The 57,671-nt window shown below is 73.2% G+C and carries 40 protein-coding genes and 1 pseudogene (1 of these 41 running past the window's edge); 24 read left to right on the top strand and 17 right to left on the bottom strand.

The features are described 5' to 3' along the window. Positions 1-308 precede the first annotated feature (308 nt). Positions 309-866 (bottom strand): universal stress protein, encoded by a 558-nt coding sequence (locus ACFRIC_RS04245; protein WP_382779111.1) that lies wholly within the window; start codon positions 864-866, stop codon positions 309-311. A 323-nt stretch (positions 867-1,189) separates the two neighbouring features. Between ACFRIC_RS04245 and ACFRIC_RS04250 the strand changes: the two genes are divergently transcribed. Then, complete coding sequence (locus ACFRIC_RS04250; RefSeq protein ID WP_382779114.1) at positions 1,190-1,570, top strand: SAV_915 family protein; 381 nt, start codon at positions 1,190-1,192, stop codon at positions 1,568-1,570. A gap of 209 nt (positions 1,571-1,779) precedes the next feature. Continuing rightward, complete coding sequence (gene lysA / locus ACFRIC_RS04255; RefSeq protein ID WP_382780780.1) at positions 1,780-3,081, top strand: diaminopimelate decarboxylase; 1,302 nt, start codon at positions 1,780-1,782, stop codon at positions 3,079-3,081. 147 nt (positions 3,082-3,228) lie between these two features. Here the strand turns inward: lysA and ACFRIC_RS04260 are convergent, their stop codons facing one another. From ACFRIC_RS04260 to ACFRIC_RS04290, 7 genes are all read right to left on the bottom strand, one after another. After that, positions 3,229-3,522 (bottom strand): transcriptional regulator, encoded by a 294-nt coding sequence (locus ACFRIC_RS04260; RefSeq protein ID WP_382779117.1) that lies wholly within the window; start codon positions 3,520-3,522, stop codon positions 3,229-3,231. Positions 3,523-3,768: 246 nt separating this feature from the next. After that, positions 3,769-5,049 (bottom strand): class I SAM-dependent methyltransferase, encoded by a 1,281-nt coding sequence (locus ACFRIC_RS04265; RefSeq protein WP_382779120.1) that lies wholly within the window; start codon positions 5,047-5,049, stop codon positions 3,769-3,771. Then, positions 5,046-6,305, bottom strand: coding sequence for a glycosyltransferase (locus tag ACFRIC_RS04270; protein ID WP_382779123.1), 1,260 nt, complete (start codon positions 6,303-6,305; stop codon positions 5,046-5,048). The genes ACFRIC_RS04265 and ACFRIC_RS04270 overlap by 4 nt, the downstream gene beginning before the upstream one ends. Continuing rightward, a complete protein-coding gene (locus ACFRIC_RS04275) occupies positions 6,302-7,123 on the bottom strand; it encodes an alpha/beta fold hydrolase (protein ID WP_382779126.1) in 822 nt (273 codons plus the stop codon). The genes ACFRIC_RS04270 and ACFRIC_RS04275 overlap by 4 nt, the downstream gene beginning before the upstream one ends. A gap of 3 nt (positions 7,124-7,126) precedes the next feature. Continuing rightward, complete coding sequence (locus ACFRIC_RS04280; protein ID WP_382779129.1) at positions 7,127-7,486, bottom strand: acyl carrier protein; 360 nt, start codon at positions 7,484-7,486, stop codon at positions 7,127-7,129. A 5-nt stretch (positions 7,487-7,491) separates the two neighbouring features. Continuing rightward, the gene (locus ACFRIC_RS04285; protein WP_382780782.1) at positions 7,492-12,258 is read right to left on the bottom strand and encodes a beta-ketoacyl synthase N-terminal-like domain-containing protein; all 4,767 of its coding nucleotides are present in this window, start codon (positions 12,256-12,258) and stop codon (positions 7,492-7,494) included. A gap of 248 nt (positions 12,259-12,506) precedes the next feature. Further along, a complete protein-coding gene (locus ACFRIC_RS04290) occupies positions 12,507-20,219 on the bottom strand; it encodes an SDR family NAD(P)-dependent oxidoreductase (RefSeq protein ID WP_382779133.1) in 7,713 nt (2,570 codons plus the stop codon). 644 nt (positions 20,220-20,863) lie between these two features. Between ACFRIC_RS04290 and panD the strand changes: the two genes are divergently transcribed. The 4 genes from panD to ACFRIC_RS04310 all read left to right on the top strand — a co-directional run bounded on the left by panD (position 20,864) and on the right by ACFRIC_RS04310 (position 23,806). Then, on the top strand, positions 20,864-21,289 hold the full coding sequence (gene panD, locus ACFRIC_RS04295; RefSeq protein ID WP_355767909.1) for an aspartate 1-decarboxylase: 426 nt from the start codon (positions 20,864-20,866) through the stop codon (positions 21,287-21,289). A gap of 62 nt (positions 21,290-21,351) precedes the next feature. Further along, a complete protein-coding gene (locus ACFRIC_RS04300; RefSeq protein ID WP_382779135.1) occupies positions 21,352-21,696 on the top strand; it encodes a GNAT family N-acetyltransferase in 345 nt (114 codons plus the stop codon). A gap of 257 nt (positions 21,697-21,953) precedes the next feature. Then, positions 21,954-22,565 carry an aspartate/glutamate racemase family protein gene (locus ACFRIC_RS04305; protein ID WP_382780786.1) on the top strand — a complete coding sequence of 204 codons (612 nt, stop codon included), beginning with the start codon at positions 21,954-21,956 and terminating at the stop codon, positions 22,563-22,565. 1,016 nt (positions 22,566-23,581) lie between these two features. Further along, the gene (locus ACFRIC_RS04310) at positions 23,582-23,806 is read left to right on the top strand and encodes a hypothetical protein (RefSeq protein WP_382779137.1); all 225 of its coding nucleotides are present in this window, start codon (positions 23,582-23,584) and stop codon (positions 23,804-23,806) included. A gap of 223 nt (positions 23,807-24,029) precedes the next feature. On the opposite strand, the gene gndA is transcribed toward ACFRIC_RS04310, so the two are convergent. Next, positions 24,030-25,469 (bottom strand): NADP-dependent phosphogluconate dehydrogenase, encoded by a 1,440-nt coding sequence (gndA, locus tag ACFRIC_RS04315; protein WP_382779140.1) that lies wholly within the window; start codon positions 25,467-25,469, stop codon positions 24,030-24,032. A gap of 499 nt (positions 25,470-25,968) precedes the next feature. On the opposite strand from gndA, the gene ACFRIC_RS04320 reads away from it, so the two are divergent. Next, on the top strand, positions 25,969-27,165 hold the full coding sequence (locus ACFRIC_RS04320) for a transglycosylase family protein (RefSeq protein WP_382779143.1): 1,197 nt from the start codon (positions 25,969-25,971) through the stop codon (positions 27,163-27,165). A gap of 247 nt (positions 27,166-27,412) precedes the next feature. Here the strand turns inward: ACFRIC_RS04320 and ACFRIC_RS04325 are convergent. Continuing rightward, a pseudogene (locus ACFRIC_RS04325) lies at positions 27,413-28,597 on the bottom strand (DMT family transporter); the annotation flags it as partial. Between the two features lie 210 nt (positions 28,598-28,807). Here ACFRIC_RS04325 and ACFRIC_RS04330 point away from each other — a divergent pair. The 8 genes from ACFRIC_RS04330 to ACFRIC_RS04365 all read left to right on the top strand — a co-directional run bounded on the left by ACFRIC_RS04330 (position 28,808) and on the right by ACFRIC_RS04365 (position 40,082). Next, positions 28,808-29,563: a (2Fe-2S)-binding protein gene (locus ACFRIC_RS04330; RefSeq protein WP_382779146.1), complete on the top strand. Its 756-nt coding sequence runs from the start codon at positions 28,808-28,810 to the stop codon at positions 29,561-29,563. A gap of 491 nt (positions 29,564-30,054) precedes the next feature. Then, a complete protein-coding gene (glgA, locus tag ACFRIC_RS04335) occupies positions 30,055-31,206 on the top strand; it encodes a glycogen synthase (protein ID WP_382779148.1) in 1,152 nt (383 codons plus the stop codon). Positions 31,207-31,289: 83 nt separating this feature from the next. Next, positions 31,290-32,519 (top strand): glucose-1-phosphate adenylyltransferase, encoded by a 1,230-nt coding sequence (gene glgC, locus ACFRIC_RS04340; protein ID WP_382779150.1) that lies wholly within the window; start codon positions 31,290-31,292, stop codon positions 32,517-32,519. A 304-nt stretch (positions 32,520-32,823) separates the two neighbouring features. Beyond that, positions 32,824-35,154 carry a GH92 family glycosyl hydrolase gene (locus ACFRIC_RS04345; RefSeq protein ID WP_382779152.1) on the top strand — a complete coding sequence of 777 codons (2,331 nt, stop codon included), beginning with the start codon at positions 32,824-32,826 and terminating at the stop codon, positions 35,152-35,154. 156 nt (positions 35,155-35,310) lie between these two features. Next, on the top strand, positions 35,311-36,639 hold the full coding sequence (locus ACFRIC_RS04350) for a wax ester/triacylglycerol synthase family O-acyltransferase (protein ID WP_382779155.1): 1,329 nt from the start codon (positions 35,311-35,313) through the stop codon (positions 36,637-36,639). 102 nt (positions 36,640-36,741) lie between these two features. Then, on the top strand, positions 36,742-38,256 hold the full coding sequence (locus ACFRIC_RS04355; protein ID WP_382779158.1) for an SDR family NAD(P)-dependent oxidoreductase: 1,515 nt from the start codon (positions 36,742-36,744) through the stop codon (positions 38,254-38,256). Positions 38,257-38,382: 126 nt separating this feature from the next. Continuing rightward, entirely contained in the window at positions 38,383-39,048 is a 666-nt protein-coding gene (locus tag ACFRIC_RS04360; protein WP_382779161.1) for a hypothetical protein, read from the top strand. Beyond that, positions 39,045-40,082: a hypothetical protein gene (locus ACFRIC_RS04365; RefSeq protein ID WP_382779164.1), complete on the top strand. Its 1,038-nt coding sequence runs from the start codon at positions 39,045-39,047 to the stop codon at positions 40,080-40,082. Before ACFRIC_RS04360 ends, ACFRIC_RS04365 begins: the two co-directional genes overlap by 4 nt. A gap of 60 nt (positions 40,083-40,142) precedes the next feature. On the opposite strand, the gene ACFRIC_RS04370 is transcribed toward ACFRIC_RS04365, so the two are convergent. After that, positions 40,143-40,955 carry an SDR family oxidoreductase gene (locus ACFRIC_RS04370; protein ID WP_382779166.1) on the bottom strand — a complete coding sequence of 271 codons (813 nt, stop codon included), beginning with the start codon at positions 40,953-40,955 and terminating at the stop codon, positions 40,143-40,145. Between the two features lie 259 nt (positions 40,956-41,214). Then, a complete protein-coding gene (locus ACFRIC_RS04375; protein WP_382779168.1) occupies positions 41,215-41,871 on the bottom strand; it encodes an HD domain-containing protein in 657 nt (218 codons plus the stop codon). 527 nt (positions 41,872-42,398) lie between these two features. On the opposite strand from ACFRIC_RS04375, the gene ACFRIC_RS04380 reads away from it, so the two are divergent. Continuing rightward, a complete protein-coding gene (locus ACFRIC_RS04380; protein WP_382779171.1) occupies positions 42,399-42,575 on the top strand; it encodes a hypothetical protein in 177 nt (58 codons plus the stop codon). Positions 42,576-42,794: 219 nt separating this feature from the next. Here the strand turns inward: ACFRIC_RS04380 and ACFRIC_RS04385 are convergent, their stop codons facing one another. Next, positions 42,795-44,135 carry an amidase gene (locus ACFRIC_RS04385; protein WP_382779173.1) on the bottom strand — a complete coding sequence of 447 codons (1,341 nt, stop codon included), beginning with the start codon at positions 44,133-44,135 and terminating at the stop codon, positions 42,795-42,797. Positions 44,136-44,353: 218 nt separating this feature from the next. Here ACFRIC_RS04385 and ACFRIC_RS04390 point away from each other — a divergent pair, with 218 nt between their 5' ends. Genes ACFRIC_RS04390 through ACFRIC_RS04405 form a run of 4 tightly spaced genes read left to right on the top strand, consistent with a single transcriptional unit; the run spans position 44,354 to position 48,412 of the window. Next, the gene (locus tag ACFRIC_RS04390) at positions 44,354-45,709 is read left to right on the top strand and encodes an enolase C-terminal domain-like protein (RefSeq protein WP_382779176.1); all 1,356 of its coding nucleotides are present in this window, start codon (positions 44,354-44,356) and stop codon (positions 45,707-45,709) included. Further along, positions 45,706-46,470: an SDR family NAD(P)-dependent oxidoreductase gene (locus ACFRIC_RS04395; RefSeq protein ID WP_382779179.1), complete on the top strand. Its 765-nt coding sequence runs from the start codon at positions 45,706-45,708 to the stop codon at positions 46,468-46,470. The genes ACFRIC_RS04390 and ACFRIC_RS04395 overlap by 4 nt, the downstream gene beginning before the upstream one ends. Then, positions 46,467-47,525, top strand: a complete 1,059-nt coding sequence (locus ACFRIC_RS04400; protein ID WP_382779182.1) for an aldo/keto reductase — start codon at positions 46,467-46,469, stop codon at positions 47,523-47,525. The genes ACFRIC_RS04395 and ACFRIC_RS04400 overlap by 4 nt, the downstream gene beginning before the upstream one ends. Then, positions 47,522-48,412, top strand: a complete 891-nt coding sequence (locus tag ACFRIC_RS04405; protein ID WP_382779185.1) for an amidohydrolase family protein — start codon at positions 47,522-47,524, stop codon at positions 48,410-48,412. The genes ACFRIC_RS04400 and ACFRIC_RS04405 overlap by 4 nt, the downstream gene beginning before the upstream one ends. Here the strand turns inward: ACFRIC_RS04405 and ACFRIC_RS04410 are convergent, their stop codons facing one another. Further along, positions 48,413-49,843, bottom strand: coding sequence for a lipase maturation factor family protein (locus ACFRIC_RS04410; protein ID WP_382779188.1), 1,431 nt, complete (start codon positions 49,841-49,843; stop codon positions 48,413-48,415). Positions 49,844-49,959: 116 nt separating this feature from the next. Between ACFRIC_RS04410 and ACFRIC_RS04415 the strand changes: the two genes are divergently transcribed. From ACFRIC_RS04415 to ACFRIC_RS04425, 3 genes are all read left to right on the top strand, one after another. Further along, entirely contained in the window at positions 49,960-51,258 is a 1,299-nt protein-coding gene (locus ACFRIC_RS04415; protein WP_382779191.1) for a DUF6777 domain-containing protein, read from the top strand. A gap of 78 nt (positions 51,259-51,336) precedes the next feature. Then, complete coding sequence (locus ACFRIC_RS04420; RefSeq protein WP_382779194.1) at positions 51,337-53,412, top strand: SpoIIE family protein phosphatase; 2,076 nt, start codon at positions 51,337-51,339, stop codon at positions 53,410-53,412. A gap of 38 nt (positions 53,413-53,450) precedes the next feature. Next, a complete protein-coding gene (locus tag ACFRIC_RS04425) occupies positions 53,451-54,311 on the top strand; it encodes an Fpg/Nei family DNA glycosylase (protein WP_382779197.1) in 861 nt (286 codons plus the stop codon). A 35-nt stretch (positions 54,312-54,346) separates the two neighbouring features. Here ACFRIC_RS04425 and ACFRIC_RS04430 read toward each other — a convergent pair whose 3' ends face one another. The 3 genes from ACFRIC_RS04430 to ACFRIC_RS04440 all read right to left on the bottom strand — a co-directional run bounded on the left by ACFRIC_RS04430 (position 54,347) and on the right by ACFRIC_RS04440 (position 56,447). Beyond that, positions 54,347-55,027, bottom strand: a complete 681-nt coding sequence (locus ACFRIC_RS04430) for a zf-HC2 domain-containing protein (RefSeq protein ID WP_382779200.1) — start codon at positions 55,025-55,027, stop codon at positions 54,347-54,349. Between the two features lie 220 nt (positions 55,028-55,247). Continuing rightward, complete coding sequence (locus tag ACFRIC_RS04435) at positions 55,248-55,763, bottom strand: hypothetical protein (protein WP_382779203.1); 516 nt, start codon at positions 55,761-55,763, stop codon at positions 55,248-55,250. Between the two features lie 135 nt (positions 55,764-55,898). Continuing rightward, positions 55,899-56,447 carry a sigma-70 family RNA polymerase sigma factor gene (locus tag ACFRIC_RS04440; protein WP_382779206.1) on the bottom strand — a complete coding sequence of 183 codons (549 nt, stop codon included), beginning with the start codon at positions 56,445-56,447 and terminating at the stop codon, positions 55,899-55,901. A 274-nt stretch (positions 56,448-56,721) separates the two neighbouring features. Between ACFRIC_RS04440 and ACFRIC_RS04445 the strand changes: the two genes are divergently transcribed. After that, a protein-coding gene (locus tag ACFRIC_RS04445; RefSeq protein WP_382779209.1) for a CapA family protein crosses the window boundary here: on the top strand, positions 56,722-57,671 show its 5' portion. It continues 208 nt past the right edge of the window; 950 of the gene's 1,158 nt are visible here — the first part of the coding sequence; the start codon lies at positions 56,722-56,724; the stop codon falls past the right edge of the window.

Consider the following 57,671-nt stretch of genomic DNA (forward strand, 5'->3'; position numbering starts at 1 on the left):
GCGGCCGTCCGGCACCCCTCGGCCCCGCGCCGCGGCCGCCGGGCCCCCGCCCCCCCGCGCCCCCCGCGGCCCCCCCCGGCTCCCGCCGTCATGAACTCCGGTCCGGGCGTGGGCTGTTGCCGGGATGGGTGACGAGGTACGGGGCGGCTGCCGGGCCGGGCGGCGTCGCGCCGACGGCGTATGACTTGCGGCATCGGGCGGCGTCGGGCCGACGGAATCGAGTGTCATCGGGCCGGCGGCATCGGGCGGGCTTCGGAGGTGGCCGCAGCGGGCCGGCGGCACCGGAGCCGGCCCGTGCCTCTGCTTGTCTACCTCGGATTCGCGCTCTCCCGTTCCAGGTCGCCGGTGTCCAGGCGCAGCCGCAGGGTGTTGCGGCGGTGCGCGGCCGTCAGCGCCGCCCGCAGCGGGGAGGGCGGGACCGCGAGCACGGGGCAGACGGCGTGGGCGAGGCAGTGGCGGCCGACCGACGGCCACAGCGCGCGACGCAGCAGGCCCCGGTCGCCCGCGCCGACGACGATGAGGTCGCCGTCCCGGTCGGCGACGCGCACCAGTGCCGGGCCGGGGGCGCCCCGGACGACGAGCGCCCGTCCGGGCAGCCCGCTGCCCGCGCCGCCGAACGCGTCCCGCAGCGCGTCCGTGAGCCGTTCCCCGGCGAGCCGTTCCCACTCCGGGACCAGGGCTCGCGTGGCCGGGAACCTGCGGGCGGTGAGATCCCCCTCCGGAGGCTCCCAGGCGACCACCGGCCAGAGCTCCGCGCCGCGGAGCCGGGCCTCGTCGGCGGCCCGGCCCAGAACGGTGAGGCACCCCGGTGAGTCGCCCACGCCGACGACGACGCGGGCGACCGGGGGACGGGGGGACTCGGACATCGTCTTCACCTTCCGCATGTGCCGACCAGGAGGTCCGGGCCGGCGATCCATCGGTCTACCGCCTCCATCTCACCGCCGTCCCCGTGCTCCCGGCAGCGCGCGAGCCCGTTCTTGGCGCTCCCCTGACGGCGCTCCGCGGGCCCTCCCACCAGCGGTGTCAGCGGCCCGTCAAAGTCGTCCGGCCTCTCGTCAACGTCCCGTCAGGACCGGTCCGGCCAGCGGGGGATGCGGGCATAACGTCGGCAGCGAACCCCGGCCCGCCTCCCCGCGTCCGGGGTCCCACAGCTCCGATCCCACACTTCCCGCCCTTCGTGAGGCACCCCATGACAGAACTCCTCCACGGCGAGGACCCCGAGCCCGCCGATCGATTCCCGGCCGGACCCCTGTACGTACCGGTCCGGCCGGGTCCCTCCGTGTGCGCGGCCCGGCTCTTCCGCACCCCGCTCGGCCGGCGAACCGCCGTCGGCTTCACCTCCGAGCACCGGCTCATCGCCACCCTCGGTTCCGGCCAGGCCTGGATCCGGCTCGCCGAGCCCGCGCTGCGCGCGCTGACCGTGCCGCTCGGCGTCACCACGGTCACCGTCGACCCGCAGTTCACGGCCCCGGCGCCCGCACGCGTCACGGAGCCCGTCCCCGTGACGTCGGCCCCCGTCCCACCGGCCGGCCCGGTCACGCACGAGTTGTCCGCGCTGCGGATCGCCTGAGAGGAGCGACGATGACCACGGTTCACGAACCGGCACCCGCGACCACCGCCAGTACCACGCCGGGTACCCCCACCACCGCAACCGTCGCAACCGCTGCCGATGACGGACCCGGCACAGGCACCGCTGCGGCCGTAACGACCGCCGCCACCACGGCGACCGGCACAGGTACCACTGCCACCGCCGCCGAGCCTGCCGCAACCGCCGCCGCCATGGCGGTCGGCCTGTCGGTGTGGCCCGCCTCCACCACCGAGGCCCCGCACGGTGATCTCGTCGTGGGTGGCGTACCGCTCGCCGAGATCGCCGACCGCTTCGGCGCGCCCGTCTACGTCCTCGACGAGGCCGAGGTCCGCGACCGCTGCCGTACCTACCGGGACGCCTTCCCCGACGCGGAAGTCCTGTACGCGGCCAAGGCGTTCCTGTGCCGTGCGATGGCCCACTGGATGGACGAGGAGGGCCTCGGCCTCGACGTCTGTTCCGCCGGCGAACTCGAACTCGCCGTCACCACGGGCTTTCCGCCCGAGCGGATCGTGCTGCACGGCAACGCCAAGTCCCCGCACGACCTGGAGCTCGCCCTACGGCTGGGTGTCGGCCGCATCGTCATCGACAGCCCGTCCGAGATCGCCCGGCTCGCCGCAGCCGTGGGCCCGGACGGCCATCAGAAGGTGATGGTCCGGGTGGTGCCCGGCATCAGCGCGGGCGGTCACGAGAAGATCCGCACCGGCACCGAGGACCAGAAGTTCGGCCTGTCCATCGCCGACGGCTACGCGGCGCACGCCATCACCCGCATACTCGACCAGCCGCAGCTCGAACTCACCGGTCTGCACTGCCACTTGGGCTCGCAGATCACCAGCGTCACTCCGTACCGGATCGCCGTACGACGTCTGGTGGGCCTGATGAGCCGGCTCCACGAGCAGCACGGCCTGATCCTGCCCGAACTCGACCTCGGCGGCGGCCACGGCATCGCCTACCGCCCCGGCGAACCGGCCCTGGACCTCACCACGCTGGCCCGCAAGGTACGCGCCGAACTCGCCGACGCCTGCGCCACGGCCGGACTCCCCGTCCCCCGCCTGATCATCGAACCGGGACGGGCCATCGCCGGACCGGCGGGCATCGCCGTCTACCGTGTCCTGTCCGTCAAACACACCGGCGGGCACGTGTTCGTGGCCGTCGACGGCGGCATGAGCGACAACCCGCGCCCCGCCCTGTACGGCGTCCGCTACGCGCCGCGCCTGATCGGCCGGCGCAGCACCGCGGCCCCGGCCCGGGTCACCGTGGTGGGCCGGCACTGCGAGGCCGGCGACACCCTCGCCGCGGACACGGACCTCCCCGCCGACGTACGCCCCGGCGACCTGCTCGCGGTCCCCGTGGCCGGCGCCTACCACCTGTCCATGGCCTCCGGCTACAACCTGGTCGGCCGCCCGCCCGTGGTCGCCGTCCGCGACGGCCGGGCCCGCCTCCTGGTCCGCCGGGAATCCCTGGCCGACATCCGCAGCCGCGACGTGGGCCTGTAACCGACCCCAGATCTCCGGACAGGCCGGCCCTCCCTCCCTCGCCGACCGGCCTGTCCGGGCCTTCGTGCCCGGATGCCGGCCGCCTGCCTGTTCACGGGCAGTCCTCCACGCCCGGCGCCGGTGCCAGACAGGCGCCGGGCGGCATGTCTATTCCCGTTCCCCCTCGGCACCACCGGCGCCGGGCACCTCGGCTCCGGCCCGGCGGGCGGCTCCGGCCAGCGCCTCCAGGGCGGCCAGGTGCGACGCGAGCGCCTCGCGGCCGGTCAGGGTGAGAGCGAGCCACGTACGGGGCCGCTTGCCGAAGTAGCCCTTGCGGACGCTCACATAGCCGGCCTTCTCCAGCGAGGCGACCGTCTTGCTCAGTACGGAATCGGTGACCCCGCAGTAGTCCCGCACCGTGCTGAACTCGGCCTCGGCGCAACCGGAGAGGAACGCGGCCACGGTCAGCCGGGTGGGGTGGTGGATCTCCTTGTCCAGGCCCGGCGGCTCAGCATGGCAAGTAGTTTCTGTCTCGGCGAGTACGGGCGCACGAAAGCCCCGCCGGAACGGATCCCGGCGGGGCCCTCGGCGAGACAAGTGCGTACGCACACAACGACTCTGAGCGTTTGTCAGCTATGGCAGGCGGATGTCACGTCCGGTCGGCGGGCGGCCTTGCCTCGCTCGCCGCCTCGGTGGCCTTACAGCCGGTCAGTCCCGGCGGGCCAGCAGGCGGTAGGCGTTGGACACGCCGAGCCGGTGTGCGAGGGGGCGGATCGCGAAGCGGTCCAGGAGTGTGGCCAGGACCAGGGGCGGGATTCCCGCGACGAGCAGGGCCGTTCGCCCGGCACGCCGTAGCGCGCCCGGTGGGTTCGGCAGCCAGGGCGCGTCCTCGCGCGGAGCGGCGTGGTCCAGCGCCAGCCAGGCCGCGGCGAGCAGGTCCACCGGATCGTGCGGCTCGGCGTGCTGCTGTGCCACCACCGTGAACCCCAGCTCCGTCAGTCGGTGGCGCAGATTGGCGACCGGCACGAAGTGCAGGTGCTGCGGCTGGAGCCAGGGCAGCCACCAGCGGCCCAGCAGCCGGGCGTAGCGGCTCTCGGGGTCCGGGACCTCGATGAGCAGATGGCCGCCGGGCCGTACCGCCTGCCACGCGGCCCGCAGTTCACGGTCGGGGGCGGTGCTGTGCTCCAGGTAGTGGAACATGCTCACCACGTCGTAGCGCGCGGCGAGTTCCGGTGCCAGGTCGGGGAAGGCGCCACGGTAGCCGTGCTCCACCCGGCCCTCACGGGCCGCGAGTTCGACGCCGTCCGTGAAGTCGAGACCGTCGAACTCCGTGCGGGGCAGCACCTCGCGGGCCGTCGCGCAGAAGTGGCCGTGTCCGGTGCCGACGTCGAGCCAGGTCTTCGGGTCGGAGTCGTACGGCAGGATCGACTCGGCACGGTCCCGGTACATCTTGGTGCGGCCGCCGAACGTGTCGCCGAGTCTCTTCTCGCCGAGCCCGTCGTAGAAGTCGCGGTAGTAGAACTCCAGGCCGGTCTCGTTCAGCCGGGGGTTCTGAAAGACGTGCCCGCAGGCGTCGCACCGGTCGAGGACGAACCGGCCCGGCTTGTGCTGGAGCAGGTCGGTGGTGCGCAGCCGGGTGGTCAGCCGATCGGAGCCGCACCAGGGGCAGGTGGTGGCCGGTGGGTCGAAGTAGCGGTCCGTGCCCTCGGCCAGGTCGGCCAGGTAGCGGGGGCGCAGCCCTGCTACGAGATCGGTACGGGTGGGTTCCTCGACCGGGTCCGCGGCGTCGGGCTTGGGTCGCTGCGCGGGAACCCGTCCCGCCGATTCGCGGGCGCCCGGCCTCAACTGCCCCCCGGGGTTGGGTCCGGTCGGTTCCTCGGCGTCGGGCCCGGGTGGCTGCTCGGCGTCCAGGCCGGCCGGTTCGCCGGCGTCCCGCCTGCCCGGCTCCTCGGCGGCCTGCCCGGTCGGTCGATCCGTCTGCTCACTCATCGGTACTCCCAGGCGAGTTGTTCGAGGCTGTCCGCCGCCGCGGATGCACCGCCGGCGGCGCGGAACGCCGTGCCGATCCGTTCGGCGGCTGCGCGGTGCCCGGGTTCGTGCAGTACGGCGTCGAGCGCGGCGCCCAGCCGGGCGGCCGTCACCCGGCCGAACCTGACCCGGACGCCCGCCCCCGCGTCCACCACCTGGCCGGCCACCACCGGCTGGTCGTCGCGGATGGGTGCCACCACGAGCGGAACCTCGTGCCACAGCGCCTCGCACACGGTGTTGTGGCCGGCATGGCAGATCACGGCGTCGACCCGTTCGAGAAGGGCGAGTTGGGGTACGGAGGGCAGGACCAGCAGGTCCTTGTCGTCGCCGAGTGAGGGTCGAGAGGTGTACGGAGCCCTTGTGGCGTCCGGGGGCGGGTCGTCGCCCCGTGGCCGCCAGGCGGCGTCCGCGCCCAGGGTGTTCCCCGGGTCGACGACGACCCCCTGCACCCGGTCGGCCCGTGCGCGCAGGGCCTCCCGGCAGACGGCGAGGAAGCGCCCGCCGGCGTCCGCGTTCGCGGTGCCGAGCGTCACCAGCACCGTGGCCCGGCCGGGGTCGAGCCAGTCCCAGGGGAAGTCGGCCGCGGCCGGTCTGGCCGTGATCGAGGGACCGACCCAGCGGATCGGGCCGCCCCGAGCGACGGCCGGCGGACCGGCCAGCTCCACCGTGCTGAACGCCAGCACCAGATGCGGTGAGAACCGCGGATCGGTGTCGCCCGACGGATCCCCGACGGACCGGCGTAGGTCCGCCAGGCGCTCCGCCAGCCACTCCGTGACCTTCGGCAGCCCGGCCAGCGGGTCGCCGAACTCGGCCGAGGTGGTCGCCGAGGTGGCCCACGGCAGCCCCGCCCGCTCGGCGACCAGCCCACCGGAGAAGGCCTGTTGGTCGGCGACGACCACGTCAGGACGGAACGTCTCGACCGCCGCCCGCACCCCCGGCGCCATGGCCTCGGCCAGCGGCAGCAGATACCACTCCCACAGGAACTTCAGCGCCTCCGGCCCCCGCAGGTCGGCGGGCCGCCGGGCCTCGCCCACCCCCGGTACCGGCCCTGCGCACGGGAACACCGGGGCCCGGTCACCCGCGAGGCGCTCCACGAGATCGGGGTCCGCGCAGGCCCACGCCACCCGGTGCCCGCGCGCGAGCAGCAGGTCGGCGACCCCCACGGCCGGGTTGATGTGCCCCACCAACGGCGGCACCACGAAAAGGAATCCGCTCACCGGGCCTCGGCCCCCACACTCCGGGCCGCCGAAGTCCCCTGGATCTGCTCCAGGATGTGTCCGCCCACGGTCCCGGCCGCCTCCACCAGGACCGAGTGCTCGTGCCCCGGGATCACCACCGTCCGGCAGTCCGGCAGCAACGACCGTAACCAGGGCGCGAGTTCGGCGAGGTCGGAGTCACCTCCGTACACGCCGAGCACCGGACGGCGCAGTTCGGCGATCTGATCATCCGTCAGGACGTTGCTGGCCGGGATGTCCTGTCCGAGCGTGGTGTCCCGGGCGAGCCGGGCCGCGCCCCTGGCCAGCCGGGCCGTGTTGTGGCCGCGGTTCGCCGTGATCCAGGCGACGGCGTCGGGCTCGTTGTGCGCCAGTTGGGTCACCACCCGATCCAGGATGCCGCCGAGCTTCGACGCCCAGGCGGCGGTGGCCGGTTCGGACTCGATCAGCGTCACGCCGGCCACCCGCTCCGGGTGGTGGACCGCGAAACCGAAGGCGATCGTGCCGCCGTAGGAGTTGCCGACCAGGTGCACCGGTCCGGTCACCGCCAGCCGGTCCAGCAACGCCCGGAGATCGTCGATGTTGTGGTCCAGGGTGTAGCCCTCGGGCGGGCGTTCGCTGCGGCCGTGGCCCCGCAGGTCGTACATGACGACGTCGAGGCCGGCCGCCGCGAAGGTGGGCGCCACGGTGAAGTAGTAGCTGGCCAGGCTGTCGGTGAGCAGACCGTGGACCAGTACGACGGTCGCGGTGGCCGCCCGGCCGTCCCGGGGGCCGATCCTCTGTACGTGCAACCGGAGTCCACCGGCGTCGACCATCGCCATGCCTCAGCTCGCCTCCGCCGCCTTCAGGCTGGTCACGACGTAGGCGACGAGCTGCCCGACGGTGAGCCCGATGATCTCGTCGAACTCCATCCCGGCCAGGAACTCGGCGAAGTTGACCCGCCCGCCGTACCGCTCCTCCAGCAGTCCCGACAGCGTCACCAGGTCGATGCTCTCCAGCTCCAGATCGCGGTTGAACGTGGTCGCCATGCCGATCTCGACGTCGTCCAGGCCGTACTCGTCCTCCAGGAGCCGGGCGAGCAGTCCGGCGATGTCGGCGAGGACCACGTCCGCCTCGGCGGTGCGCGGGGTGGCGATGTCCGTAGGGCGGGTGGTGACGTCTGCGGGGTGGGGGGTGGCTTTCATGGGGCTTACTCCTCCTCCTGGGGGTGTCCCGTCGGTCCGAGCGGTCCCGTGGTCCAGGCCACGACATAGGCCCGTTCGGTCAGTCCGGGCGGGTTCGTGGCAGGCGCGCACCGCACCGCGTAGGCGCGTTCCAGGCGCCCCGAGACGATCAGCTCGTCCCCGGCCGGTGCCGCCTCCAGCACGGCGAAGTCGCGCGGCCGACCGCCGAAGCCGGTGCCCTCCGCCTTGGCGACCGCCTCCTTGGCGGCCCAGAACCGGGTGAACCACAGTGCCTCGGTGTCGCCGGTGTCGCCGGTGTCGCTCGTGCTGCCCGGCCCGCGGGTGGCGGACAGCGTCCGCAGCAGCCGCAGTTCGTCCGCGCCGAGCACCGTCGCCATCGCCTGCGGGTCGCGGGCTGTGACCTCCTCGATGTCGATGCCGGGACCGGGAGCGGGCGTGTGCGGCCGTACGATCGCCACGCCCACCTCGGCGCGGTGCGCGAGGGACACGTCCAGCGGGGGCAGCTCCCTGCCGTGCACCCCGGTGACGTACGGGCGGCCCATGTCGTCGTTGCGCACCCGCAGCTCCGCGGGAAACACCGGGCCCTCGCCGTGGTCCCACAGCCATTGCCGTACGGCGTCCTTGACCGCGATCCGGCCCAGCAGCCACTGCCGCCGTCCGCGCGGTGCGTGCCCGGCGTACTCCGAACGCTCCTGCCCGCCCAGCGAGTTGCGCATGATGAGTTCGCGCGACGCCAGATCCGGCCACCGTTCGTGCACCAGCGACCAGCCGCCGGGACGGGCATCGGACAGGGTGTTGCGCTCGGGGAAGCGCTCCACCGGGCGGGTGTGCGGGTCGTTGTCGAACCGGCGGTCCTGCCAGCCCCGCACCTCCGCCCACACCACGCCCGCCACCGAGAGCTGTACGTCGGCCTCCAGCACGGTGTCGGTGAGCGAGGTGATCCGCACCAGGCACGCCACCTCCGTCCCCGGGGCGGGGTGCGGGCCGTGGAAGCGTATTTCCCGCATCCCGACCGGGAACACGACCGTCCGCTCGGAGCGGGTCGCCATGATCCAGTAGCCGAGGATCTGGCCGACGTTGTCCAGCAGGGCGCCGGGCGCCGCCGGGGTGGTGATGACCCCGCGGATGTGCCGCTCGCCCAACGCGGTCAGTTCGGTGACTCCCTGGAACGCCGGACCGTGGAACATCCAGCGCTCGCCGTACAGTTGCGCCGCGGTGTGGAGCGGGGCGCGCTCGCTCGCGGGGTCGGTGCGCCAGCAGGCGGGCGGCGGGGCCGGGTACCCGGTGCCGAGTTCGACCGTGGCGCGGGCCCGGGGGCCGAAGGACATGGCGAGGCGGTCCGGTCCCACGGGCTCCGCCGTGACCCGCACGTCGACGGCCGGGGTGGCCGTCAGCCACTCCTCGAACCGGGCGCCGTGCACCGCGACCGGTACCCTGCCCGCCGCCGCCCGCCGGGCCGCGTCCATCAGGTGGTGCACGATCGTGGTCGCCGGGACGACCGGCCAGCGGTCGGCCACGTCCGGCCAGCCCGCCCGTTGCGGGAAGAAGCAGTGGTCGAGCAGGTACGGCATGGTCTCCGGGGAGACGCGGACGACCGAGGTTCGGGCGAGGGTGTCCGTCGCCGCGTCGCCGACCGCCGTTTGCGTTTCACCGCCCGCAGCTCGCGTCTCGCCGACCGTCGGCTGCGTCTCCGCGACGGGTCTGGAGGCGGGCATGGCGACGGGTCTGGAGGCGGGCGCGGAGGCGGAGTCGGAAGGTGGGGGCGTGGCGCCCGGCCGGCGAGCGGGCCGCGCGGTGATGAGCGCTGCCGCCGTGTCCGCGGTGTCCCGGAGCAGGGCGTCCAGTTCGGCAGCGCCGGGGAACCGGTCGGCGAGCCCACCAAGTCCACCAAGCTCACCAAGCGCGCCCAGCCCGCCCGGCCCATTCGGCGCGTACCGCGCGGCGGCGCCCGGAGCGGGGGTGGCCGTCTTCAACTCGGCTCTCAGGTCGGCGAGTTCAGGCCCGTCGAGCGAGATCAGCGCGCCGTCCAGGTCGAGTCGTACGGGAGGCCGCGCCGACAGCGCGCCGCCGTCGGCGGTTCCGGTTCCGCCGATACTGGTTTCGGCTCCGGCTCCGGCTCCGGCCCCGACTCCCGAAGTGGCGCCTGTGCGAGGCCCGTTGGACAGGGCGGGAGCGACGGCCGCCCCCGCGGTCCATAGTGCTGCCGCCACCCGGCGCAACTGTGCCAGGCCGCTGCGGTGGGGGGAGTTGGCCGCCACGGTCAGATGGTCGCGGTCGCCGAGGGTGTCGCCCACGAGCGACCCGAGCTGCCCGGGGCCCACCTGGACGAAGGTCCGGTGCCCGGCCGCGTGCAGCGCCTCGGTCAATTGCCGGAAGCGCACGGGTTCCAGCAGGTGCCGGACGAACAGATCACGTACCGCCTCTTCTCGTTCGGGGAACGGCGCCGCGGTCGTCCCCGACCACACCGGGACGGTCGCCGGATGCAGCCGGAACCGCCGCGCCGCCTCTCTGATCGGCCCGAGGTAGGGCGCCAGCATCGGCGTGTGGAAGCCGGACCGGAACGGCAGCACCTGGCCGAGTACACCGCGGGCCCGGAACGACCGGATGAAGTCCTCGACCGCGTCGTCCGGCCCGCACACCATCGACTGGCCCGGCGCGTTGTCGTGGGAGAGAACCAGGCCCGCGCCCGTGAACTCCTCCTCCAGGGCGGCCAGTACGCGCTCGGCGGGTGCGCCGACGGCACCGAACGCGAGACCCGACACCGTGACCGTGTCCGGATCGAAGCCCGCCATGAAGGCGTCGACCTCGTCCCCGGAGTACAGCCCGGCCACCGTCATCGCGGTCCATTCGCCGACGCTGTGCCCGGCGACCGCGTCCGGCACGACACCCAGGCGACGCAGCGCCGCGTCGAGAAGGCGTCCGACGGCCACCACGCCGAGGCCGTGCCGGCCCACGTCGCCGACGGGGTCGCCGTCGGGCAGCGCCCGGGGCAGTCCGAAGTACGCGGCCACGTCGTCGACGCGCGCGGAGAACTCGCTCTCCAGACCGGGGAAGACGAAGACGAGCTTGCCGTGCCCGGGACCGAGCAGGGGGCCGGGCCGGAACCAGACGTCGCCCCGGCCGTGCCAGGCGCGGCCCCGGCCGACCGCCCGGCGGGCCAGCGCCAGCCGTTTCGCGGTCGGGTCGACGATGCCGAGCCGGGCCCGGCCCGCGGCCGGATGGCCGAGCGCGGGGTCGAGCCCGGCGGCGCGTACCGCGGCGTCGTCGGTGTCCAGAAGTGCGGCGAGCTGTTCCGGACCGTCCGCGGCGAGCAGCAGGACCCGTTCGGGCTCGGTGACCCGCACGGCCGGGCGCGCGGCTGCCGGGGCGGGCGTCGTCGTGACGGGTGCCGGTGCCTCCTCCAGCACCACGTGCGCGTTGATCCCGCCGAAACCGAAGGCGTTCACGGCGGCCCGGCGCACCGGCTGACCGGACGAGACTTCCCAGGGGACGGCTTTCTCCAGCGTGCGGAAGCGGGTCGCCGCCAGCGCCGGATGAGGGTCGTCGCAGTGCAGTGTCGGCAGCAGCGTCGCGTGGTGCACCGCGAGGGCGGCCTTGACCAGTCCGGCCACCCCGGCGGCGGGCATGGTGTGGCCGATCATCGACTTCACCGAGCCGATCACCGCGCGGTCCGTGCCGGGTTCTCCGGCGGGGCCGAACACCGCTCCGAGTGTGGCCAGTTCGGCCGCGTCGCCGGCCGGGGTCGCGGTGCCGTGCGCCTCCAGCAGGCCGACCGAGCCGGGCGCGGCCGGGTCGAGCCCGGCGGCGAGCCAGGCCTGCCGTACGGCACTCGCCTGACCGCCGGGATCGGGGGAGACCAGGCCGGCGGCCCGGCCGTCGCTCGCGACCCCGGTGCCCCGGATCACCGCGTAGATCCGGTCGCCGTCGCGCCGGGCGTCGGCCAGTCGCTTCAGTACGACGACTCCGGTGCCCTCGCCGACGAGGAGGCCGTCGGCGTCGCGATGGAAGGGGCGGATGCGCTCGCTGGGGGAGAGGGCGCGCAGTTGGGAGAAGACGCTCCACAGGGTGATGTCGTGGCAGTGGTGGACGCCTCCGGCGAGCATCAGGTCGCAGCGGCCCGAGGAGAGTTCACCCACCGCCTGGTCGACCGCGACCAGCGACGAGGCACACGCGGCGTCCACGGTGTAGGCGGGGCCGCGCAGGTCGAGCCGGTTGGCCACGCGGGAGGCGGCGAGGTTGGGCACCAGGCCGATCGCCGACTCGGGGCTGTCGGGGCCGAGCCGGTCCGTGAACGCCGCTCGCACGCGCTGCAGTTGAGTGCTTGTCAGGTCTGGTAACAACTCGCCCAGAGTGCGTACCAGTTGCCCGGCCGTGCGTACCCGTTGGTCGAGCCGCACCAGGCCCGGGGTGAGATAGCCGCCCCGGCCGAGGACGACACCGACGCGCCGCCGGTCGGGAAGCCGGCCCGGGCCGCCCGCGTCCGCGAGGGCCGCGGCGGCCACGTGCAGGGCGATGAGCTGGTCGGGCTCGGTGCCGGCGACCGAGTTCGGCATGATCCCGAACCTGGTCACCTCCACCTCGGCCAGTGCGTCCACGAACCCGCCCCTGCGGCAGTACACCTGGTCGGCCACGGCCGGTGCGGACGCGGTGCCGGGGCGGTAGTAGTCGGCGTCCCAACGCCCGGTCGGCACCTCTCCGATCGCGTCCACGCCGTCCCGCAGGTTGAGCCAGTACGCGTCCAGATCCCGGGCCCCCGGCATCAGCACGGCCATGCCGACGATGGCGACCGGAACCTGCCGCCGGGTCACCGGCTGTTCCGCCGCACCGGCCGCCCGATCCCTCGCCGTGCTCGCGGCACTCGGCGCACTTGCCGCGTCGGCCGTACTCGGCGTCCCGTCCCCGGCCGCACCTGCTGCGTCGGCCGCACTCGCCGTCCGGTCCCTCGCCGCACTCGCTGCGTGGGCCACACCCGCCATCCGGTCCCTCGCCGCGTCTGCCGCGGGACCCGTCACCGAACCCCTCACCAGCCCGAGGCGGTGTAGACGACGGAGGTGGTCGACGGGTCGCCCCAGGCGAGTTCACGCAGCAGGGCCGCGGTGCCTTCCTCGGGGTCGATCAGGCCGATGCCCCGGCGGCCGTAGGCGCGGGCCAGCTCCGGTTTGACCATGCCGCCGTGCCGGGCGGCGGGCGCCCAGGGCCCCCAGTGCACGGTCAGCGCCCGGTGCCCGGTGCGCGCGGCCCAGGCCGAACCGAGGGTCTGGAGCGCGTCGTTCGCCGCCGCGTAGTCCGCCTGGCCCCGGTTGCCGAGGACGCCCGAGATGCTGCCGAACAGCACGGTGAACGCCGGTCCGTCGGGCAGTTCCTCCAGCGCGGTGAGCAGGGCGTCGGCGCCCGTCGCCTTCGTGCCGTAGACCCGTTGGAAGGACTCGGGGTTCTTCTCGGCGATGATCCGGTCCTCGATCACCCCGGCCGCGTAGACGACACCGTCGAGGCGGCCGTGCTCGGCGTGGATGTCCTTCACCGCCTGGAGCACCGCGTCCGGCTCCCGGAAGTCGACACAGCGGTAGCGGACCTCGCTTCCGAGCGCCCTGAGTTCCGTGAGTGTCGTGGCGATCTCCCGCTGGGCGAGGAGGAGTTTGGCGGCCTGGTTGATCGCCGCGGGTGTCGTCCCGCCGCGCGCGGCGAGCGCCGCGCGCAGTGCGGCCGGGGTATGCGCGGCGGCCGTGTCCGGGTCCTCCGGGCCGTCCGGCGCCGGTGTCCTGCCGAGGAGTTCGAGCCGGCAGCGTCCGGCGGCGGCGAGGGCCGCGGCGCACTGCGCGGTGATGCCGCGTGCACCGCCGGCCAGCAGGACCACCGCGTCCCGGTCCAGGCCGAGCGCGGCGGCCTCGGCGGCCCCGGCACCGGCCGGGCCCGCTCCGGTGCCGCCGAGGATCCCCAGCGGTGACTCGACCAGCTCCAGGCCGAACCGGCCCTCCGGCCGGCGCAGGACGACCGGGGCGAGGTCGGACTTGCCCAGCTCGTCGACCAGCGCGTCCGCGAGCAGCAGCCTGTCCGCGACGGTCAGCGTGTCCGAGACGGCCGGCGTGGTCACCACCTCCACCGTCCGCGCGACCGTCGACGGGTACTCGCGCGCCACCGTGCGGAAGAAGCCGCGCAGCCCCGCGGCCGCCGTGTTCGGCGCACCTCTGCCCACCGCCCGCAGGGCCAGCAGCCGGTTCGGTGCCATGGCGAGGGCGGCCTTCAGGACGGGGAACGCGTCCGGCAGCACCGGCGCGCCACCCGTGACGAGGTACACGACCCCGTCCACCCGGCCGTCGTCCCGCGTGAGCAGATGCTCCCGGTCGTGTACGACGACGTCGGCGCCGTACGAGGCGAGCCGGGCGCCGATCTCGGGGGCGTCGCCGAGGACGGCCCACCGCGTCCCGGACAGGAGGGCCGCCGGATCCGCGGGGCCACCCTCCGGCCCGAGGGGCACCGACCGCAGCACATACCGCTTGGGCGCTTCGCCGTTCACCGTCGCGGCGTTCAGCTCGTCGCCGACCACCGCGTCGCCGCTCGCCGCATCGCCGTTCAGAGCTTGGCTGTTCAGAGCTTGGCTGTTCAGGGCTTCGCCGTGCGCCGCTCGTACGGCCTCGACCGTGCCGGACGCCGCCGATGTCTGCGACGCCTCGAACGCCTCGGCGGATTCGGCGGACTCGGCGGACTTGAGGGGCTCTCCGGACTCGGTGGCCGCGGGGGCCTCAGCCGGGTCGGCGGTGTCGGCCATGGCGGCCGCCGGGATCGTCCCGGCGTCCTCGGCGGCTTCGGCGGGAAGCGCGGCCGGTTCGGCGGGGCCGGAGAGCCGCGCGGTCAGCCAGTCGGTCACCGCGGCGGCGGTCCGTGCCTTCGCCAGATCCTCCAGCTCGGCGTCGTCGAGACCGGTGAGGTCCGCACCGTCCCCGGCGCCGAGGCGCCGGGCCAGTTCGCCGGCTATCTCGGCCCGTTTGATGGAGTCGATGCTGAGGTCGGCCTCCAGGTCGAGATCGGGCTCGATCATGTCGAGGGGATAGCCGGTTCGCTCGCTGATGATCTCCAGGACCATCTGCTGGACGTCGACGTCCTGAACCGATGCCGACCCGGTGGCGGGTGCCTGGTCGTCCGACGGCCCGGTCGTCCGGGGCGGCGCCGACATCGGTGGCTCCGGCTCCGCCTGGGGCGCGGCGGCGGTCGTCGTGCCCTGCGGTGCCGGCACGGCGACGGGCGCGGGCGGCGCGGCGGTCCGTTCACCGGCCACCGCACCGAGGTAGGTCATCAGCACGTCACGCTGGGCGGCGATCATCTCACGGCTGGTGCGCAGGAATTCGGTGATCACCGCGTCCTGGGCGTCTTGGCGGTCCTGGTAGTGCGCGCCGTTGCTGCCGTTGCTGCCGTTGCTGCCGTTGCTGCCGTTGCTGCCGTTTCCGGCGTGCAGGTCGTGCACGCCGTTCGTGCCGTGGCGGCCGTCCCGGTCGGACGGGACCGCGTGCGGGGGGTTCGTCGGCACAGTCGTCTCCACGACTCGTCGGGCCGGTGCCAGCGCACCGGGAAGGAGGTCTCCGGCGGCGGTGCGGACCAACTGTCCGTCGACCGTCCAGCCGGGCCGCTTCGGCACCGGCGTGCGCACCGCGTCGACGGCGTCGCGGCCTCGTAAGAGCCAGCCGGTGCGCACCGGCAGCCCGGCGACGGCCAGCCGGGCCAGGGCGTCCAGCCAGCCGCGCAGGCCGCTCTCGGGGCGCGGCTCGCAGGCGACCGTCCGGTGCGGCCGGTCGCCGAGGATCTGTCCGACCAGCCCGGTCAGCACGGATCCGGGCCCGGCCTCGACGAAGATCCGCGCGCCCGCCTCGTACATCGCCTCGATCTGCTCGACGAAGCCGACCGGGGCGCCGATCTGGTCGGCGAGTTCGGCCCGTACCGCGTCCGGGTCGGCGGCGTACGGCATCGCGGTGCGGTTGGCCCACACCGGGAACTCCGGGGCGCGCACCGGGCGGGCCGCGAGCGCCTCGGCGAACCGGTCGCCCGCGCCGGCGACCAGAGGGCTGTGGAAGGCGCAGGCCACGGGGATGCGCCGGGCGTCGTACCCGGCCTCGCGCAGCAGACGTACGGTGTCCGTGACGGCGTCGGCCGGGCCGGATATCACCGTCTGACGGGGCGCGTTGCGGTTGGCGACGACCACCGTGGCCGGGGCCTCCACGGCCCGGAGCGCCCCCGCGACCTCCGCGGCGCCGGCCGTGACCGCGGCCATGGTCCCCGGGTCCGCTCCGCGGTCCGCCCCGGCGGCCGCGAGGATGGCCGTCGCCCGTTCGGAGCTGAGCGCCATAAGCGTCTCGGGGCTCAGGGCGCCCGCCGCGCTCAGGGCGACCAGTTCGCCGTAGCTGTGCCCGGCGGCCATGTCGGGCCGCACCCCGGCCGTGGTGAGCAGGGCGTGGGCGGCGAGTCCGGTGATGCCGAGGGCGGGCTGTGCGGCCCGGGTGTCGGTGAGCGCCGCCCGCTGCCGGTCGCGTGCGCCGTCGTCGAAGGCGGCGGGCGGGTACAGGCGGCCGGCGTGGTCGGCGCCGAGTTCGAGGTAGTGGCGCAGCTCGGGGAAGGCGACGAACAGGTCGGTGAGCATGCCGGGGCGCTGGCTGCCCTGACCGGGAAAGAGGAAGGCGACCTTGCCTTCGACCGCTTTGCCCTCAGCCGCTTTGCCCTGGCCCGCCTTGCCCTCGGCCGGGTCCTGGGTGAGGTGGGGCCCGTGTGTGGGGCCTTCGGCCGTGTCCTGGGCGCGGTGGGGCCCGTGCGTGGGGCCGTCAACCGGGTCCTGGGTGAGGTGGGGCCCGTGTGTGGGGCCTTCGGCCGGGTCCTGGGCGAGGTGGACGTCGTGCGCGGGGTCCTCGGCCCGGCTCTGGGCGAGGTGGACGCCGTGCGCGGGATCGTGCTCCCCGGCCAGCGCCTTCCGCAGCCGCCCGACCAGTTCGTCCACGTCCGCGGCCACGACCGCCACCCGCGCCGGATCCGGACAGACGTCGGCCCGGCGGGCCGCGCTCAGCGCCAGGTCGCGCAGCCGCCACGGTCGGCCGTCGGCCTCGGCGGCCACCAGCAGGTCCTCGACGGCCCGGTGGGCCGCCGCCGTGTCCCGGCCCCGGAACACGAACAGTTCGGCGGGCCATTCGTCCAGCGCCTGCGCCGGTGCCACCCCGTCCGCGTACGCGCCGAGCACCACATGGAAGTTGGTGCCGCCGAAGCCGAACGCGCTGACACCGGCCAGCCGTTGACCGGCCGGAGCCGCCCAGGGCCGGGCCCTGGTGTGGAAGACGAACGGGCTGCTCGCCTCGTCCCAGGCCGCGTTGGGGTGCTCCAGGTGCAGGGTGGGCGGCCGGACCCCGGTGTACAGCGCCAGGGTCGTCTTGATCAGCCCGGCCAGCCCGGCGGCACACTTGGTGTGTCCTATCTGCGACTTGACCGAACCGAGCGCGCAGCTCCCCGGCTCGGCCCCGGCCTGGCCGAACACCTCGCCCAGGACGGTCAGTTCGGTGCGGTCGCCGACCACGGTCCCGGTTCCGTGCGCCTCCACGAGCCCGACGTCCGCCGGTGACACCCCCGCGTTGCGGTAGGCCCGCTCCAGTGCCGAGCGTTGCCCCTCGGGGCGGGGCGCGGTCAGACCCAGGGAGCGGCCGTCGCTGGAACTGCCGAGGCCCTTGATCACGCCGTAGATCCGGTCGCCGTCCCGCTCGGCGTCCGCGAGCCGCTTCAGGACGACGCAGGCGACGCCTTCGCCGAGCGCGATGCCGTCCGCCGAGCCGTCGAAGGAGCGGGAGCGCCCGGTGGGGGAGAGCGCGTGCACCGAGGAGAACAGGACGTAGTCGTTGATGCCGTTGTGCAGGTCGGCGCCACCGCACAGCACCACGTCGCTGGTGCCGCCGACGAGTTCCTTGCACGCGACGTCCACCGCGGCCAGCGAGGAGGCGCACGCGGCGTCGACGGTGTAGTTGGCGCCGCCGAGGTCCAGCCGGTTGGCGATCCGGCCGGAGATCACGTTGGCGAGCATGCCGGGGAAGGAGTCCTCGGTCAGCCGGGGCAACTGGACGTCGAGGCCCTCGGGGACGCGCCCGTGGTACGACGGGAGAACGGCGCGCAGGGTGGCCGCGTTGGACAGGTCGCTGCCCGCCTCCGCGCCGAACACCACCGACGTACGGGAACGGTCGAACTCCCGTCCCCCGTCGCCGTATCCGGCATCCTCCAGGGCGCGCCGGGCGGCCTCCAGAGACAGTAGCTGGACCGGCTCGATGCTGCCGAGCGAGGCCGGCGGGATGCCGTAGCGCAGCGGGTCGAAGGGGATACGGGGCAGGAAGCCGCCCCACTTGGAGGGCACGGCCCCGCTGGAGGAAGCGGCCCGGTCGGAGGGAGCGGCACCGCTGGAGGGGACGGCACCACTGAAGGGGGCGAACCCGTCGGAGGGGGAGCCGCCGTTCGTGGTCCGGGCCCCGTCGGCGCCCGGCCCGTAGTGGACGGCCGGGTCCCAGCGGTCGGGCGGAACCTCACCGACCGCGTCCCGGCCGCCGACGACGTTCGCCCAGAAGGCGGCCAGGTCGGGCGCCTGCGGGAACATGCAGGCCATTCCGACGACAGCGATGTCCAAGGGAGGCGGCGCCACCGGCTCCCGCGTCCCGGCCGCGCCCGGTCGCTCGCCGAGCCGGTCGCGCAGCCCCGCCGCCTGCCGCGTGAGGAAGCCGGCGGCCCCGGAGGTCACCGACTCGTGCAGCGCCGCGAGGGTCGTGGTGGCCGAGCGCAGTACGGCCACCTCCCCGGCCATGAACATGCCGTCGGTGAGCTGGCGCGCCTCGTCGACCGACCTGAGCGCCCCGTCGCCGTCCCGTTCCACGCCCTTGCTCGCGAGGCGCAGCCGCCCGACGTTGAGCTGCTCCAGTTCCTCCCAGATCCGCCGGTCGGCCACGCCCGCGGACCGCAGCCGCCCCTCGTGCGCGCGGTACCCCTCGGTGAACGAGCTCGGCACGCAGCGGGTGGCGTGGCCGGGCGCGGTCTCCAGGAGGGTGGTCCGCTCGGCGGCCCGCACCTGGCGCTGGAAGAGCGGCTGGATCGCGCCGCGCGCGACCGCCTCCTCGGTGAACAGGTACGCGGTGCCCATGAGGACCCCGACGGCGGCCCCGCGAGCGGTCAGCGGGGCCGCGAGCGCCGCGACCATCGCCGCCGAGCGCTCGTCGTGGACACCGCCGGCGAAGAACACCTCCAGCGCCTCCGCCGTGTCCCCGCCGTACCCGTCTCCTGCACCCTCGCCGCCGCCCTTGCCCTTCCTGCCGCCGTTGTCGGCCGTGCCGTCCAGGAAGTCCTCCAGGACCGCGAGTTGCGCCTCCCAGAGCGGGAAACTGCCGCGCGGACCGACGTGTCCGCCGCACTCGGAACCCTCGAAGACGAACCGGCGGGCCCCGGCTTCCAGGAACTGCCCCAGCAGCCCCGGCGAGGGGACGTGCAGGAACGTGCGGATCCCCTCCCGCTCCAGCGCCCGCGCCTGGGAAGGCCGCCCGCCCGCGATGACGGCGTGCGTCGGCCGCAGTTCCCGTACCGCCTCCAACTGGGCGGCACGCATCTCCTCCGGCGCGAAACCGAGCACGCCGACGCCCCAGGGCCGCCCGGCCACGGCGGCCCGGGTCTCGGTCAGCATCGCCCGGGCGCGCGTGCCGTCCGCCAGCGCCAGCGCGAGAAAGGGCAGGGCGCCGTCCTCGGCGACCGCCGCCGCGAACTCGGCGCGGTCACTGACCCGGGTCATGGGTCCCTGGGCGACGGGCAGTCGGGTGCCGAGCGCCCGGCTCATCGCGGAGCCCGGGCCCAGTGCTGCGGCGGCCGTGTCGTCGCGTACGACGTCGCGCACCGCGTCCGTCAGAGCGCGCACCGTCCGGCGCACGTCCCCCCAGCGCTCCGCGAACCGGGCGGCGAGGAAGCCGTCCTGACCCACCGGCAGCAACTGGGTACGAGGATCCTGGGCGCCCAGTGCCGCGGCCACCGTCTCCGGGTCGTCCCGCTCGACGCGTGGTGCGTCCGGGCCCCGCCGCAGCAGCACCCGGTGACCGGCCAGCACGGTCGTCTCCGAGCCGTCCAGGGACCGCAGTTGTGCCGCGGCCGCCTCGGGGAGAGAGGACTCGGCGAGCAGCGCGAGCTGGCTGTCCAGCACCACCCCGGCGGCCCCGCCGGCCATCGCGGCGGCGGCCGTCCGGGGGCCGATGCCGCCACAGGCCCAGACGGGGAGCGTCATGTCGGGCGCTGTGAGCAGCCGCTGGAGCAGGACGAAGGTGCTCAACTCCCCGATCCGGCCGCCGCATTCGCTGCCGCAGGCGATCAGTCCGTACGCTCCTGCGAGCACCGCGGCCCGCGCCTCGTCGAGGTCCGTCACCTCCACCAGCACACGGTGGTCGGCGGTCAGGTCACCGGTCCGCCAGGGCGCGTCGACCGCGAGGACCACCGTGTCCGGCCGGCCGGCGTCACCGGTCCCCGGCGCGAGGTCGGCGGGGTCCAGTCGGCAGCGGGCGCCGATCCGCACCCCGAACGGGCCCGGTGCCAGGCGGCCCAGGCGTTCCAGGGCGTCACGGGATCTTCGGTCCCCGTCGCCCAGGTCGAGAACGCCGAGCCCGCCGGCCCGGCACACCGCCGCGGCCAAGCGGGCGTCGGGTTCGCCGAACGGGGTGATGCCGATGATCATGTCCTCGGAACGCACAGCAGACGTCATGATTCTCCGAATCAAGCTGAGACTGCATGGTGGGGGATGCGGTACGACAACGATGGCGGCACGTCGGATTCCAGCGGGACCTGCGGAAACCCCGGGAACACCGTTCAATAAAGCCTGCTCGAAACGCGTTGAAAGGTAGCCCTGTTGTTACTGGCTGGTCAATGTTGAACCAGTGGGGCGCTGTACGGACGCATCGATTCGGTCAATCGTGGACGCCGGAAGGGGTGCTGGGAATCGGAGCAATTCCTTGATGGTGGCGTCTCGTTCACTCACTTCACACATCATCGAAACGCCAATAGGTGAATGAGGAACTTTCTCGGGTGCGGCATGTCCGAATCGGGTCGCATTTCCCCGCGGGCGGCGGACCCGGGAAAATTCCATGTGTCGATCTTGAAGTGACCGGGAAAGGCGTGTGCCGGTTGCCGCCCGCCACTTGTCGTTCGCCTGATCCCTTCCAGGGGATACAGCCGGGAGAGTGCCGGACGGGGGGCGCGTTCAGGCCCGAGGCCGGGATCCCCGGGGGACCTGAGGGCGGCCTGAGGGGGGCTTGAGGGGGCTGTCCGGAATGAGGAGTCGCGGTAGCCTGTCCGCGACGCCCTTGACCTGCAAAGGCAGGCAGGGAGCAGACGATTCGGGAGTTCTTCGTGCTTCGTACCATGTTCAAGTCCAAGATCCACCGTGCCACGGTCACCCAGGCCGACCTGCACTACGTCGGATCCGTCACCATCGACGCCGATCTGCTCGACGCCGCCGATCTGCTGCCCGGCGAGCTCGTCCACATCGTCGACATCACGAACGGCGCCCGCCTGGAGACGTACGTCATCGAGGGGGAGCGCGGCTCCGGTGTCGTCGGGATCAACGGAGCGGCGGCCCATCTCGTGCACCCCGGTGACCTGGTGATCATCATCAGTTACGCTCAGGTGACCGACGCGGAGGCGCGGGCGCTGCGGCCGGCGGTCGTGCACGTGGACCGCGACAACAGGATCGTGTCCCTCGGCGCCGACCCGTCCGAGCCGGTACCGGGCTCGGACCAGGAGCGCAGCCCGCAGGCCGTGCCCGTCACCGTCTGAGGGACGGCGCGGCGGCATCGCAGGACCGAAGGACCCCAGGACTCAGGACCCGAGGAGTGCCCGTGAGCGACATCGAGATCCGCGACGACCGGCCGGCCGGCCGCCTCGAGGCGTTCGCCGGGGGCCAAGTGGTCGGGCACATCGAGTACTTCGTCCTGGAGGAGCCCGCGCGGGCCCTCGTCCCGGTGCACACCATCGTGGAACCGGAGCACGAGGGCCGGGGCATCGCCGGCTCCCTCGCCCGCGAGCTGTACGGCATCGCCGCCCGTGAGGGTGTCGTCGTGGCGCCACTCTGCCCGTACGTCGTGAAGTGGGCCGCCCGGCACCCCGAGGAGGCTCCGGCGGCCGACCCGGCGCTGCTGGAGGCCGCGATGGAGTGGCTCGCGGCACACCCCGGTCGCTTCTGATGGCTTCGGCCCCGGTCCGGTCCTCGTCACAGGTCCAGGTCCAGCCCTCGACGCAGGCGCCGGTCGAGCTCTCGGCGCAGGTGCAGGTCGGACCCTCGACACCGGCCTCGGTCCAGCCCTCGGCGCAGGACCCGGTCCGGCCCTCGGCGCAGAGCCAGGTCCGGTCCCGGGTCCAGGCCGCTGAATCGGCGCCCACTGCGGCCCCGGCTCACCCTGGCCTCGGGCCCCTCGCCCTGCTGCACACGTCACCGGCTCACATGCCCGTCTTCGACGCCCTGCGTGACGCGGACCATCCGGGCCTGGAGCTGCGGCACCTCGTCGACGAGGAACTGCTCGCCAGGGCCCGTCGCGAGGGTCCCGAAGCGGTGGCCGACGAGGTCCGGGCGCGGCTGGCCGACGCCGTCGCCGACGGTGCCCCCGTCGTCCTGTGCACCTGCTCGACCATCGGCGCGATCGCCGAGCGGACGGACGTCGGCGTGCCCGTGCTCCGCGTGGACCGTCCGATGGCCGCCGCCGCGGTGGCCAAGGGCTCCCGGGTCGTCGTCCTCGCGACCGTGGCCAGCACCTTCGAACCGACCGTCGCCCTGGTCGAGGAGGAGGCCCGCCGGGCGGATCGTCCCGTCGAGGCCCGGACGGCCCTCGTCGAGGGCGCGTGGGCGCTGTTCGAGGCGGGTGACTCGGAGGGCTGCGCCCGCGTGGTGGCCGAAGCCGCCGACGCGGTCGCCGACGCCGACGCGATCGTCCTCGCGCAGGCGTCCATGACCGCGGCCGAGGGGCTCACCACGACCGCGGTGCCGGTGCTGTCGAGCCCCCGCCTCGGGCTCGCCGCCGCGGCTGACGCGGTCCGCCGGGTGCGCGCGGCCGGGTAGGGGCGAGAGCGGCGCCGAACGAGGCGCCGCCGCGCCGGGTGGTGCCGACCGTGCACTCGGGGCGGTCGGCCGACGGGCGACGATCGCCCGCCGGGCCTTCAGCGAGCGGCCTCGCTTCCTCGCCGGTGGCCGTCCCTTCGACGTGGGGCCGCCCAGCTTCCTCCTCGGCGGTTGTGCCGTTTGATGCGGGGCGGTCTCGGCTCGTCCTCGGTGGCCGTTTCGGAGGCGCGGCGTGGTGTGGGTTGTTCCTCGGTGGTCGTTCCGTCGGCACGGGGCGGTCTCGGTTGTTCCTCGGTGGTCGTTCTGTCGACTCGGGGCGGCCTCGATCAGGCTCTCGGGGCCGGTCCGGTCCGAGTCCCGTCCATGCGGGGCAATCTTGGTCGGTCCTCGGCGTCCCCGGACCTCCGTGGCCGTCGTCGCGCCCCGGCTTGGGCCGTCCAGGCGGCCTTCCCCGCGCGACGGGGTGAGTGGGCGCTCGGGCGCTGGGTACGCGGGAGACACGTCCAGAGGGCCGATGTACCGACTGGCTGGAGGACCGCCATGACACAGCCGTATCCCGACCCCGTGCCGCCGGCACCCACGCCCGGACCGAGCCCCGAACCCCCGGGGCCGTCACCCTTCCCGGACCCGGTGCCGACCCCGGGCGGCCCCGATCCCGTACCGGGACCGACCCCGGGCAGCCCCGACCCCGTACCGGCGCCGAAGCCCGGACCGCCCCCCGTGCCGAAACCCGGCCCCCCGCCGGGGCCGAACCCGGGCGGGCCCGATCCCGCACCGGGGCCCGAGCCCGTACCCTCCCCGTCCCCGATCCCGAAGCCGCCGGGCCCCGATCCGGTGCCGGAACCCCAGCCCGGGCCGGGGCCGCTGACCTGACGCACCGAGCCGGTCGACCGGCACTGGTGACTGGCATGCCCGTCCCCAGCCGGCCGACCGGCCCGGGTCACCGGGGGTCTGCCCCAGCGGGCCTTCCGGCCCCGGTCACCGCGGTGCCGGACGATGTCAATACACTCCCGCGCGTGAACGACATACGGTGCACGCAGTGCGGTCATGTTGGGCTGGAGCCGGGGTTCGTCGAGGACTCCGGACAGGGCGCTCGCGGGTTCGCGCGGTGGGTCGAGGGCGCGCTTCAACGGGGCCCGCTGGGCGGCGCCAGACTGATGGGCCGACCGCGCTGGCAGATCGACGCGTTCCGCTGTCCCAACTGCGCCCACCTGGAACTCTTCGCGGGCCAGCGCAGCTAACCTCGCCGGGCCCGCGGCCGGCACTCACGCCCGCAGGAACCCGGGTACCCAGGCCCGTAAGCCCGTAAGCCCGTAAGCCCGTAAGCCCGCCACCCCGACCTCGAACGCGCCGAAGCCGTCACGCCCCCCTTCCGGGAACCTTCCGGGAACCTTCCGGGAACGTGACGGCTTTCGGACGAGCGGGCGGGACCGGGGCGCCCGGTGACAGCCCGCGGGGCGACCGCTACGCCTCGACCTCCGACCGGTCGCCGCCCCACAGCGTGTGGAACGAGCCCTCGCGGTCCGTCCGGCGGTACGTGTGCGCTCCGAAGAAGTCCCGCTGCCCCTGGGTGAGCGCGGCCGGCAGTCGCTCGGCGCGCAGGGCGTCGTAGTAGGCGAGGGCCGCCGAGAAGCCGGGAGTGGGCACGCCCTGGCGGGTCGCGGCGACGACGACCTCGCGCCAGTCGTCCTGCGCCGCTCCGATCTCCTGGGCGAACGTCTCGTCCGACAGCAGGCTCGGCAGGTCCGGCCGGGCGTCGTACGCGGCGCGGATACGGTCCAGGAAGGCCGCCCGGATGATGCAGCCGCCGCGCCAGATCGAGGCGACCGAACCGAGGTCGATGTTCCAGTCGTACTCGTCGCTGCCCGCGGTGATCTCGTGGAAGCCCTGGGTGTACGACACGATCTTCGACGCGTACAGCGCCTGCTCCACCCGGTCCGCGAAGGCCGCGGCCTCGGACTCGTCGAGCTTGCGCGCCGTCGGACCGGCGAGGTCGCGCGAGGCCTCGCGCAGCGCGGCGTGTCCGGACAGGGAGCGGGCGAAGACCGCCTCGGCGATGCCCGACACCGGCACGCCCAGGTCCAGCGCGATCTGCACGGTCCAGCGGCCGGTGCCCTTCTGCTCGGCCCGGTCCTGGACGACGTCCACGAACGGCTTGCCCGTCGCCGCGTCCACGTGCGACAGGACCTCGGCGGTGATCTCGATCAGGTACGAGTCGAGCCGGCCGGTGTTCCACGTGCGGAAGATGTCCGCGATCTGGGCGGGGGAGTACCCGGCCACGTCACGCAGGAGCTGGTAGGCCTCGCCGATGAGCTGCATGTCGGCGTACTCGATGCCGTTGTGGACCATCTTCACGAAGTGCCCGGCGCCGTCGGGGCCCACGTGCGTGACGCACGGCGACCCGTCGGCGGCCTTCGCGGAGATCTTCTCCAGCATCGGACCGAGCGAGGCGTACGACTCGACCGAGCCGCCCGGCATGATGCTCGGCCCGTTCAGCGCGCCCTCCTCGCCGCCGGACACGCCCGTGCCGACGAAGTGGATGCCCTGCTCGCGCAGCGCGCGCTCACGGCGCCGGGTGTCCGCGAAATGCGCGTTGCCACCGTCGATGATCATGTCGCCGGGCTCCAGGAGCGGGGCGAACTCCTGGATCACCGCGTCCGTCGGCTCGCCTGCCTTCACCATGATCACCAGGCGCCGGGGCCGCTCCAGGGCCGCAACGAACTCCTTCGCCGTCTCGGCCGCCACGAACGTGCCCTCGTGGCCGAACTCCTCCACCAGCGCGTCCGTCTTCGCCGACGTGCGGTTGTGCACGGCGACCGCGTATCCGTTGCGTGCGAAGTTGCGGGCGAGGTTGCGCCCCATGACCGCGAGACCCGTGACGCCGATCTGGGCTGAAGTGCTCATCCGGTTGGCTCCTAAGAAGTGCGGTAAGTCCGTCGGCCGACAGGGAGGACGCCTCGGCGCCGATGACGCCGGTCCTGCCCGTCCGTGCCGCTCGCCAGTATTGCCCCAGCCCATCCTGACGTGTCGGAGGTGTCCACGCAGGGGAACGTCCCGGCGCCGCGAGGGCGGATTTCGGACACTCCGTGCCGACGTGACCGCGCGCGACGGGCCGATCCGGCGGTCCTTACGCGGTCCCGGCTCGCGCGCGGCCGGGCCGGAGGGAAGAGCCGGACGCCCGTCGCGGGACACGGGAACCCGACGTCGGCGGGCCATGGAGTGGCGGGCGGGGCAGCCCGGCCCCGGGCGGCCCCGGTCACTCACCGTGGTGCGGGCGCCCGGCCGGGCGCGGGCCCGGAATTGGGTCAACGGGCTTTTCGGAGCGACCGGTTGCCGCCTTGTCCCGGCCTGTTCCCAACGCTTACTTTTGCCGCTCCTGACGCATGTCTAGGGGGGCTCCCTCATGGCCGTACGCGGTCGGCACCGCCGGTATCAGCCGAACAGGATCAACCGCGCCTCACTCACCGTCACGGCGGGCGGAGCCGGGATCGCGCTCCCGCTGGTCGGGGCCGGAGTGGCCCACGCGGCCGACGTCGGGACCTGGAACAAGGTGGCCGCCTGCGAGTCCAGCGGCAACTGGAGCATCAACACCGGCAACGGCTACTACGGCGGCCTGCAGTTCACCCGGTCCACCTGGGAGGCGTACGGCGGCAAGGCCTACGCCGGGCGCGCGGACCAGGCCACGAAGGACCAGCAGATAGCCGTGGCCGAGAAGGTGCTGAAGGGGCAGGGGCCCGGCGCCTGGCCCGTGTGCTCGGTCCGCGCGGGGCTGACCAGAGGGGGCACGACACCCGACATCAGCCCGGCGGGGACCGCGCCGCAGACGGCGAAGCGGCATTCGGTGCGGGACGTGAAGCCGCAGACGACGCCGCAGTCGCGGGCCGGGACCGCCGAGATGTACACCGTCGTGCGCGGCGACACGCTCTCCGGCATCGCCGACTCCCGGCACGTCCAGGGCGGCTGGCAGGGGCTGTACGCCGCGAACCGCTCGACCGTCGGCTCCGACCCGGACCTGATCCTGCCGGGCCAGCGGCTCGCCCTGGACGGCAGGGCCCAGTCACCCGCGCACACGCCCGCGAAGAGCCCGGCGAAGACGACCGAGCGGACGCCCGCGAAGAAGGCGCCGACGACGCCGGCCAAGAAGACCTCCGGCCGGACGTCCTCGCACACGACGACCCCGGTCAGGTCCGGGACGCACACGCTCGTGGCCCCGGTCCACGCGGCGACCGGCACGCAGTACCACGCCACCGGCTCCCACTGGTCGAAGGGCTACCACACGGGTGTCGACTTCCCCGTGCCGACGGGCACCTCCGTCGCGGCGGTGGCCGCCGGGCACGTGGTCAGCGCGGGCTGGGGCGGATCGTTCGGCTACGAGGTGGTGATCCGGCACGCCGACGGGCGCTACACGCAGTACGGCCATCTCTCCGCGATCTCCGTGAAGGCGGGGCAGAGCGTGGTGGCGGGCCAGCGCATAGGGCGCTCGGGGTCCACGGGCAACAGCACGGGCCCGCATCTGCACTTCGAGGTGCGGACCGGGCCCGGCTTCGGTTCGGACGTCGACCCGGTGGCGTACCTCCGGGCCGGTGGCGTCAGGATTTGACTCGGGTGCGGTGGTGGCTGACGAACGGGATCGGCACGTACGGCACACCGAGCATCACCGTCAGATAGGGCAGCTCGTCTTCGCCCGCCGGCGGGCGGGGGGCGACGACCTCCCTCGTGGGCACCGCGGCCCTCGTCGGAGCCGGGACGAACGTAGCGGCGATCACGGGCTGGGGAACCACCTGGGGAACCACCGCGGCCGGAGGAGCCGTCACGGCCCGCGGAACCGGCGGGAGCAGGCCGTCGCCGCCCGCCGGCGGAGCGGGTGCCGGGCCTCCGGCACCCTTCGGCGACGCCGGTACGAGTCCGTCCGCGCCCTCGGCGGGCTCGGGCAGTCCGGCCAGCAGCTCCGCCACGGCCGCCTCGGCGGGCGTCAGCGTGCCGAGTCCGGCGACGGCCGGGACGGAGGGCTCCGCGAGGCGGGGCCGCGCCACGGCCGGCTCGGGCTGCGGCTCGAGCCGCAGCCCGGACGGGGCGGTGAAGGCGGGCGGAACCAGGTCCGCCGCGGGCCGGAGCGCCGCGTCGGCCGGCTGCACGGCGTCCGCCTCCGGCACGGCCACGGGTTCGGGGGAGGGCGCGGGGGTGACGGCCACGGGCCGCTCGCCGCCGCTGATCCGCTCGGTCGTCAGCAGGATGAGACCGCCGGCCGCCACGACGCCGCAGCCCAGGGCGAGCGCGGTGCCGGTGGTGCCGTAGCGGAAGGTCTCGCCGAACATCGTGAGGCCGACGGCGGCCGCCACGACGGGGTTCACGACCGTCAGCGTGGCCAGCGGAGCCTCCAGGCCGGCACCGCGGTACGAGGCCTGCGAGATCAGCATGCCGGCCGTCGCGAACACACCGATGGCGGCGAGGCTCGAGAAGTCGGCGAGCGAGACCTGACGGGACCAGTCGACCGCGACGGTCTTGGTGAACACGGAGGACATGCTGAAGGCGACGCCCGCCGCGACCGCCAGCAGCACACTGCGCACGGCCGGGTGCCGGTGCGCCGCGCGCCCCGCGACCATCAGGGCCGCGACCGCGCCGCCCGACACGACGCCGAGCGCGAGGCGCTGGGCATTGCTCAGGGACTGGGCGTCGGACGCGCCGACCAGGGACAGCAGACCCGCGAGACCCACGGTGGCCATGATCGCGCCGCGCCAGGCGGTGGCTCCGGCCTTGCGGCCGACGAACAGCGCCGCCATGGGAAGCGCGAAGACGATGGTGAGCGCGCCGAGCGGCTGTACGAGGCTCAGCGGGCCGAAGGCGAGGGCCACCACGTGCAGCAGCCCGCCCAGGCCGGTCAGCGCCACGGCCGCCCACCAGCCCGGCCTGCGCAACGGGGCGTAGGTCTGGCCGGGAGAGGTCACGGCGACCTGCTCCTGGATGATCGCGCCGCCCGCGTACGCGACGGCTGAGACGAACGAGAGCACCACGGCCAAAGCGAGGGCACTCATGAGTCCCTCCTCTGCGTACGGCGCGGAGCGGCGGCCCGGCGCGACGAACGGTCGGCTTCCATGCAAACAACGATGCCGTGCGATTTAGTTCTCGTCGTCGTCCCTGAGCAGTCAATGGGTCCTACTGCCGATGGAGTACGAATCGCCCGGTGTCCTCCCCAGGGTGGGCGACATCACGGCCCGATCCACTGCTGGTCACCCCTAGGGGGCTTGGTACTACTGGTCTTCGTGGACCTCGACCCCCGGCTCTCCGCCCTCGACGCGCTCGGCGGATTCTCCGTACTACGCACCGGCGTACCCCCGGGCTCCGCCCTGCCCACCCTCGCGAGCGCCTGCGCGGACTCCCGATCCGGGACACCTTCGGAGGTTTACGGAGATCCGATAACTTTCCGCATTCAAAAGGTGGCGCAGAGTATCCGGGCGCCGGAGGTGCGGGTTGCGGTCTCGGTGGCGCAGCAGGGGCTCGCCGCCCGCTTCTGGTCGATCGCCCTCGGTGCCGCCGCGCTCTGCGACCGGCTGCCCGACCTCGATCCGGAGCTGCTGCACTGGGACCCGGACGCGGGCGCGCCGGACGACCTGTGGCTGCGCGAGGTCCGCTTCCGGCCCGTGTCCGATCTCGACGCCGTCGTGCGCGCCGGGCTCCTCGTGCCGCTGAGCGCTGCGCTGCGCTCACGCCACCGGGTCGCACCGGCCCTGCTGTGGGGCAACGCGGGGTCCGCCCTGGCCGGGACCGTCCGCCAGCTCGACCGCTGGGCGCTCGCCCACGGGCGCCCGGACGTGGGGGAGCGGGCCCGGGCCCTGGCCGGCCCGCTCTTCGCGCACCCCGACCTGTCCGGCACCCTCGACCCCGGCACGTTGCGCCGCCGGAGCTGCTGTCTCTACTACCGGGTGCCCGGCGGCGGAGTCTGCGGCGACTGCTGCTTCGAGCGACCACCGCGCCCGCCACGCCCGGCGCAGCGTCCCTGACGGCCGCGCCCGGCGCACCGTCCCTCCTGGCAGCCGCGCCCGGTGCACCGTCCCTCCTGGCAGCCGCGCCCGGCGCAGCGTCCCTCCTGGCAGCCGCGCCCGGCGCAGCGTCCCTCCTGGCAGCCGCGCCCGGCGCAGCGTCCCTCCTGACGGCCGCGCCCGGCGCAGCGTCCCTCCTGACGGCCGCGCCCGGCGCAGCGTCCCTCCTGACGGCCGCGCCCCGCGCACCGTCCCTCCTGACCGCCGGGGCCGGGCCACCGTCTCTCCTGGACGCCGGAGCCGGGCCGATCCGACCCGGTCTCAGGCCGGAACCCGACCCGGGCTCCGGCCCGATCCGCCCCGGGTCCCCGGCCCGATCCGATCCAGGCCTCCGGCCGGACCCGACGCCGCCGTCCGCCGCCCCCGGCACAGGGGTCCTCCGCGCGGTCTTCCGTATCGGCTTCAACTGAGTGACCATGAGGGGCACCAGCCGGCGAGGACGGGGGTTCTGTGTGCGCGTGGGACTGCTGACCCGGGAGTATCCGCCGGACGTCTACGGCGGCGCGGGCGTCCATGTCGAGTTCCTCGCACGGGAGTTGCGGGCCCTCACCGAACTGGACGTGCACTGCTGGGGCGAGGGCGGCGCCGGCGGGGTCGTCCGCCACCGGCCCTGGAACGCGCTCGACGGCGCCAACGACGCCCTGCGCACCTTCTCCGTGGACCTCTCCATCGCCGCCGCGCTCGAAGGCCGCGACCTCGTCCACTCCCACACCTGGTACGCCAACCTCGCGGGCCACTTCGGGAAGCTCCTGCACGGCATTCCGCACGTGATGACCGCCCACTCGCTCGAACCGCTGCGGCCCTGGAAGGCCGAGCAGCTCGGCGGCGGCTACGCCCTGTCCGGCTGGGCCGAGCGCACCGCCATCGAGGCCGCCGACGCCGTGATCGCCGTGTCCGGCGCCATGCGCGACGACATCCTCGGCTGCTACCCGGGCCTGGACCCGGCCCGCGTGCGCGTCGTGCACAACGGCATCGACACCACCCTGTACCGGCCCGACCCCGGCACCGACGTCCTGGAGCGGATCGGCCTGGACATCGCCCGCCCGTACATCCTGTTCGTCGGCCGCATCACGCGGCAGAAGGGGGTGCCCCATCTCCTGCGCGCGGTACGGGACATCGACCCGGCCGCCCAGGTGGTGCTGTGCGCGGGCGCCCCCGACACCCCGGAGATCGACCGCGAGTTCCGCGAGCTGTACCAGGAGTTGAGCGCGGTGCGGCACGGCGTGCACTGGATCCCGCAGATGCTGCCGCGGCCCGACGTCATCCAACTCCTCACCCACGCGGCCGTGTTCGTCTGCCCTTCGGTCTACGAGCCGCTCGGCATCGTCAACCTGGAGGCGATGGCCTGCGGAACGGCCGTGGTGGCCTCACGCGTCGGCGGCATCCCCGAGGTGGTCGAGCACGGCGAGACGGGCCTTCTCGTGCCGCTCCAGGACGACTTCGAGGCGGGACTCGCGACCGCACTCGACTCGGTGCTCGCGGACCCCGGCGCGGCGCGGCGCATGGGCGAGGCCGGACGGCGGCGCGCGGTGGGGGAGTTCGGCTGGGACGCCGTGGCGCGCAGGACCGTGCGGCTGTACGAGGAAGTCCTCAAAGCGGGGTAACCGTTCAGACAGGCGAACTTCGGAACACGGGGCGGGGCCCGGGCAGCCGGGCGCGGCCCCACCGGGCGTAGAGGGGCGGCGGCATGCGGCGCGGTGGGCGCGGTGGACCTTCGGTGCTGGGAATCGTACTGGCGGGCGGTGAGGGCAAGCGGCTGATGCCGCTCACCGCGGACCGGGCGAAACCGGCGGTGACCTTCGGCGGCACGTACCGCCTCGTGGACTTCGTCCTCTCCAATCTCGTGAACGCCGACATCCTGCGCATCTGCGTGCTGACGCAGTACAAGTCGCACTCGCTGGACCGGCACATCACCACCACATGGCGGATGTCGAGCCTGCTCGGCAACTACGTGACGCCCGTGCCGGCCCAGCAGCGGCTCGGGCCCCGCTGGTATCTCGGCAGCGCGGACGCGATCCTCCAGTCGCTCAACCTGATCCACGACGAACAGCCCGAGTACGTGGCGGTGTTCGGCGCCGACCACGTCTACCGCATGGACCCCCGGCAGATGCTCGCCCAGCACATCGAGAGCGGGGCGGGCGTGACGGTGGCCGGAATACGGGTGCCGCGCGCCGAGTCGTCCTCGTTCGGGGTCATCAGCCCGGGCTCGGACGGCCAGAGCGTGCGCGGTTTCCTGGAGAAGCCCGCCGACCCGCCGGGCCTCGCGGACGACCCCGAGTGCGTCTTCGCCTCGATGGGCAACTACATCTTCACCACCAAGGCGCTGGTCGAGGCGCTCCAGCGGGACGCCGAGGACGACAACTCCGTGCACGACATGGGCGGTTCGATCCTGCCCGCGCTCACCGAGCGCGGTGAGGCGCAGCTCTACGACTTCAGCGACAACCACGTGCCCGGCGAGACCACCCGCGACCAGGGCTACTGGCGTGACGTGGGCACCCTCGACGCGTACTACGACGCCCACATGGACCTGATCGCCGAGCGGCCCGCGTTCAACCTGTTCAACCGGAGCTGGCCCGTCTACACGAGTTCGGGGCAGCTCTCGCCGGCGCGGTTCAACGCGGGCGGCATCGCCAGCGAGTCCATCATCAGCGCGGGGTGCCTGATCCGCGGGCAGGTGACACGGTCGGTGCTGTCGCCGGGTGTGGTCGTCGACCCCGGGGCGGTGGTGCAGGGGTCGGTGCTGCACGACAACGTCAAGATCGGGCGGGGTGCCGTGGTGCGGGGGGCGGTGCTCGACAAGAACGTCGAGGTACCGCCGGGTGCGACCATCGGCGTCAATCCGGAGCGCGACGCCGACCTCTACACGGTCTCCAAGGCCGGGGTGATCGCCCTCGGCAAGGGCCAGCGCGTGCCCTGACCGGCCTCACGGGCCTCGCGAGAGGCCGCGCGGGGTCCGGCGCACGGCGACTTCCGGCCGTTGTCGGACCCCGCTTGTCATGTCCCTGGACGGGGCGCGGAACCCCGTGCTGTCATGCCACTTGCCCGTGGAGGACGACGTTGTACAGCCTGACAACGATGTCATCGCGCGGGATGGTCCCGGCGCACCGCGCCCCCGGCGCGACGCGTCCCGCGGGTTCCCCTCCGGTTGCCCGGAAAGCCGGTCGCCCGCCCCGACCATGCATGAGGACAACGATGTCGATCACCCCCCGGAGGTCTCCCGTATGAGATGGACCCGGCGCCTGCGTCTGTGCACGGCGGGACTGGTGACAGCGTCCGCGCTGTTCGCCCTGCCCACCGCTCAGGCCGCCGAGCCGCGCGACGGCCAACTCACCGACCTGGTCAATCCGTTCATCGGCACCCAGAACGAGGGCAACACCTACCCCGGCGCCGCCGTGCCCTTCGGCATGGTGCAGTTCTCACCGGACACCGGCCACAACACCGGCTACGACCACTCCCAGAACCACGTCCGCGGCTTCTCCCTCGTCCACCTCTCGGGCGTCGGCTGCGGCCTCGGCGGCGACCTGCCCGTGCTGCCCACCACGGGGGACATCACCCGGACGGACGACGCGCAGTACGCGGCCGAGTTCGGCCACGAGACCGAGGAGGCGCACCCCGGCTACTACCGGGCGGACCTGAAGTCCGGGATCGAGGCCGAGCTGACGGCCACCGCGCGCACCGGCGTGCAGCGCTACACCTTCCCGGCCACCGACAAGGCCAACGTGCTGCTGAACGCGGGCCAGTCGCTGCACAGGACGGTGGCCACGAAGGTCGAGATCCTGGACGACCGGACCGTCCGCACGGAGATCACCGGCAGCGGCTTCTGCCAGGGCACCAAGCCCTACACGGTGTACACGGTCACGCGCTTCGACCGGCCGTTCACCACCTCGGGGACCTGGAACGGCGACACCGTCACCGGCGCCGCGAAGGCGGCCGGCACCACCGGGCGCACCGGCGCCTTCGTGCGCTTCGACACCACCGAGGACCGCACGGTCGAGGCGACCACCGCGCTCTCGTACGTCGACGCCCGCGGAGCGGCCGTCAACCTCCGTTCCGAGGGCGGCCGTTCCTTCGACGCGGTCCACGCCGCGGCCCGCCGCGCCTGGGAGGACCGGCTCGACGACGTACGCGCCCAGGGCGGCACCGACACCCTGCGCCGTACCTTCTACTCGTCGCTCTACCGGTCCTTCCTCGCGCCCAACATCGGCAGCGACGCCGACGGCCGCTACACCGGCTGGGACCAGCGGATCCACCGCGCCAAGGGCTTCACGTACTACCAGAACTGGTCGCTGTGGGACACCTACCGCACCCAGTCGCAGCTCCTCTCCCTGCTCGCGCCGCGCGAGGCCCGGGACATGGCGATCTCGGTGATCAGGATCGACGAGGAGAGCGGCTGGCTGCCCAAGTGGGGCTACGGCACGGTCGAGACGAACATCATGACCGGGGACCCGGTCACCCCGTTCCTCACCAACGCCTACCAGCAGGGCCTGCTCGGCGGGTACGAGGAACGGGCGTACCGCGCGTTGAAGAAGAACGCCGACGGCGTGCCCCCGGCCGACTCGCCCGCGGTGGGCCGCGAGGAGAACCGCGAGTACATCGCGAACGGCTTCGCCCCGTACGTCAGCGGCCGTCCGCACGCGAAGCCCGGCGACTCGGACTACGACCACGGCGCCTCCGTGACCCTGGAGTACGCCCTGTCGGACGCCGTGCTCGGCGCGATGGCACGGGACCTCGGCCACCCCGAGGACGCGGCGCGCTATCTGGCGCGGTCCCAGAACTACCGCGCGATCCACGACCCTTCGACCGGCTTCTTCCGTGCCCGGGACGCCGCCGGTCACTTCACCGGCCCCGTCGACCCGGCCCAGAGCGTCGCCTTCCACGAGGGCACCGCCTGGCAGTACCAGTGGCTCGTGCCCCAGGACCTGCCGGGCATGATCGGCCTGATCGGCGGCAAGCAGGCCGCGAACGACCGGCTCGACTCGTTCTTCGCCTACGACCGGTTGCTCCAGGACCCCGCGAAGACGGCCCGCGAGGTCTGGGTCAACGGCCCGTACGCCTACTACAACGCCGACAAGTACAACCCGCAGAACGAACCCGACCTGATCGCCCCGTACACCTACCTGTCCACCGGGCAGCCGTGGAAGACGACCGACGTCGTGCACGCGGCGCTGACCCTGTTCACCGACGCGCCGACCGGCATGACCGGCAACGACGACCTCGGCACGATGTCCGCCTGGAACGTCCTGTCGTCCATCGGGATCTTCCCGGTGCAGCCCGGATACGACACCTGGGGTCTGTCCACGCCCGTCTTCGAACGGGTCGACCTCACCCTCGACCGGCGCTACTACCCGCGCGGCGCCCTGACCATCACGGCGCCGGGCACCTCGGACACCGACCGGTACATCAGCTCGGCCCGCCTCGACGGTTCGCCGTACGGCCGTACGTACCTGACGACCGGCACGCTGAAGGGCATCCGTTCGCTCCGCTTCACCGTCGGCGCGGAGCCGTCCGAGTGGGGAACGGCGGCCTCCGACGCGCCTCCGGTCCTGAAGTGAGGACGGGCGTGCACTGAGGAGAATGAAGTCCCGCCCGTCCCCGGAGGGGCGGGACTTAATCCGCTGTTAACTGTGCGTAACTTGATCGTACTTGACCGTAATCACCGGTCCGGGTTTGACTGCAAGTTCACCCGTCGTCGACGCGAGAGCAAGCCCTTGATCTCCGACCTCCTCGCACCACTCGACCTGGCGTTCTGGAACATCGAGTCCGACCGGCACCCGATGCACCTCGGAGCCCTCGGTGTCTTCGCCGCGCACTCGCCCACCGCCGGCGCCCACGCCGCGGACCTGCTCGCGGCCCGCGCCGCCGCCGTCCCCGGGCTGCGCATGCGCATCCGCGACGTCTGGCAGCCCACCGCCCCGCTCGCCTTCGGCAGCGCCGCCCGCGAGCCCGCGCCCGACTTCGAGCCGCTGGACCACGTCCTGCTGCACAAGCCGACCGCCGACTTCCACGCCGAGGCCGGCCGGCTCATGGAGCGCCCGCTGGAGCGCGGCCGGCCGCCCTGGGAGGCGCACGTGCTGCCCGGCGAGGACGGCACGTCCTTCGCGGTGCTCTTCAAGTTCCACCACGCGCTAGCCGACGGACTCAGGGCCCTGATGCTCGCCGCCGCCATCATGGACCCGATGGACCTGCCGGAACCCCGGCCGCGCCGCGCGGAACCGCCCCGGGGGCTCTTCCCGGACGTCCGCAAGCTGCCGGGACTGGTCCGCGGCACCCTCTCCGACGTGAGCCGCGCCCTCGACATCGGCACCTCGGTGGCCCGCGCCACCCTCACCGCGCAGTCCTCGCCCGCCCTCACCTCCGCGCCCACCGGGACGCGGCGCACCGCCGGGGTCGTCATCGACCTCGACGACGTGCACGTCGTCCGCAAGACCGTCGGCGGCACCGTCAACGACGTCCTGATCGCCGTCGTCGCGGGCGCGCTGCGCCGCTGGCTCGACGAGCGCGGCGACGGCAGCGAGGGAGTCTCCCCGCGCGCCCTGATCCCCGTCTCCCGGCGCCGGCCGCGCACCGCGCAGCCGCAGGGCAACCGGCTCTCCGGCTACCTGATACGGCTTCCCGTCGACGACCCGGACCCGCTCGGGCGGCTGCGTGCCGTACGGACGGCGATGGACCGGAACAAGGACGCCGGACCCAACCGGGGCGCGGGAGCCGTCGCGCTGCTCGCCGACCACGTGCCGCCGCTCGGACACCGGATCGGCGGGCCCGTCGTGGGCCAGGCCGCCCGGCTGCTGTTCGACATCCTCGTCACCAGCGTGCCGCTGCCCAGCCTCGGCCTGAAGCTCGGCGGCTGCCCGCTCACCGAGGTCTATCCGTTCGCCCCGCTGGCCCGCGGCCAGGCCCTCGCGGTGGCCGTCTCGACGTACCGCGGGAAGGTCCACTACGGGCTGGTCGCCGACGCCGAGGCCGTCCCCGACCTCGATCTGCTGGCCCGTTCCCTGGCCGAGGAGGTGCGCGAACTGATCACCGCCTGCACGCCATGATCACCACGGGTTTGGTGCCGCGCGCGATTGGTCCGTAAAATTCCGCCTTCGAAAGCGAGCGCGGTTCGAACGCGGCGCACAACCCGAGGAACGGCAGCAGCGATGACGGTGACAGAGGACGGCCGGGCGACCCCCGCCGTGGACACGACAGATGTGGCGGACGTCGCGTTCGGTCCCGGCATCGATCCGGAGCGGCTGGCCGTCTGCCTCAGCGTGCTCGACGAACTCGAGAAGATCGAGGTCGACCACCCCGACGCGATCGCCGTGCGCCGCGCCACCGCCGGCATCTACCGCATGGTGAAGCAGCGCCGCCGCCAGGAGCGCCGCGCCGCCAAGACGGCCCACGACAAGATGGTCACCGAGTCCACCGCGACCGGTTCCGCCCAGCGCATCGACGACGAGACCGAGGGCATCCTGCCGTCGTCCGTGACGGAGGAGGGCAGGATCGCGGGCATACTCCAGCGCCCGCGCTCCTGCTACACCTGCAAGACGCGCTACGTCGAGGTCGACTACTTCTACCACCAGCTCTGCCAGGACTGCGCCGCCCTGAACCGCTCGCGCCGCGACGCCCGGACCGACCTCACCGGCAAGCGGGCACTGCTCACCGGAGGCCGCGCCAAGATCGGCATGTACATCGCGCTGCGCCTGCTGCGCGACGGCGCGCACACCACGATCACCACGCGCTTCCCGAACGACGCGATCCGCCGCTTCAAGGCCATGGACGACTCGGCGGACTGGATCCACCGCCTGGAGGTCGTCGGCATCGACCTGCGCGACCCGGCCCAGGCCGTCGCCCTGGCCGACCGCGTCGCCGAGCAGGGCCCGCTCGACATCCTGATCAACAACGCCACGCAGACCGTGCGCCGGCTGCCCTCCGCCTACGCCGCGCTCGTCGAGGGCGAGAGCGCCCCGCTGCCGGCCGGCGAACTGCCCGCCCAGCACGTCATCGGCGCCTTCAACTCCGGCGCGGTCGACGGCCTGCAGGCGCTGCCCGTAGGCGTCTCCGGCCTGGAGGCGCAGAAGGTGGCCGATCTCGCCCTGGTCGCCGGCAACGCCAGCGTGGTCCGCCACCGCGAGGGCACCGCCATCGACGCGGGCGGCCTGCTCCCCGACGTCGTCGAGAGCAACACCTGGGTGCAGACCATCGAGCAGATCTCCCCGGTCGAGCTGCTCGAGACCCAGCTCTGCAACTACACGGCGCCGTTCATCCTGATCAGCGCGCTGCGGCCGCAGATGGCCGAGGCGGCCCGTACGGCGTCCACCGGGCGCGCGTACGTCGTCAACGTCTCCGCGATGGAGGGCGTGTTCGGCCGCGGCTACAAGGGGGCCGGTCACCCGAACACGAACGCCGCGAAGGCCGCCATGAACATGGTGACCCGCACGAGCGCCCAGGAGATGTTCGAGTCGGACGGCATCCTGATGACCTCGGTGGACACCGGCTGGATCACCGACGAGCGCCCGCACTACGACAAGCTGCGCCTGGCCGACGAGGGCTTCCACGCCCCCCTCGACCTCGTCGACGGCGCCGCCCGCGTGTACGACCCGATCGTCCGCGGCGAGCTGGGCGAGGACCTGTACGGCGTCTTCCTGAAGGACTACGCGCCCGGTAAGTGGTAGTCACGGGGCTGTGGGGGAGCGCCTTTGCGACCGGTGCTCCCCTCGTGCGCCCTTGCTCGCAAAGGGCGATGTCGCCACTCTCTGATTTCTGACGACGCTTCAGGATCGCCGAGTAGCATGGCGCCCATGACCGAGTTGTTCGCGTTCATCGGCGACGCCATGGCCCGCTCGCAGGATCCGGAAAAGATCATCGTGACAGTGTGCGAGAACGGCTGGTTGCGCGAGCACCTCATGGCAGCGGTAAAGGACAGGGCGCTTCTCACCGATGCGCTTTGCTACCGGCACCCGAACGGCTTCTACAAAATAAAGCTGCTTTCTCCGGGTGCCGATTCCTGGGCTCTTCGGCTCCATCTCTGGGACGGCCCCGTGATGCAGTCCGACGTCCATGACCACCGGTGGGACTTCTCCTCGTACATCGTGTGGGGCGCGTTGCTGGAGTCGCGGTTCGAGCTGGAACGCGGAGTGGGTGCGACACCGGTCTTCGAGCTGGCTCAGCGCCCGTTGTCGGGCGAGTACCGATACACGCCCGGCGGGCTGGGACGTCTGCGGGAGACCTCTCGTATCCGGCGGGTGGCGGGTGACTCCTACACGCTCGACCACCGCGTTCTGCACCGGGCCGACCCTGATGGCGCCTACCCGGTCGTCACGGCGGTTTTGCAGGGCAGGGATCTCAGGACCAGTACGACCGTCGTTCCCGTTGCAGCGCGGGACACGTCGTCCGCGGTCGGACTGCTCGATCCCGATGGTGTCGCACAACTCATGGAACGGGTGGCAGAAAGGCTGGCCGCATGACCACTTCCGCTTCCGGCGGCAGGGACGGCGTCCGAATATTCGCCAAGTACGCACGGCTCTGGGCCGTCGTGGTGATGCTGGCCTCCACCGTGGTGGGGGTTCTGCTCACCTTATGGGGGGTCTTCTTCGAAATCGACAAGGATCTCTCGACCGCTCTGGCAGCGATCGGTGAATCGGTAATCGCCTCGGTTCTCGTCTACGTCATGGTCTCGCTGTTCCTCGATCCGGTCAGGCAGCGGCTACAGGCCCAAGAACTCGCTGGTTATGCGATCGATGTGGCGCATTCCCAATTCCAGGAGCGTTTCGAAGTCTCCTTGCCGAGTGAGGTCTTCGAGTCGGCCGATGTGCCCAAGCAGGCATTCAGGGAGGCGTTCGAGTCGCTTCTCGTCACATCCACTCGATACGACAGCAAGGGATCAGCGGCCGAGTTCGCGACCTTTCGGCTGGCTCTCGGCAGTCAGAAGCGCGCCTTTCGGCGGCTCGACCAGATCAGGCTCTGCCTTCTCGATCCACGGGCCGAGGACAGTCTCCGGGCTCATGTGATCATGAGTCAGCGTGAACACAACGGCAGAAGGCCGCACCCTACTGTCGACCAGGGCATCGAGGCACTTCGGCGGCAGATATTCATCTCGCTCGCGGCTTTGCACGACCTGCGCTCGTCTCTCCCGACCTACGTGTACCTCCACCGAGACCTCCCGTTCTTCCGGTGCGAGATGTTCGACGGCGGCATGTTCCTCACGTACAACCTGGACGGCACGGAATACCCCGAGAACCTGCAGTTCTCCTCGCGGACCCGGCCCTATCGGGCCTATCACTCGAGCCTCGACATGACACGAAGGTTCGCGTCCAGGGAGATCCGCTTCGGATCGGAGTCGGCGCTCGGTGTCGATTCCGATTCCCGTTTCGTCGAGCTGCTGGCGGAACTTGGCTGCCGGATCCCGCTCGACGAGCTACGCACGGCCCGGGACGAGCGATTCCGGCGATTCCGTGCCCAACTGCGCGCGGCGCGTATAGACGAGGGAGACATTTTCTGAGGACGCCGACAGGGTCTTTGTGCACGGGCGGAATCGTCAGCCAGGCTCCGGCGTCGGCGGTCATGTGCCGGGGGTCCGCTGTCGCAGCCGTTCCTGGACGGGCGCGGCTGCGGAGCCCGGGGAGGCCGCTCTCACGCGTGTGCCCCCATCGACCAGCAGGTCGGCACCGGTGATCCACCCGGCCGCGTCGGAGGCCAGCCAGGTCACGGCGGCGGCGACGTCCTCGGGCCGTCCGATGCGGCCGAGCGGCAGCGAGGCGCCCAGCCGGTCCTCGGCGCCCTCCCACACGAAGCGGGCCATCTCGGTGCGCACGAGGCCGGGGGAGACCGAGTTGACCCGCACCTTCGGGGCCAGCTCGCCGGCCAGTTGCCGGGTCAGATGGAGCAGGGCGGCCTTGCTGGTGCCGTACGCGCCGATCTGGGGGCCGACGTGTCCGGCACCCTCCGTGCAGACGTTGACCACGGACCCGCCGTGCTCGCCCATCCACGCCCGCCAGGCGCACTGCACCAGGCGCAGCGGCGCCTCGACGTTCACGGTGAACGCCTCGCGCCAGCGTTCCGGGTCGGCGTCCATGAGCGGGCCGTAGGGCTGGTTGGTCGCCGCGTTGTTGACCACGATGTCCAGGCGTCCGAAGGACCGCAGGGCCAGGCCGGTCAGTTCCCCGAGGTGTGCCGCGTCGGCGACGGAACCGGCGAGCCCGACGCCGCCGACCCGCTCGGCCGCGCGTCGCACCGCGTCCGGGTCCCGCGCGCTCACGCACACCCGGACACCCGCTCCCGCGAGCGCCTCGGCCACGGCGAGACCGATGCCGCGCGAGGCGCCGGTGACGACGGCGGCCCTGCCCTGGAGTCCGTACGCGTACGGCGACGTCATCCGCGTACGGTCTCATGACGGGCCGTCAGCCGACAGCCCCGTGCGCCGGCGGAGCCGGATCCCTGCGCCGCCAGTCCCGTGTGCGGGCGGACCTCTACTCCTGCGTCGGCAGAGCCGTACCCCTGCGGCGACAGACCTGTGCGCCGGCGGACCGGTGCCCTGCGCCGCCGGTCCCGTGCGTCGGCGGACCTCTACTCCTGCGTCGGCAGCCCCGTACCCCTGCGTCGGCAGACCCTTGCGTCGGCCGGACGCCGGTGTGTCAGTCCGTGGCGCCCAGTCGTGCGGAACGTTCCGCCAGGTCGGCCGCGGGATCCGGCCGTCGCGGGTGCCGGGGGGTGCCGGTGCGGGCGGCCGTCCACGCGGAACGTTCCGCCACCAGTTCCAGCAGCGTGCGCCAGTCCTCCATGTCCCCGGCGTACAGGCCGGGGACCCGCCCGGCGTCGTCCGCCTGCCGCAGGGTCACCGCGTCCTCGGCCAGGGGATCGTGCCCGAACGCGGCCGCCTCCTGGCGGGTCATCGCGCCGCCCGGGGCGAGCGGGGCCGGCCCCTGGGCGGGCGAGCCGGCCGCGAGGTACCGCTCCGCCGCGACGTGCAGCCGGACCAGTCCGGAGACCCGCTCGCCGAGGAGCGGCCGTACCGCGTCGGCGGCGAGGCCGGCGTGCCCGGCTTCGTCGCCGGGCCGGAGCAGATGCCCGATGTCGTGCACCAGGCCCGCGACCTGGAGCTCCTTGTCGCTGGGGTGCCCCCGGCGCAGCAGCGCGGCGGTCTGCAGGGCGTGGTCGTGCAGATCGACGGGATCACCGGAGGGCGTTCCTCCGCCCGGGCGGAGCCGGGAGGGGGCGAGCTCGGCGGTGTCGTGGACGCCCCGGCAGGCGTGCAGCAGATCCATCAGCTCCTCGACGCTGCGCAGCTCCATGCGTCAGTCCTCCCGCGAGAAAGGCCGTTGCCGTGCGACAGCACAGCATGGCCTCCTTGCGAACCGGCCAACGGCACCTGAACTGCGTGACGTCTTCGGGCCGGCCGCGCGTGACGGCCGTCGGCCGATGGTGACTCAGTCCTGCCCCGGGTCGGCCCCGACGCCCCCGTCCAGGGGCGATATTGAGCCGAATGGGTGGTCGCGAAGAGGGCATCATGTTTCAAATCGCCGCAGATCGAGGCTTGATGGAGCCTGGAAGACGTGTGACAGTTACCTCACGTTTTCAGCCCCATAGAGCGGGGGCCTGCTCATTTGGTTAGGCTGTAGCCGACGGACAGACTCACTGGGGTCCACCCACACCCACGGTCCGTCCCGGGACTTGCCGGTCACCACGGCCTGCTCTCACACGAGTTACCGGCGCCACCGCGTCCCTAACTGCTTCGACTCAGACCCGAGCGGACGTCAGGCGACCCGAGAGCACCGGGCCCTAGCGTCCCGAGGGTGACCCGACACATAAGGAGTGCGCGGTGACACCAGAGAAGACGAATCGCGATCAGGGCACCAAGGAACGCAGGGACCGCCTCGGCGGTGGGTCCGACACCAAGCTCGGAAGCCTGGACGTGTGGGCCAGGTCCGCCCCCATCCGCCTCGCGGGCTACGAGGACGACCTCGCCGAGCCCCACATCCTGCCGAGCGTCGACTGACCGACGCCAGGAGCCGGCGCGACCGGGGACGGCACGTGAGTGCCGGACCCGCGTTCCCGCCGAACACGAGAAGCCGCGGCCGACGACCGGCCGCGGCTTCGGCGTGTGACGCCACCTCCGGGCCGACCGGCTGCTCCCGGCCGACCGCCGACCGCCGCCCGCGACCGCCGAGGGGCTGGCTGCCGTCTGCCGACGGCCTCCAGCCCTGGAGGTCGTCCCTCAGCCGAGCGGAGCGGTGCGCCGCCACGGGTGGAGTACCTCGAGTTGCCCGGCCACGTCGAGCAGGGCCGCCTCCGAGCCGGGCATGCCGACGAGCTGGACCGCGCACGGCGCCCCGTTCGCCAGCTTGCCGAACGGGACGGACATCGCGGGCCAGCCGGTGAGGTTCCAGGGCGGGGTCATCGGCGAGTAGTTGGTGTTGGCCAGGACATTGCGCAGCCAGCCCCGCTTGTGCCAGTCGACGGACGCGGGGCTGCGCCGGGCGAGGGCCGGGGTGAGCAGCACGTCGTACTCCGCGAAGAACGCCGCGAGGCGCCCGCGCAACTGCTCGCGCCGGTCCCCCTTGCGCACGCCCGTCACGAAGCGCCGGCCGACCGCGGCGTGCACCCGGGTGCGCCGGGCCAGCCGGCGCGGGTCGAGGTCCTCGGCGTCCACGGCGGTGCCCGCCGTCCAGTGCGCGAGCGAGGTCGTGCTCAGCCACAGCGGGTAGGGCGGGTTCGCGGTCCGCACCCGGTGCCCCGCCTCGGCCAGCAGAGCGGCGGCCTCCCGGGCCGCGTTCGTATACGGTCGCGTGACGTGGATTCCGGCCAGCGGGCTGCGTACGGACAGGGCGATCCGGCGGGTGGCGGGCTCCGCGGGCGGGGCCGGCTCGATGTCCGCGAGGAGGGCGAACATCAGCCGCGCGTCCTCGACCGTCGTGGCCAGCGGGCCGTTCTCCGACATGCCGAACCAGTCGCCGTGACCGATCCCGGCGGGGATGACGCCGTGGCCCGGTTTCAGGGTCACCAGACCGCAGTTGGCGGCCGGGATGCGCAGCGAGCCCATGCCGTCGTTGCCGAGGGCGATCGGCACCATCCCGGCGGCGACCGCGGCCGCGCTGCCGCCCGAGGAGCCGCCCGCCGTACGGGACAGGTCCCAGGGGTTGCGCGCGCTGCCGTACACGCCCTCCGTGGTGCCGAAGACACAGAGTTCGGGCACGTTCGTCAACCCCACCACGACGGCGCCCGCCGCGCGCAGCCGGGCCACGGTGACGTGGTCCTCCTCGGCGACGGCGTCCGGGGTCGCGGCGGAACCGTTGCGGGTCTGCTCGCCGCGCACCGCGAGGTTGTCCTTCACCGCCACCGGCACGCCCGCCAGGGGGAGCCGGCCGAGATCCCTGCCGGCCAGCTCGTCGGCCTCCGCGAGGGCGGCCTCGGCGCGGACCGTGCGGAAGGCGCCGACGCGCCCGTCGAGGCGTTCGATCCGCGCGAGATGCTCGGCCACCACCTCGCGGGGGGTGACCTTCTTCTCGCGTACGGCTGCGGCGATCTCGGTGGCGGTCCGGCCGGCCCAGGTGGTCACGGGCGCTCCTCACTCGTGTCGTACTGGTGAGTAGTTACGGGGAGCACTCTGCCCGCAGCCCGGGCACCGCGTCGAGAGCACACGACCCCCGAACCTTCGGCCGTCGGACCGGAAACGCGCCCGACGCTGTACGCGGACGGGTGGGCGGGGAGATCCTCGGGACCGAGCATTCCTCCGCATCCGGCCATGGACCCCTGCCGCCGACGGAAAGGCCCGCCGTGCCCCCGACCTCCGCCCGTGTCGTCGCGGTCGACACCCACGACATCCGCTTCCCCACCTCGCGCGAGCTCGACGGCTCGGACGCGATGAATCCGGACCCCGACTACTCGGCCGCGTACGTCGTGCTGCGCACCGACGCCCCCGACGGAGCCGAGGGGCACGGCTTCGCCTTCACCATCGGGCGGGGCAACGACGTCCAGGTCGCCGCGATCGACGCGCTGCGCGGACACGTCGTCGGGCGGTCCCTCGACGAGCTGTGCGCCGACCCCGGCTCCCTCTCACGGGACCTCGTCGGCGACAGCCAACTGCGCTGGCTCGGACCCGAGAAGGGCGTGATGCACATGGCGATCGGCGCCGTCGTCAACGCCGTGTGGGATCTGGCCGCCCGGCGCGCCCGCCGTCCGCTGTGGCGGCTGCTCGCGGAAGCCGAACCCGAATGGCTCGTCTCCCAGGTCGACTTCCGCTACATCGCGGACGTGCTGGCGCCCGAGGAGGCGCTGCGCCTGCTGCGCCGGGGCAGGGAAGGCGCCCAGGAGCGCGTCGCGAGCCTGCGCGCACGGGGCTACCCCGCGTACACCACCTCGCCCGGCTGGCTCGGCTACGACGACGAGAAACTCACCCGGCTGGCCGTCGAGGCCGTCGCCGGGGGATTCCGGCAGATCAAGCTGAAGGTCGGCGCCGACCTCCAGGACGACCTGCGCCGCCTCCGCGCCGCGCGGGCCGCGGTCGGTCCGGACATCCGTATCGCCGTCGACGCCAACCAGCGCTGGAACGTGGACGAGGCGATCACCTGGACCAGGGCGCTCGCCGCGTACCGGCCGTACTGGATCGAGGAGCCGACCAGCCCCGACGACATCCTCGGCCACGCGGCCGTGCGCGAGGCGGTCGCCCCGGTCAAGGTCGCCACCGGCGAGCACGTGCACAACCGGGTCGTCTTCAAGCAGCTCCTCCAGGCGGGCGCCATCGACGTCCTTCAGATCGACGCGGCACGCGTCGGCGGTGTCAACGAGAACCTCGCCATCCTGCTCCTCGCCGCCAAGTTCGGCGTGCCCGTCTGCCCGCACGCCGGAGGGGTGGGCCTGTGCGAACTCGTCCAGCACCTCTCGATGTTCGACTTCGTCGCCCTGTCCGGCACCACCGACGACCGCGTCATCGAGTACGTGGATCACCTGCACCACCACTTCACCGATCCGGTGGTCCTCCGTGACGGCCACTACACCGCGCCCACCGCGCCGGGCTTCTCCGCCGCGATGCGGCCCGAGTCCATCGCGGAGTTCACCTATCCCGGCGGCACGTTCTGGGCCGCCGACCTCGCCCGGCACCAGGCCGACGACCCGAAGGGACACGCCGTATGACGGACTCTCAGGAACTCGACGGGCTCAGGGCCCTGGTGACCGGAGGCGCCTCCGGGATCGGTAGGGCGACCGCCGATCTGCTCGCCGCGCGCGGCGCCCGGGTCGCGGTCCTCGACCTCGACCCGTCGTCCGTCGACAAGCCGCTGACCGGCCACCGGGCCGACGTCGCCGACGACGCCTCCGTGCGTGCCGCCGTCGCCGCCGCGGTCACGGACCTGGGCGGCCTCGACATCCTGGTCAACAACGCGGGCATCGGCGCCCGCGGCACCGTCGAGGACAACGACGACGCCGAATGGCACCGGGTCCTGGACGTCAACCTCCTCGGCATCGTGCGGACGACCCGCGCCGCCCTGCCCCACCTGCGGGAATCCGCGCACGCGGCCGTCGTGAACACCTGCTCCGTCGCGGCCACGGCGGGACTGCCCCAACGGGCCCTGTACTCGGCCTCCAAGGGCGCGGTCCTTGCGCTGACCCTCGCCATGGCGGCCGACCACGTCGGTGAGGGCATCCGCGTGAACTGCGTCAACCCGGGCACCGTGGACACCCCTTGGGTCGGCCGGCTCCTGGACGCCGCCCCCGACCCGGCCGCCGAGCGTGCCGCGCTGGAGGCCCGTCAGCCCACCGGACGTCTGGTGTCGGCGGCGGAAGTCGCGGGCGCCATCGCCTACTTGGCGAGCCCGCTGTCCGGATCCACCACCGGTACCGCCCTCGCGGTGGACGGCGGGATGCAGGGACTGCGGCCGCGCCCGGTGGTCCGGTGAACTCCCTCGGCGCCGCAGGCGTCCCCGTCAGCGCGCTGTCCTTCGGCGCCGCCGGCATCGGCAACCTGTACACCGAGGTCACCGACGAGCAGGCGTACGAGGCCGTCGGCGCCGCCTGGACGAACGGCATCCGCTACTTCGACACGGCCCCGCACTACGGCCTCGGCCTCTCCGAACGGCGGCTGGGCGCGGCCCTGCGCGACCTGCCCCGCGCCCAGTACGCCGTCTCGACCAAGGTGGGCCGCCTGCTGGAGCCCGTCGACTCCGGCGGCGACGACCGGGCGGACGGCTTCGCGGTGCCCGCCACCCACCGCAGGGTCTGGGACTTCAGCGCCGACGGCGTACGACGGAGCCTGGACGCCAGCCTCGACCGCCTCGGCCTCGACCGCGTGGACGTCGTCTACCTCCACGATCCCGACGACCACGCCGAACAGGCGTTCCGTGAGGGCTTTCCCGCGCTGGCCGAGCTGCGCTCGCAGGGCGTGGTGCGGGCGATCGGCGTGGGCATGAACCAGACGCGGATGCTGACCCGGTTCGTCCGCGAGACCGACGTCGACGTGGTGCTGTGCGCGGGCCGCTACACCCTCCTGGACCACGAAGCGCTCACCGAACTGCTGCCCGCCGCGCAGGCCCGCGGTACCTCCGTCGTCATCGGCGGCGCCTTCAACTCCGGTCTGCTGGCCGACCCGAGGCCCGGGGCGACCTACAACTATGCCGCCGCGCCACGTGAGTTGCTGGACCGCGCTCTACGGCTCCAGGAGATCGCGGGACGCCACGGCACCAGCCTGCGCGCCGCCGCACTGGCCTTCCCGGCCGCCCACCCGGCGGTGGTGAGCGTCCTGGCCGGGGCCCGCTCGGCGGACGAAGTCCGTGACTGCGCCGAGCGGTTCGCGGAGCCGGTGCCCCCGGACTTCTGGCGGGAACTGCGCACGGAGGGCCTGCTCCCCGACACCGCACCCCTCCCCGCCGGAGCCCCCGTGACGGCCCCCGGCCCGGTCCCCGACCCCACGACCGCCCCCCGCCCCGCCGGGGGCCCTGCCCCGGAGCGTCCGTGACCGTCGACGCGCACCACCACGTCTGGGACCTGTCGGTCCGCGACCAGGACTGGCTCACCGCACCCGCGCTGCGGCCCCTGCGGCGGAACTTCGCGATCACCGACCTCGAACCGGTGGCCGCGGCCGCGGGGGTGGACCGTACCGTCCTCGTCCAGACGGTCACCGTGGCCGAGGAGACCCCGGAGCTGCTCGCGCTCGCGGAGCACAGCGCCCTGGTGGCGGGCGTGGTCGGGTGGACGGACCTGACCCGGCCGGACGTCGCCGACGAACTGGCGCGGCTGCGGGAGCTCCCCGGCGGCTCCCGCCTGCGCGGCATCCGCCACCAGGTCCAGGGCGAACGCGACCCCGGATGGCTGCTGCGCCCCGACGTGCGCCGGGGACTGGCCGCCGTCGCGGACGCCGGCCTCGTCTACGACCTGGTCGTCCTGCCGAGCCAACTGCCCGCCTGCGCCCGGGCGGCCGCCGATCACCCCGGACTCGTGCTCGTCCTGGACCACCTGGGCAAGCCGCCGATCGCGAGCGGCGCCCTGGACCCCTGGGCGGGCGCCGTCCGTGAGCTCGCCGCGCTGCCCGACACCGTCTGCAAGCTCTCCGGCCTGGTCACCGAGGCGGACCCGGCGCGCCGGACCCCGGACGACCTGCGGCCGTACGCGGACACCGTCCTGGAGGCCTTCGGTCCGGAGCGCACGATGTTCGGCTCCGACTGGCCCGTGTGCACGCTCGCCGCGCCCTACGGAGAGGTCCTCCGGACCGCGCGGGAGCTGACGGCCGGGCTGGGTGAGAGCGAGCGCCGGTCCGTCTTCACCGGCACCGCCGAGCGCGTCTACCGCCTGGGACCGCCACCCGGTGCTTCCTCCGTCGTGACCACCCCCGCCCCGTCCCGCTGATCAGCGGGGAACGCCTCGCTCGGCGGCCCCCTCCAGCCGGGTCGGCGGGAGGAAGTCGCGCACGTACGTCCGCTCCCAGCACGCGCCCGTCTCGCGCAGCTCGCGCCAGGTCGTGTAGCGGTAGCGGAAGAGGCGGGCGCGGACGTAGCGCGGCGGCGCGTCGGCCGGGAACGGGGAGCGGCGCAGCAGCCGCAGGGTGTCGGGGTCGTTCTCCAGCAGTCGCTCCACGAGACCGGAGAACCAGGTGCCGGCGTAGCCGGGAGACAGCGCCACGAACCACATCAGCCAGTCGAGCCGCAGATGGTACGGGGCGAACTGGCGCGGCCAGTGCCGCGGATCCCCCGGCTTGCCCTTGAACTCGTACTCCCGCCAGTCGGCGTCCTCGCGCGGCACCGCGTCCGCCGTGCCCTCGACGACCACCTCGTGGCGCATCCTGCTGACACTGCCGAACGCCCCGTAGGTGTTCACCAGATGAAGCGGGTCGAAGGAGCGGTTCATGACCTGCCTCCGGGAGACCAGATTGCGCGCCGGACGGTAGCCGAGCGCGAGCAGGCCCGCGGCCACCACCAGCACGACCACCTCGTACCACAGCGGTGTGGGCGGGTTCCTCGGTGCGGTGACGGGGAGTTCGGTCACGCTCAGGGCGAGCACGATCGTCGTCCAGTTCAGCCAGGAGAAGTTGCCGGAGAGCACCAGCCAGAGCTGGGTGAGGATCATCAGCGAGGCCGCCGCCGTCGCGATCGGCTGCGGGGTGAACAGCAGCACCGGAAGCACGAGTTGGGTGAAATGGTTGGCGGCCGCCTCGATCCGGTGGAACGGCTTCGGCAGATGGTGGAAGAACCAGCTCAGCGGGCCCGGCATCGGCTGGGTCTCGTGGTGGTAGTAGAGGCAGGTCAGCTTCCGCCAGCAGGCGTCGCCCCGCATCTTGATCAGCCCCGCGCCGAACTCCACACGGAACAGCACCCAGCGCATGAGGAACAGCACGACGACCGGCGGTGCCACCTCGTCGTTGCCGAGGAACACCGCGAGGAAGCCCACCTCCAGCAGCAGCGACTCCCAGCCGAACGCGTACCAGGTCTGGCCGACGTTGACGACCGACAGATACAGGGCCCACGGCACGAGCCACAGCAGCATCGCGCCCCAGAGCGGCAGCAGACCGTCGAGTCCGGCGGCCAGCGCCAGCGACACCGCGCAGCCCGTCCAGCACCAGGCGGCGTAGAAGCCGTCGGAGTAGCGCCAGTGGAACACGCTCGGCGCGTCCCGGAACGCGACGTGCCGCACGAAACGGGGCACGGGCAGCATTCCGCGCTCCCCGGTCAGCGCACGGAACTGCCGGGCCGCGCCCAGGAACGCGACCACGTACAGCACGGCCAGCCCCCGCTGGAACACCAGCCGGCTCAGCTCGTACCCGGGTGCGACGAACCACTCCATGGCGCGTGCTCCTCTCCCCTCCATTGTGACGCTGGGTGACTGTTTTCCGCTTGCGTGCGCCAAGAGGGTGACGCAGAGAATGAGGCACGAACAGCCCGGGACGAACGGGAGAACGCGTGCACATACCCACCAGGACCTTTGCCGCGGCCTGCGCGCTCGCGGCGGCACTCCTCGTCGTCGCGGGCTGTGGCGGCGGGGGCGGGCACTCCGCGCCGAACGGATCCAGCGGCGGCGACGTGCTGCTCCAGCCCCTCGCGGTCCGGGGGCCCGACCCCTTCACGGAACCCACCGTCACCACCCCCGCGCCCCGCCCGCCCGTCACCCGAACGCCGCAACCCACGGCCACCGGCACCGGGGGCGCGCGCACCGTCTCGGGAGCCACCCCCGGTCTGTACGGCGGCACCCGGAACGCCGGGAGCTGCGATGTCGAGAAGCAGATCCGCTACCTCGCCGCCGACCCGGCCAAGGCCCGCGCCTTCGCCGAACTCTCCGGCGTCTCGACCGGGTCCGTCCCGGACTACCTGCGCCAACTCACCCCGGTCGTGCTGCGCGCCGACACCGGCGTCACGGACCACGGCTTCGCCGCCGGACAGACGACGGGCTACCAGGCCGTGCTCCAGGCCGGTACGGCCGTCCTGGTCGACAACCGGGGCGTACCCAGGGTCCGCTGCGCCTGCGGCAACCCGCTGGGCCGGCCCACCGCGCTCGACCGCGACCCGGACACCCGCGGCACGCCCTGGAGCGGTTACCGGCCCGCCCGGGTGGTCATGGTGACGCCGTCGGCCGAGGTGATCACCGCCATCACGATCGTCGACGACGGCGACGACACCTGGATCGAGCGGCCGGTCGGATACGATGGCCACCGTCACGACCACGCCGTACCGCCGCCCGAGGGCCAGGACCCGGTGCCGCACGACTCCGACTGCGCCACACCGACCGCGACGGTGACCGCCACGCCGGGCACCGGTGAGGGGACCCCGGGCGAGAGCGCCGGGCCGCGCACCGCGCCCACCGGCAGCCAGACGCCCACCGACGGCCCCCTGACGACCGTCGGTCCCACGCCCAGCGGCATTCCCACGGACGACACCGCCATGGACGTCGTCGCGCCGGGCCGCACAGAGCGCCCGAGCACCGAGCGCCCGCACTGCCCGGAGGCCACCGTCACGGCATCGCCGACGACGGGACCCGGCACCACCCCGCCCCCCTCGGGCGGCACCACGGCCCCGCCGTCCGACCCGGCCGCCCCCGACCGCTCCGGCTCCCCGGAGTCGCGGGTCCCGTCCGAGGAACCGGGCACCCCCACCGAGGACACCGGCCCGGACAGCCCGGACGCACCCGACGGCGGGCTGATCCCCGACGAGCCGACCGGTCCCGACAGCGTCTTCGAGGTCTCGGCCGACACCCCGGGCACGTGAACGGGGCCGCGTCCGGGAGCCCCGGAACCATGCCCTCCAGAAGTCGAACAATCGGGCAAATGCTGGCATGGTGGCCCCATGGTTGATCGGGGAGCGAGCGCCCTGTCACTCCCGGACGACTGGCCCGCCCACCCGGATCCGATCCTGGCGCTCAACCGCATGGGCAGCTTCGACTGGGACCTGGACACCGGTCTGATGCAGATGGACGCCCAGGCCCACGAGGTCTTCGACGTGCGCCCGGACGAATACGACGGGCAGCCCGCCACCCTGTCCGTGCGCGTCCCGCCGGCCGAGTCGCGCCGCCTCGACACGATGGTCTCCCACGCCCTCAAGGACGGCAGCGAGAACTACGGCGCCTACTTCCGCATCCGGCGCCGCGACGGCGCCCTGCGCTGGACCCATACCCAGGGCTACATCCGCCGCGACGAGAACGGCAGGCCGCGCCGCATCATCGGCATCGTCCGCGACGCCACCGACGAGCTCGACGAGAGCGCGGCACGCCGTGAACAGGCCGCCCAGAACGAGGTACGGCGCCAGCAGACCAGCGTCGTCCAGCTCACCACCGCCGCGCTGGCCCACGCCGTCACCGTGCAGGACGTCATCGACGTGCTGCAGGACACCCACGGCCTCACCCACCTCGGGGCGGCCAGCCTGGTCATGGGCCTGGTGGAGGCCGGCCGTATCCGCATGGTCGCCACGGGGCCCGTCGACAGCTACGTCCCCGGCACCCGGGTCACACGGCTGGACGCGCAGTACCCGATGAACGAGGTCGTCCGCAGTCTCGCCCCGCACTTCATCGAGTCGCCCGAGGAGTTCGCCGAGTCGTACCCGCTCCTGTGGCCCAACATCACCGGTCTGAAGATCACCTCGGCGGCGTATCTGCCGCTCATCGTGCAGGCCCGCCCCATCGGCGCCATCGGCCTGCTCTACAACGACCGGCACGGCTTCTCCGAGGACGAGCGCAACGTCCTCGTCGCGCTCGGCAGCAGCATCGCCCAGAGCCTCCAACGGGCCATGTTCTTCGAGCAGGAGAAGGACCTCGCCCAGGGCCTCCAGCAGGCCATGCTGCCGCGCTCCATCCCCAGCGTGCCCGGCGCCGACATCGCCGTCCGCTACCGCTCCGCCTCACTGGGCCGGGACATCGGCGGCGACTGGTACGACCTGATCCCGCTGCCCGGCGGACGCGTGGGCGCCGTCATCGGCGACGTCCAGGGCCACGACACCCACGCCGCCGCCGTCATGGGCCAGCTCCGCATCGTCCTGCGCGCCTACGCGGCCGAGGGCCACACCCCGGCCACCGTGATGGCCCGCGCCTCGGTCTTCCTCCACGAACTCGACACCGACCGCTTCGCGACCTGCCTGTACGCGGAGATCGACCTGTCCACCGGGGTGACCCAGCTCGTCCGGGCCGGCCACATCGACCCGCTCGTGCGGTACACCGACCGGACCTGCCGGCGGCTGCCCCTCGAAGGCGGCCTGCCGCTCGGCCTGTCCGCCGAGTTCGGACGCCTCGAATACCCCGTCGCCATCATCGAACTCGACCCGGGCCAGACCCTGCTGCTGTGCACCGACGGGCTCGTCGAGGAACCGGGCGTCGACCTCGACGACGGCATGCACACGCTCAGGGAACGCGTCCGCGTCGGCCCGGAGGACGTCAGCGATCTCGCCGACCGGCTCATCGACATGGCCGAGGCCCGCGGCGGGGACGACGACGTGGCCCTGCTGCTCCTGCGCCGCCATGGCGGCGGCGACCAGCGCTCGGGCGGGCGGCTCCAGCAGCACGTGGCACCCGGCGACCCCGAGGCGCTCAGCTCGGCCCGCCACATGATCCGGGCCGCCGTCCGCGCCTGGGGAGCCCGGGACCGGGCCGACGAGGTCGAGCTCGTCGCCGACGAACTGATCACCAACGCCCTCATGCACACCGAGGGCTCGGCGATCGTCACCTTGCGCGTCCTGGCCGGACCCGAACGCCGACTGCGCGTCGAGGTCGAGGACTCCTCCAGCGCGCTGCCGCGCCGCCGTGAGGCGGGGGAGTCCGGGGTCTCGGGCCGCGGACTGCTGCTCGTCGACCGGCTCACCGACGTCTGGGGCGTCGACGCGCGCGGCGGCGGCAAGGTCGTGTGGTGCGAGTTCCTGGTCGGAGAGCGCGCCTGATCCCCGGCGTCATCGGCGCCGGATGGCACTCTGGACGTATGCCGGAACTGCCCGAGGTCGAAGCGCTCAAGGATTTCCTGGCCGAGCATCTCGTCGGCCGCCGGATCGTGCGCGTGCTGCCCGTCGCCGTCAGCGTCCTGAAGACGTACGACCCGCCCGTCTCCGCGCTGGAAGGACGCGAGGTCACGGCCGTCCGCCGGTTCGGCAAGTTCCTGGACATCGGCACGGACGGCCCGCACCTCGTCACGCATCTGGCCCGGGCCGGCTGGCTGCACTGGAAGGACACGCTCCCGGACGGCCCTCCCCGGCCCGGCAAGGGGCCGCTCGCGCTGCGCGTCGCCCTGGAGACCGGCGAGGGCTTCGACCTCACCGAGGCGGGCACCCAGAAGCGGCTCGCCGTGTACGTCACCGAGCACCCGGAGCAGCTCCCCGGCGTGGCCCGGCTCGGCCCCGACCCGCTCGCCGGCGACTTCGACGAGGAGCGGTTCGCCGGGCTGCTCCAGGGCGAGCGACGCCGGCTCAAGGGCGCGCTCCGCGACCAGGGCCTGATCGCGGGTGTGGGTAACGCCTACAGCGACGAGATCCTGCACGCCGCCCGGATGTCCCCCTTCAAGATCGCCTCCTCGCTGACCCCCGAGGAGACCGCGCGGCTGTACGAGGCGCTGCGCGACACGCTCACCGACGCGGTGGAGCGCTCCCACGGGCTGGCTGCGGGGCGGCTGAAGTCGGAGAAGAAGAGCGGTCTGCGGGTGCACGGGAGAACGGGGGAGCCCTGTCCGGTGTGCGGCGACACCATCCGTGAAGTCTCCTTCAGCGATTCCTCGTTGCAGTACTGCCCGACCTGCCAGACGGGCGGCAAGCCGCTGGCGGACCGGCGGATGTCCCGGCTGCTCAAGTAGGAACGGGCTTCGCTTCAAGTAGGAACGGGATTCGCTCAGGGGGAGTTGAGCGAGACGAGGTGCTCGCCGTCCGCCGTGCGTACCTCGAAACCGCGGATCTCGTCGGTCTGCATCGAGGAGCCGCCCTGCATGGTGATGGCGTCCTCGTTGTGCGCGGGCTCCATCCAGCTCGTCACCGACTGCTCCGAGCCGTCCTTGCCGATGGCGACGAGCTCGCAGGAACGGGGGCCCTTGGCGTCCTTGACCTCGACCTCGATCTCGCTGCCCCAGAGCCGTTCGCGGGTCGTCACCTGGGCCCACACCCCGGTCTCCGCGTCGGTCCTGGCCATCTGGCTCGACGGCGGGCCGTCCGCGACGATGCTGTCCGAGGGCGAGTCGTGGCCGACGACGAGCGCGAGCGCGGGTCCGCCGGTCGCGAGGACCACGGAGGCGGCCAGCGCGAACAGAAGACGCCGGCGTCCGGCCCGGTTGCGTGCGGCCACCTCGCCGAGCAGCCGGTCGAGCAGGCGCGGCCCGGGGGCGGCGAACGGGTGGACGCTGCGCGGCGTCGACTGCCGGTACAGCATCAACTGCCGGGTGGCGGGGCGGTACTCGCTGACGAACGCCGTGCACTGAGCGCACTCCACGAGGTGGTCCTCGAAGCGGAAGGCTTCCGCCTCGCCGAGCACGCCGAGCGCATAGGCGCCGACGTCGCGATGCCGTTCCAGGGACCTCATACCGAATACCGAATCCTCGTGGCGTTGGTGCGGACTGTGAGTGGTGTTGCTGTTGCCCACGGGTACGCATCAGACCGTCGAATCACTCAAGACTCGTCAGGAATCGGGGTGAAGACATTCGGAGCGGGGGCGCTCGCGGATTGGTGCGAGCCCCGGGAAATTCTCCCGGGACCGGTCGCGGCCGCCGCCGGAAGCCGTTCCGGCGCGGTCACGGCCGTCGTCAGAAGAGGTGGATGGCCAGATGGCCGAGCGGCAGACCCAGCCGCCAGGCCGCCGTCCACACCTTGGGACCGTCGTCCTCACCGGGCACGGAGCCGCCGCCGGGCACCGCGTCGAGGTCCGGCGCCAGGAGCTCCGTCTCCTCCAGCCACCGCCAGGCCGCGGACGCCAGCTCCAGATCGGGGTCGGGCGCGGCGCGTCCCGTCGCCTCGGCGGCGCGCAGCTCCAGGTGCTCGCGCACCCAGACGTGCCAGGGCTGGTCGTAGGCCGTCAGCGACAGCCAGGTCTCGAGCTGGGTGATGACCCGGATCCCGGAGAGTTCGCCTCCGCTGTCGGACAGGAAGATCGTCAGCGCGAGGGCGTCGCGCCCGGCGCGGAACTCGAAGGAGGTGGGCGGCATCAGGTCGCCCGTCCGCAGCAGTTCGTCGGCGATGTACTCGGCGTACAACCAGGCCATGGGGACGGTGAGTTCGCCCCCGCCGGTACCGTCCGTGCTCTCTTGCCCTCTGTGCAGCATCCCTTCCTGCCTTCCTCCGGTGCGTGCGCGTCGCCCGACCCCGGGCCCCAGTCCGGAACACGGATGAGGCAAGCTGATTGCTCAACCATGGTCCTCAGCAAGGCACTTTACGGAGGTTTGACTAAGCCTTCGGTTTCACCGCAGGTCGGCCGCATATCCAGGAAGAACCCGGCGCAGGGCGCGCAGCGCGTAGTACGCGCGGGATTTCACCGTACCGGGTGGAATGCCCAGCGCCGCGGCGGCCTCCGCCACACTGGCACCCTGGAAGTACACCAGCACCAGGACTTCACGGTGTTCGGGAGTGAGAGTCTTCACAGCCTCCCGCACATCGAGCGTCGCCGCCGACCGTTCGGCGTGATCGGCGCAGATCCGCGCGTTGTCGAGGACGTGGTCGCCGACCTCCGGGGGCCGGGCCTGCCGGGCCCGCCGCGCGTCGATGGCCAGCCGCCGTCCCACGGTCAGCAGCCAGGGCCGTACGGAGTCGAAGTCGTCCGCGCGCAGTGCCTCGGGATGCTGCCAGGCGCGTACGAACGTCTCCTGCACCAGGTCCTCCGCGCGCTGGCGGTCTCCGTCGGACAGGCGCAGCAGCAGCGCGAACAGGGGGCGGCCGTGGTCGCGTTGCAGCGCGGCCAGCTCGTGTTCGGCGGTCGTCCCGGGGGTGATGGTGGTGGTTCCGGCCGTCATGGCGTGTATGTCAGCGCCCCGCGCCCCGCGCGGACAGGCCGGGGACACGGTTGTGCGGTGGGCGGTCGAAGCCGTCGGTGAACGGTGCGCCGAACGGTCCGCCGAGGTGGAGCCCCGAATTCCGGAGCCCCGGTGTTCGTACCGCTGTTCGTCCGGCGGGCAGGCCCGCGAACGCCGGACGGGTGACCTGCCGGGGTGTCTCCTTGACTGCCGGCGGCCCGTATACGTGGATGCGTATCTATTGGTAGGTAAATGCGACCGCATGGGGTCCGGCATGTTCACACGCGCGCGACAGATCAATCTGGCCCTCGCGGCCGCCCTCATCGCGGCCGCGGTGACCAGCCAGGCCCATGACGCGGCCTCCCCCCACCGCGACGGGCGGCCCGGCCCCGCCGCGGCGGCCCGCGGTTTCACCCTCGTCGCCGGTGGTGACGTCCTGCCGGACAGCTCGGTCCTCGAACGGGCCGGCTCCGACGCGGGAGGCACCGGATACGACTTCCGGCCGATGCTCGCGGGCGTCCGGCCCCTGGTCTCCCGCGCCGATCTGGCGCTCTGTCACCTGCGGACCGTCTACGACACCGACGCCGCCCCCAGCGGCACGTACGCCTTCAAGACCCCTCCCCAGGTGGCCGAGGGGCTCGCCGCCACCGGCTACGACTCCTGCTCCACCGCCTCCAGCCACACCCTCGACGACGGCGCCGACGGTGTCCGGCGCACCTTGGACGCGCTGGATCGCGCGGGCGTGCGGCACGCCGGTTCGGCCCGTGGCGCGCGGGAGGCGAACACCGTCACCCTGATGCGGGCGGGGAGCGCCCGGGTCGCCCACCTCGCGTACACCGACGGCACCGGCGGCCTTCCGCTCCCGCCGGGACAGCCCTGGGCGGTCGGTCTGATCGACCCCGCCCGGATCGTCGCGGACGCCCGTGCCGCCCGGAAGGCGGGCGCCGACGTGGTCGTCGTCTCCCTCGACTGGGGCACCGAGTGGCAGGACGGGCCCGACGAACGCCAACTGAGCCTGAGCAGGCGGCTGACCGCCTCCCGCACCGGCGGACGGCCGGACATCGACCTGATCCTCGGCACCCACTCCCACGTCCCGCAGGCGTACGAGAAGGTCAACGGCACCTGGGTCGTCTACGGCACGGGCGACCAGGTCGCCGGCGAGATGTACGACGACCGCGGCGTCCAGGACCCGCGCGGCGACCAGAGCACCATCGGCCGCTTCAC

This window comes from Streptomyces sp. NPDC056738, assembly GCF_042790435.1.
GTDB lineage: Bacteria > Actinomycetota > Actinomycetes > Streptomycetales > Streptomycetaceae > Streptomyces.

Coding starts and splice junctions, on each gene's coding strand:
- ACFRIC_RS04245 (WP_382779111.1), bottom strand. CDS start 866: ATGTCCGAGTCCCCCCGTCCCCCGGTCGCCCGCGTCGTCGTCGGCGTG.
- ACFRIC_RS04250 (WP_382779114.1), top strand. CDS start 1,190: ATGACAGAACTCCTCCACGGCGAGGACCCCGAGCCCGCCGATCGATTC.
- lysA (WP_382780780.1), top strand. CDS start 1,780: ATGGCGGTCGGCCTGTCGGTGTGGCCCGCCTCCACCACCGAGGCCCCG.
- ACFRIC_RS04265 (WP_382779120.1), bottom strand. CDS start 5,049: ATGAGTGAGCAGACGGATCGACCGACCGGGCAGGCCGCCGAGGAGCCG.
- ACFRIC_RS04275 (WP_382779126.1), bottom strand. CDS start 7,123: ATGGCGATGGTCGACGCCGGTGGACTCCGGTTGCACGTACAGAGGATC.
- ACFRIC_RS04280 (WP_382779129.1), bottom strand. CDS start 7,486: ATGAAAGCCACCCCCCACCCCGCAGACGTCACCACCCGCCCTACGGAC.
- ACFRIC_RS04285 (WP_382780782.1), bottom strand. CDS start 12,258: ATGGCCGTGCTGATGCCGGGGGCCCGGGATCTGGACGCGTACTGGCTC.
- ACFRIC_RS04290 (WP_382779133.1), bottom strand. CDS start 20,219: ATGACGTCTGCTGTGCGTTCCGAGGACATGATCATCGGCATCACCCCG.
- ACFRIC_RS04305 (WP_382780786.1), top strand. CDS start 21,954: ATGCCCGTCTTCGACGCCCTGCGTGACGCGGACCATCCGGGCCTGGAG.
- gndA (WP_382779140.1), bottom strand. CDS start 25,469: ATGAGCACTTCAGCCCAGATCGGCGTCACGGGTCTCGCGGTCATGGGG.
- ACFRIC_RS04320 (WP_382779143.1), top strand. CDS start 25,969: ATGGCCGTACGCGGTCGGCACCGCCGGTATCAGCCGAACAGGATCAAC.
- glgC (WP_382779150.1), top strand. CDS start 31,290: ATGCGGCGCGGTGGGCGCGGTGGACCTTCGGTGCTGGGAATCGTACTG.
- ACFRIC_RS04345 (WP_382779152.1), top strand. CDS start 32,824: ATGAGATGGACCCGGCGCCTGCGTCTGTGCACGGCGGGACTGGTGACA.
- ACFRIC_RS04355 (WP_382779158.1), top strand. CDS start 36,742: ATGACGGTGACAGAGGACGGCCGGGCGACCCCCGCCGTGGACACGACA.
- ACFRIC_RS04360 (WP_382779161.1), top strand. CDS start 38,383: ATGACCGAGTTGTTCGCGTTCATCGGCGACGCCATGGCCCGCTCGCAG.
- ACFRIC_RS04365 (WP_382779164.1), top strand. CDS start 39,045: ATGACCACTTCCGCTTCCGGCGGCAGGGACGGCGTCCGAATATTCGCC.
- ACFRIC_RS04370 (WP_382779166.1), bottom strand. CDS start 40,955: ATGACGTCGCCGTACGCGTACGGACTCCAGGGCAGGGCCGCCGTCGTC.
- ACFRIC_RS04375 (WP_382779168.1), bottom strand. CDS start 41,871: ATGGAGCTGCGCAGCGTCGAGGAGCTGATGGATCTGCTGCACGCCTGC.
- ACFRIC_RS04395 (WP_382779179.1), top strand. CDS start 45,706: ATGACGGACTCTCAGGAACTCGACGGGCTCAGGGCCCTGGTGACCGGA.
- ACFRIC_RS04410 (WP_382779188.1), bottom strand. CDS start 49,843: ATGGAGTGGTTCGTCGCACCCGGGTACGAGCTGAGCCGGCTGGTGTTC.
- ACFRIC_RS04420 (WP_382779194.1), top strand. CDS start 51,337: ATGGTTGATCGGGGAGCGAGCGCCCTGTCACTCCCGGACGACTGGCCC.
- ACFRIC_RS04425 (WP_382779197.1), top strand. CDS start 53,451: ATGCCGGAACTGCCCGAGGTCGAAGCGCTCAAGGATTTCCTGGCCGAG.
- ACFRIC_RS04430 (WP_382779200.1), bottom strand. CDS start 55,027: ATGAGGTCCCTGGAACGGCATCGCGACGTCGGCGCCTATGCGCTCGGC.
- ACFRIC_RS04435 (WP_382779203.1), bottom strand. CDS start 55,763: ATGCTGCACAGAGGGCAAGAGAGCACGGACGGTACCGGCGGGGGCGAA.
- ACFRIC_RS04440 (WP_382779206.1), bottom strand. CDS start 56,447: ATGACGGCCGGAACCACCACCATCACCCCCGGGACGACCGCCGAACAC.